The sequence below is a fragment of the Insulibacter thermoxylanivorax genome, from assembly GCF_015472005.1.
GTDB lineage: Bacteria > Bacillota > Bacilli > Paenibacillales > DA-C8 > Insulibacter > Insulibacter thermoxylanivorax.
The window spans coordinates 57672-108510 of record NZ_BMAQ01000033.1; the positions used below are offsets into that span (position 1 = coordinate 57672).

At 54.5% G+C, this 50839-nt stretch carries 44 protein-coding genes and 2 other annotated features (1 of these 46 running past the window's edge); of the genes, 42 read left to right on the plus strand and 2 right to left on the minus strand.

Translation table 11 applies throughout. The features are described from left to right. From PRECH8_RS11685 to PRECH8_RS11780, 20 genes are all read left to right on the plus strand, one after another. Nucleotides 1–39 carry the end of a HEAT repeat domain-containing protein gene (locus PRECH8_RS11685; RefSeq protein ID WP_200967282.1) on the plus strand. Its footprint begins 864 nt before the window's first position, so the window shows 39 of its 903 coding nt (coding positions 865–903); its start codon lies beyond the left edge, outside the window; its stop codon occupies nucleotides 37–39. A 164-nt stretch (nucleotides 40–203) separates the two neighbouring features. Beyond that, nucleotides 204–1508 (plus strand): trigger factor, encoded by a 1305-nt coding sequence (gene tig / locus PRECH8_RS11690; RefSeq protein WP_200967283.1) that lies wholly within the window; start codon nucleotides 204–206, stop codon nucleotides 1506–1508. A gap of 363 nt (nucleotides 1509–1871) precedes the next feature. After that, a complete protein-coding gene (gene clpP / locus PRECH8_RS11695; RefSeq protein WP_200967284.1) occupies nucleotides 1872–2465 on the plus strand; it encodes an ATP-dependent Clp endopeptidase proteolytic subunit ClpP in 594 nt (197 codons plus the stop codon). Nucleotides 2466–2487: 22 nt separating this feature from the next. Next, a complete protein-coding gene (gene clpX / locus PRECH8_RS11700; RefSeq protein WP_200967285.1) occupies nucleotides 2488–3753 on the plus strand; it encodes an ATP-dependent protease ATP-binding subunit ClpX in 1266 nt (421 codons plus the stop codon). Between the two features lie 200 nt (nucleotides 3754–3953). Then, the gene (gene ispG, locus PRECH8_RS11705; protein ID WP_200967286.1) at nucleotides 3954–5051 is read left to right on the plus strand and encodes a flavodoxin-dependent (E)-4-hydroxy-3-methylbut-2-enyl-diphosphate synthase; all 1098 of its coding nucleotides are present in this window, start codon (nucleotides 3954–3956) and stop codon (nucleotides 5049–5051) included. Between the two features lie 252 nt (nucleotides 5052–5303). Continuing rightward, nucleotides 5304–7004, plus strand: coding sequence for an ATP-dependent protease LonB (lonB, locus tag PRECH8_RS11710; RefSeq protein WP_200967287.1), 1701 nt, complete (start codon nucleotides 5304–5306; stop codon nucleotides 7002–7004). Between the two features lie 280 nt (nucleotides 7005–7284). Then, a complete protein-coding gene (lon, locus tag PRECH8_RS11715) occupies nucleotides 7285–9633 on the plus strand; it encodes an endopeptidase La (protein WP_200967288.1) in 2349 nt (782 codons plus the stop codon). Between the two features lies 1 nt (nucleotide 9634). Continuing rightward, a complete protein-coding gene (gene yihA, locus PRECH8_RS11720; RefSeq protein ID WP_200967289.1) occupies nucleotides 9635–10234 on the plus strand; it encodes a ribosome biogenesis GTP-binding protein YihA/YsxC in 600 nt (199 codons plus the stop codon). 198 nt (nucleotides 10235–10432) lie between these two features. After that, nucleotides 10433–11020, plus strand: coding sequence for a non-ribosomal peptide synthetase module (locus PRECH8_RS11725; protein ID WP_200967290.1), 588 nt, complete (start codon nucleotides 10433–10435; stop codon nucleotides 11018–11020). A gap of 604 nt (nucleotides 11021–11624) precedes the next feature. Beyond that, a complete protein-coding gene (gene speD, locus PRECH8_RS11730; RefSeq protein ID WP_200967291.1) occupies nucleotides 11625–12026 on the plus strand; it encodes an adenosylmethionine decarboxylase in 402 nt (133 codons plus the stop codon). A gap of 208 nt (nucleotides 12027–12234) precedes the next feature. Further along, the gene (locus PRECH8_RS11735; RefSeq protein WP_200967292.1) at nucleotides 12235–12765 is read left to right on the plus strand and encodes a hypothetical protein; all 531 of its coding nucleotides are present in this window, start codon (nucleotides 12235–12237) and stop codon (nucleotides 12763–12765) included. Nucleotides 12766–12959: 194 nt separating this feature from the next. Then, the gene (hemA, locus tag PRECH8_RS11740) at nucleotides 12960–14363 is read left to right on the plus strand and encodes a glutamyl-tRNA reductase (protein WP_200967323.1); all 1404 of its coding nucleotides are present in this window, start codon (nucleotides 12960–12962) and stop codon (nucleotides 14361–14363) included. 236 nt (nucleotides 14364–14599) lie between these two features. Further along, entirely contained in the window at nucleotides 14600–15337 is a 738-nt protein-coding gene (locus PRECH8_RS11745) for a precorrin-2 dehydrogenase/sirohydrochlorin ferrochelatase family protein (protein WP_242457559.1), read from the plus strand. Nucleotides 15338–15343: 6 nt separating this feature from the next. Further along, the gene (gene hemC / locus PRECH8_RS11750; protein WP_200967293.1) at nucleotides 15344–16288 is read left to right on the plus strand and encodes a hydroxymethylbilane synthase; all 945 of its coding nucleotides are present in this window, start codon (nucleotides 15344–15346) and stop codon (nucleotides 16286–16288) included. 2 nt (nucleotides 16289–16290) lie between these two features. Continuing rightward, nucleotides 16291–17832, plus strand: a complete 1542-nt coding sequence (gene cobA / locus PRECH8_RS11755) for a uroporphyrinogen-III C-methyltransferase (RefSeq protein ID WP_200967325.1) — start codon at nucleotides 16291–16293, stop codon at nucleotides 17830–17832. 92 nt (nucleotides 17833–17924) lie between these two features. Continuing rightward, nucleotides 17925–18923: a porphobilinogen synthase gene (hemB, locus tag PRECH8_RS11760; RefSeq protein ID WP_200967294.1), complete on the plus strand. Its 999-nt coding sequence runs from the start codon at nucleotides 17925–17927 to the stop codon at nucleotides 18921–18923. 75 nt (nucleotides 18924–18998) lie between these two features. Continuing rightward, a complete protein-coding gene (hemL, locus tag PRECH8_RS11765) occupies nucleotides 18999–20312 on the plus strand; it encodes a glutamate-1-semialdehyde 2,1-aminomutase (protein ID WP_200967295.1) in 1314 nt (437 codons plus the stop codon). Between the two features lie 80 nt (nucleotides 20313–20392). Further along, on the plus strand, nucleotides 20393–21454 hold the full coding sequence (gene hemE / locus PRECH8_RS11770; RefSeq protein ID WP_200967296.1) for a uroporphyrinogen decarboxylase: 1062 nt from the start codon (nucleotides 20393–20395) through the stop codon (nucleotides 21452–21454). A 43-nt stretch (nucleotides 21455–21497) separates the two neighbouring features. Further along, nucleotides 21498–22442 (plus strand): ferrochelatase, encoded by a 945-nt coding sequence (gene hemH, locus PRECH8_RS11775; RefSeq protein ID WP_200967297.1) that lies wholly within the window; start codon nucleotides 21498–21500, stop codon nucleotides 22440–22442. Nucleotides 22443–22600: 158 nt separating this feature from the next. Further along, nucleotides 22601–24001 carry a LysM peptidoglycan-binding domain-containing protein gene (locus tag PRECH8_RS11780; protein WP_200967298.1) on the plus strand — a complete coding sequence of 467 codons (1401 nt, stop codon included), beginning with the start codon at nucleotides 22601–22603 and terminating at the stop codon, nucleotides 23999–24001. Nucleotides 24002–24060: 59 nt separating this feature from the next. Here PRECH8_RS11780 and PRECH8_RS11785 read toward each other — a convergent pair whose 3' ends face one another. Continuing rightward, nucleotides 24061–24225, minus strand: coding sequence for a YszA family small membrane protein (locus tag PRECH8_RS11785; protein WP_200967299.1), 165 nt, complete (start codon nucleotides 24223–24225; stop codon nucleotides 24061–24063). Between the two features lie 214 nt (nucleotides 24226–24439). Next, nucleotides 24440–24657 (plus strand) — a binding site (T-box leader). A gap of 55 nt (nucleotides 24658–24712) precedes the next feature. Between PRECH8_RS11785 and PRECH8_RS11790 the strand changes: the two genes are divergently transcribed. From PRECH8_RS11790 to PRECH8_RS11805, 4 genes are all read left to right on the plus strand, one after another. Then, nucleotides 24713–27397 carry a valine--tRNA ligase gene (locus tag PRECH8_RS11790; protein ID WP_200967300.1) on the plus strand — a complete coding sequence of 895 codons (2685 nt, stop codon included), beginning with the start codon at nucleotides 24713–24715 and terminating at the stop codon, nucleotides 27395–27397. Between the two features lie 212 nt (nucleotides 27398–27609). Next, nucleotides 27610–28959 carry a bifunctional folylpolyglutamate synthase/dihydrofolate synthase gene (locus PRECH8_RS11795; RefSeq protein ID WP_242457560.1) on the plus strand — a complete coding sequence of 450 codons (1350 nt, stop codon included), beginning with the start codon at nucleotides 27610–27612 and terminating at the stop codon, nucleotides 28957–28959. A 6-nt stretch (nucleotides 28960–28965) separates the two neighbouring features. Further along, on the plus strand, nucleotides 28966–30360 hold the full coding sequence (gene murC / locus PRECH8_RS11800; RefSeq protein WP_200967302.1) for a UDP-N-acetylmuramate--L-alanine ligase: 1395 nt from the start codon (nucleotides 28966–28968) through the stop codon (nucleotides 30358–30360). Between the two features lie 239 nt (nucleotides 30361–30599). Further along, nucleotides 30600–31997 (plus strand): SPOR domain-containing protein, encoded by a 1398-nt coding sequence (locus PRECH8_RS11805; protein WP_200967303.1) that lies wholly within the window; start codon nucleotides 30600–30602, stop codon nucleotides 31995–31997. Between the two features lie 108 nt (nucleotides 31998–32105). Here the strand turns inward: PRECH8_RS11805 and PRECH8_RS11810 are convergent, their stop codons facing one another. After that, a complete protein-coding gene (locus tag PRECH8_RS11810; protein ID WP_200967326.1) occupies nucleotides 32106–33434 on the minus strand; it encodes an N-acetylmuramoyl-L-alanine amidase in 1329 nt (442 codons plus the stop codon). Between the two features lie 230 nt (nucleotides 33435–33664). On the opposite strand from PRECH8_RS11810, the gene PRECH8_RS11815 reads away from it, so the two are divergent. The 18 genes from PRECH8_RS11815 (at nucleotide 33665) to PRECH8_RS11900 (ending at nucleotide 50705) form a co-directional block, all read left to right on the plus strand. Then, nucleotides 33665–34255: a Maf family protein gene (locus PRECH8_RS11815; protein ID WP_200967304.1), complete on the plus strand. Its 591-nt coding sequence runs from the start codon at nucleotides 33665–33667 to the stop codon at nucleotides 34253–34255. A 70-nt stretch (nucleotides 34256–34325) separates the two neighbouring features. Further along, nucleotides 34326–35000, plus strand: coding sequence for a RadC family protein (radC, locus tag PRECH8_RS11820; RefSeq protein ID WP_371871211.1), 675 nt, complete (start codon nucleotides 34326–34328; stop codon nucleotides 34998–35000). A gap of 68 nt (nucleotides 35001–35068) precedes the next feature. Beyond that, nucleotides 35069–36097, plus strand: a complete 1029-nt coding sequence (locus tag PRECH8_RS11825; protein WP_200967306.1) for a rod shape-determining protein — start codon at nucleotides 35069–35071, stop codon at nucleotides 36095–36097. A gap of 68 nt (nucleotides 36098–36165) precedes the next feature. Next, complete coding sequence (gene mreC, locus PRECH8_RS11830) at nucleotides 36166–37038, plus strand: rod shape-determining protein MreC (RefSeq protein WP_200967307.1); 873 nt, start codon at nucleotides 36166–36168, stop codon at nucleotides 37036–37038. Beyond that, the gene (gene mreD, locus PRECH8_RS11835; RefSeq protein ID WP_200967308.1) at nucleotides 37035–37595 is read left to right on the plus strand and encodes a rod shape-determining protein MreD; all 561 of its coding nucleotides are present in this window, start codon (nucleotides 37035–37037) and stop codon (nucleotides 37593–37595) included. The genes mreC and mreD overlap by 4 nt, the downstream gene beginning before the upstream one ends. A gap of 60 nt (nucleotides 37596–37655) precedes the next feature. Further along, the gene (minC, locus tag PRECH8_RS11840; RefSeq protein ID WP_200967309.1) at nucleotides 37656–38309 is read left to right on the plus strand and encodes a septum site-determining protein MinC; all 654 of its coding nucleotides are present in this window, start codon (nucleotides 37656–37658) and stop codon (nucleotides 38307–38309) included. A 5-nt stretch (nucleotides 38310–38314) separates the two neighbouring features. Beyond that, nucleotides 38315–39109, plus strand: coding sequence for a septum site-determining protein MinD (gene minD / locus PRECH8_RS11845; RefSeq protein WP_200967310.1), 795 nt, complete (start codon nucleotides 38315–38317; stop codon nucleotides 39107–39109). Then, nucleotides 39106–40278 carry a rod shape-determining protein RodA gene (rodA, locus tag PRECH8_RS11850; protein WP_308808490.1) on the plus strand — a complete coding sequence of 391 codons (1173 nt, stop codon included), beginning with the start codon at nucleotides 39106–39108 and terminating at the stop codon, nucleotides 40276–40278. The genes minD and rodA overlap by 4 nt, the downstream gene beginning before the upstream one ends. Nucleotides 40279–40623: 345 nt before the next feature. Then, nucleotides 40624–42534, plus strand: coding sequence for a methyl-accepting chemotaxis protein (locus PRECH8_RS11855; RefSeq protein WP_200967311.1), 1911 nt, complete (start codon nucleotides 40624–40626; stop codon nucleotides 42532–42534). Nucleotides 42535–42627: 93 nt separating this feature from the next. Beyond that, the gene (locus tag PRECH8_RS11860) at nucleotides 42628–43575 is read left to right on the plus strand and encodes a M23 family metallopeptidase (RefSeq protein ID WP_200967312.1); all 948 of its coding nucleotides are present in this window, start codon (nucleotides 42628–42630) and stop codon (nucleotides 43573–43575) included. Next, the gene (locus tag PRECH8_RS11865; protein ID WP_242457561.1) at nucleotides 43568–44413 is read left to right on the plus strand and encodes a site-2 protease family protein; all 846 of its coding nucleotides are present in this window, start codon (nucleotides 43568–43570) and stop codon (nucleotides 44411–44413) included. Before PRECH8_RS11860 ends, PRECH8_RS11865 begins: the two co-directional genes overlap by 8 nt. A 68-nt stretch (nucleotides 44414–44481) precedes the next feature. Then, nucleotides 44482–45741, plus strand: coding sequence for an Rne/Rng family ribonuclease (locus tag PRECH8_RS11870; RefSeq protein ID WP_308808491.1), 1260 nt, complete (start codon nucleotides 44482–44484; stop codon nucleotides 45739–45741). A gap of 66 nt (nucleotides 45742–45807) precedes the next feature. Continuing rightward, nucleotides 45808–45898: a sequence feature (ribosomal protein L21 leader region), on the plus strand. A gap of 14 nt (nucleotides 45899–45912) precedes the next feature. Beyond that, the gene (gene rplU, locus PRECH8_RS11875) at nucleotides 45913–46224 is read left to right on the plus strand and encodes a 50S ribosomal protein L21 (RefSeq protein WP_200967313.1); all 312 of its coding nucleotides are present in this window, start codon (nucleotides 45913–45915) and stop codon (nucleotides 46222–46224) included. Between the two features lie 29 nt (nucleotides 46225–46253). After that, on the plus strand, nucleotides 46254–46580 hold the full coding sequence (locus PRECH8_RS11880; protein ID WP_242457562.1) for a ribosomal-processing cysteine protease Prp: 327 nt from the start codon (nucleotides 46254–46256) through the stop codon (nucleotides 46578–46580). Between the two features lie 15 nt (nucleotides 46581–46595). Next, on the plus strand, nucleotides 46596–46898 hold the full coding sequence (rpmA, locus tag PRECH8_RS11885; protein ID WP_200967315.1) for a 50S ribosomal protein L27: 303 nt from the start codon (nucleotides 46596–46598) through the stop codon (nucleotides 46896–46898). Nucleotides 46899–47046: 148 nt separating this feature from the next. Further along, entirely contained in the window at nucleotides 47047–47784 is a 738-nt protein-coding gene (locus tag PRECH8_RS11890) for a Spo0B domain-containing protein (protein ID WP_200967316.1), read from the plus strand. 31 nt (nucleotides 47785–47815) lie between these two features. Next, on the plus strand, nucleotides 47816–49117 hold the full coding sequence (obgE, locus tag PRECH8_RS11895; protein WP_200967317.1) for a GTPase ObgE: 1302 nt from the start codon (nucleotides 47816–47818) through the stop codon (nucleotides 49115–49117). Between the two features lie 361 nt (nucleotides 49118–49478). Beyond that, entirely contained in the window at nucleotides 49479–50705 is a 1227-nt protein-coding gene (locus PRECH8_RS11900; RefSeq protein ID WP_207161797.1) for an HD-GYP domain-containing protein, read from the plus strand. Nucleotides 50706–50839 lie beyond the last annotated feature (134 nt).

Below are 50839 nucleotides of genomic sequence, written 5' to 3' on the forward strand. Positions count from 1 at the left end.
CATTCCTTGGACAGCTGGGCGCGCACGGAGGATGAATGAGGCTTGACGGCACGACAGGTTCATGATTAAGCGCTGCGGCAGCCGGCGGTGCGGAGGCATGCGTTTATTTGTTGTCTTGACAAGGTTTTGTGATATAATGTAATGGTTATACTGGCAGATGTTCGAACATGTAACGGAAAAGTTGTTGGAGGGGAAGGCATAAAATGAACGTCAGTTGGGAAAAAATAGAGAAGAACCGCGGAGTACTCACCGTGGAGGTGGAGAGCGAAAGATTCTTACAAGCACTGGACAAAGCGTTCAAGAAAGTCGCTCCTAAAGTAGTCGTTCCTGGGTTCCGCAAAGGTAAAGTGCCGAGAGCGATCTTCGAGAAGCGTTTTGGTGTGGAAAGCCTGTATCAAGATGCGATCGATATCCTGCTTCCAGAAGCGTATATGGAAGCGGTCAAAGAAGCAGACATCACGCCTGTCGATCAGCCGGAGATCAACATCGAGCAAATCGGCAAGGGCGAGCCCTTTAAGTTCACAGCTACGGTGGATGTTAAACCGGAAGTTGAGCTTGGCGAATACAAGGGCATCGAGGTGCAGGATCAGGAAGTTAAAGTCACAGCTGAAGACGTAGAAGAAGAATTGAAGCGAATGCAAGAACGCCATGCCGAGCTCGTCGTCCTTGAAGAAGGCGAAGCAGCTCAAGAAGGCGATACAGCGGTCATCGACTTTGAAGGTTTCAAAGACGGCGAGGCCTTCGAAGGAGGCAAAGGCGAGAACTATTCCCTCGTGCTTGGCTCCAACACCTTCATCCCCGGATTTGAAGATCAAGTGATCGGCATGAAGAAGGGCGAAGAGAAGGAGATCCATGTCACATTCCCGGAGGACTACCACAGCGAGGAACTGGCTGGGCAGCCGGTGGTCTTCAAGGTGAAAGTGAACGACATCAAGCGCAAGGTTCTGCCTGAGCTGGATGACGAATTTGCGAAGGACGTCAGCGAGTTCGAAACCTTGGAAGAACTCAAGAAGGACATCGAGGAAACGCTGCGTAAGCGCAGAGAAGAAGAGAAGCAGCGCTATGTTGAGAACACTGTTGTGGAGAAAGCGGCGGAAGCGGCACAAGTCGACATTCCGCAGGGCATGATCCGCACCGAGATTGACAACATGCTCCGCGACTTCGAACTTCGCATCCGTCAACAAGGCTTAACCTTAGATCTGTATTATCAGTTCACCGGTCAGAATGAAGATGCCCTGCGCGAGCAGATGAGACCGGATGCGGAGAAGCGGGTTCGCAACTTCCTTGTACTTGAAGCGATCGCTAAGGCGGAGAATCTGACGGTAAGCGACGAGGAGTTCGAGGAGGAGCTCAAGAAGCTGGCCGAACTGTATCAACGTCCTGTGGACGAGCTTCGTGACATCTTCACAGCCAACGGCTATCTTGAAGAACTGCGCACGGATCTGCTCACTCGCAAGAGCGTTCAGTTCCTTGTGGACAACAGCAAACTGGTCAACGAAGTTGCCTAAGCTAGGGGTTAGCTGATAAGCAGCTTTGCCTAAGCAACAAGCCGCATCAAGGTTCGCTGTACAGCGGAATGGGTTGGGAACGAAGTCAGCGTACCGCGGCAGGCATAATCACATACAAGATCGCGAGATGAAGGCACGTTAGGCATTACCCGCGGCGTGCCTTCTTTCTCAACTTCGGGACCAAGATGGTTCACGCGGGTTCCGGTTCCCAAACATAGTTATGAATTCCCAACATATACATAATGAACACGGGTATGAACAGCAAGAATATGGACATAACTCCACCATGACAGTTCAGTGAGTTAATGCTACAATATAAGGCGATAATAAGTGAAGGTTAGGCCGAGAAAGGGTTGAGAACGAATGAATCTGGTGCCAATGGTTGTAGAACAGACCAACCGCGGAGAACGCTCCTACGATATATACTCACGCCTGTTGAAGGACAGGATTATCTTCTTGGGCAGCGCGATTGACGACGATGTAGCGAATGTGGTGATCGCTCAGCTGTTGTTCCTCGCTGCAGAAGATCCAGATAAGGATATCCATCTGTATATCAATTCTCCCGGTGGTTCTGTGACCGCAGGATTCGGGATTCTGGATACCATGAATTACATTAAGCCCGATGTCTCAACCATATGCGTCGGACTTGCCGCCAGCATGGGATCCGTTCTGCTGACGGGCGGTGCCAAGGGCAAACGCTTCGCCCTGCCCAATGCAGAGATCATGATCCATCAACCTCTGGGCGGCGTCAGAGGCCAAGCTTCAGATATCAAGATCCATGCGGATTGGATCCTGAAGACGAAGAAGAAGATCAACGAGTTCTATGTCCAGCAGACCGGTCAGCCCTATGAGCGGATCGACAGGGACACCGATCGTGACTTCTTCATGAGTGCCGAGGACGCTAAGGCATACGGTCTGATCGATGAAGTAATCACCAGACGCGATCTAGTATTATAGAAGATAGAAGGGGTGAACCCGAATGTTCAAGTTTAATGATGAGAAGGGACAACTAAAGTGTTCGTTCTGCGGGAAATCCCAGGATCAAGTCCGCAAGTTGGTTGCCGGTCCTGGTGTCTATATCTGCGATGAGTGCATCGAACTGTGCACGGAGATTGTGGAGGAAGAACTCGGCGGTGAAGAGGAACTCGATCTGAAGGAGATCCCGAAGCCGCAGGAGATCCGCGAGATTCTCGACCAGTATGTCATCGGTCAAGATCAAGCGAAGAAGACCCTCTCCGTGGCTGTATATAATCATTACAAACGCGTGAACAACAAGATCAAAAACGACGACGTCGAGCTGCAGAAGAGCAACATCTGCCTCGTTGGGCCTACCGGAAGCGGTAAGACCTTGCTGGCTCAGACTTTGGCCCGCATCCTCAATGTGCCTTTCGCCATCGCCGACGCGACATCCCTTACGGAAGCCGGATATGTCGGCGAGGATGTGGAGAACATCTTGCTGAAGCTGATCCAGGCGGCGGACTACGACGTCGAGAAAGCCGAGCGCGGCATCATCTATATCGATGAGATCGACAAGATCGCCCGCAAGTCGGAGAACCCATCGATTACCCGCGATGTCTCCGGAGAAGGCGTGCAGCAGGCGCTGCTGAAGATCTTGGAAGGAACCGTTGCTTCCGTTCCGCCGCAAGGGGGACGCAAGCATCCGCATCAGGAATTCATCCAGATTGATACGACGAATATCCTGTTCATCTGCGGCGGAGCATTCGACGGCTTAGAGCAGATCATCAAGCGCCGGATCGGCAAGAAGGTCATCGGCTTCAACAGCGAGGGTATGAAGGCCGATCTGAAGCCCGGTGAATACCTCAGCATGGTGCTGCCGGAAGACCTGCTGAAATACGGGCTGATCCCGGAGTTTGTCGGTCGTCTGCCGGTCATCTCGACCTTGGAGCCGCTGGATGAACATGCGTTGGTCCGCATCCTCAAGGAGCCTAAGAATGCACTTGTCAAGCAATATCAGAAGCTGCTTGAGATGGACAACGTGGAACTTGAGTTCGAAGATGCTGCGCTGGAAGCCATCGCGAAGGAAGCGATCAAGCGCAATACCGGCGCACGCGGTCTGCGTGCGATCATCGAGAGCATCATGCTCGATGTGATGTATGAGATCCCATCCCGCGATGATGTACAGAAGTGCATCATCACAGAGAAAGTCGTGCGCGAGAAGCTTCCGCCGATCCTTACTCTGAAGGATGGAAGCACCCTCGGCGATCAGAAGGAAGAGAGCGCATAAGATGCGTAAGGCAAGATGTGATCTAGTCAGCCAGTGCTCTGGTATACACGCATAGATTGTTCCAACGGAATTATCCATCGCATACTGGCACTGAAGTGCCGGGCGATGGATATTTCGCTATGGACAGCTGTGCGGATGAAATCAGATGAAGAGATTGGGATGAGTTGGTGTATGGAATATAAGGATGGGAGAGTGAGAACATGTACCATCGCAAGGATACACGGCCGGTTAAAGTGGGGAATCTAACGATCGGCGGAGCGGATGAGGTTATCATCCAGAGCATGTGCACGACGAAGACGGCCGATGTCGCAGCGACGGTTGCGGAGATCCGCCGCCTGGAGGAAGCGGGATGCCAGCTGGTGCGCGTTACCGTGAACACAGAGGAAGCCGCCGCCGCGATCAAAGAGATCAAGAAGCAGATCAACATTCCGCTGGTGGCGGACATCCACTTTAACTATCGCTTGGCGCTCGCGGCGATTGAGAACGGCATCGACAAGGTCAGGATCAATCCCGGCAATATCGGCAAGCGGGATCGGGTGGAAGCCGTCGTCAAGGCATGTAAGGAACGCGGCATCCCGATCCGCATCGGAGTCAACGCCGGATCGCTGGAGAACCATCTGCTTGAGAAGTACGGGTACCCGACAGCGGAGGCGATGGTGGAGAGCGCGCTCTACCATATCGGCATCCTGGAAGAACTTGATTTCTACGATATCATCGTCTCCCTCAAAGCCTCGGATGTGCCGATGGCGATCGAAGCCTATACCATGGCTGCTGAGAAATTCAACTATCCCCTGCACCTTGGGATCACCGAAGCGGGAACGCTTTTTGCAGGTACGGTGAAGAGCGCTGCCGGTCTTGGTGCGCTGCTTGCACGAGGCATCGGCAATACCATTCGCGTCAGCTTGAGCGCCGATCCCGTCGAAGAAGTGAAGGTGGCCCGTGAACTTCTGAAGTCCTTCGGACTGATCTCCAATGCCGCTACCCTGATCTCCTGTCCGACCTGCGGCCGGCTGGACATCGATCTGTTCTCCATCGTCAATGAGGTGGAGGAATACATCGCCAACATCAAAGCTCCGATCAAGGTCTCGGTACTTGGCTGTGCGGTGAACGGCCCCGGAGAGGCCCGGGAAGCGGACATCGGCATCGCCGGCGGACGCGGCGAGGGCTTGCTGTTCCGCCACGGGGAGATCGTTCGCAAAGTGCCGGAAGATCAACTGGTGGACGAGCTGAAGAAGGAGATCGATGCACTGGTCGCTGAATATGAACGCACTGGTGTGATCCCGGGCAGGAAGCATTGATCGTCGCAGCTAATGGGAATCGTGAGGACGGGAATATAAGAGGACAGTAATATAAAATGTAAACATCAAGTGAGAGGAAGCGAGTGAGAACCTGTGTGATACGTCCGCCGCTGCTAAGGCAGCGGTCGGGTGTTTCCGCAGGTTTTTATTTCGCGGGCAGGGAAAATTTCATCCGGTGCGCGGACTATCCGTGGGGAGAGAAGGCAATACTACCAACTATAGGCGTTGACAGCGGCATAGGAGGTAGTATTGATGAGTGTGACCACCATTTTGATGTTGATCCAGCTGTTCTTCGGCGTCGTCATCGGTCTGTACTTCTGGAACCTGCTCCGCAATCAGAAGACGAATAGGACGGCTGTCGACCGCGAATCGCGCAAGGAGATGGAGCGGCTGCACAGGATGCGTTCCATCCAGCTGACGAAACCGCTGGCGGAGAAAACGCGTCCGTCCTCGTTAAGCGATATCGTCGGCCAGAAGGAGGGCTTGCGGGCACTCAAGGCAGCGCTCTGCGGGCCGAACCCGCAGCATGTGATCATCTACGGCCCGCCGGGGGTCGGGAAGACCGCCGCAGCCCGCGTCGTGCTGGAGGAAGCGAAGCGTTCGCCGCGCTCCCCCTTCCAGAAAGATGCGAAGTTCATCGAAGTCGATGCGACGACGGTGCGCTTCGATGAACGGGGCATCGCTGATCCGCTCATCGGGTCGGTGCACGATCCGATCTATCAGGGAGCAGGGGCGTTGGGGATCGCGGGAATTCCTCAGCCCAAGCCAGGTGCGGTGTCGAAGGCGCACGGCGGTGTATTGTTTATCGATGAGATCGGCGAATTACATCCCATTCAGATGAATAAATTACTAAAAGTACTCGAAGACCGGAAGGTCTTCCTTGAAAGTGCTTATTATAATTCCGAGGATACGAATATTCCGCGCCATATTCATGACATTTTCCAGAACGGTCTGCCCGCTGATTTTCGCCTTGTCGGCGCCACCACCCGCACGCCCGATGAGATCCCGCCGGCGATCCGCTCGCGCTGCATGGAGATCTTCTTCCGCCCGCTGACCGCAGAGGAGATCGGCGACATCGCCGGCAAGGCTTTCGACAAGCTCGGCATTCCCCGCAATGATGCAGCAATCGCCGTTATTAAGAGATACGCCAAGAACGGTCGGGAAGCGGTGAATATCGTGCAGCTTGCCAGCGGCATCGCGATGACCGAGAACCGCACGGAGATCACGCAGGCGGATATCGAATGGGTCATCAGCAGCAGCCAGATCTCGCCGCGTCCGGACAAGAAGATTCATCCTGAACCAAAGGCGGGACTGGTCAACGGGCTGGCTGTGTACGGACCGAATCTGGGCACGCTGCTGGAGATCGAAGTGACGGCACTGCCCGCGGAACCCGGTCGGGGCAAGGTGAACCTGACGGGCATCGTCGACGAAGAAGAGATGGGGGGAGGCTCCCGCACGATCCGCCGCAAGAGCATGGCGAAGAGCTCCGTGGAGAACGTCCTGACGGTGCTGCGCCGCCTCGGGATGAAGCCGCATGACTATGATCTGCACATCAATTTCCCGGGAGGCGTGCCGATCGACGGCCCCTCTGCGGGCATCGCTTTAGCTACGGCGATCGTCTCTGCGCTGCTCGATCGGCCCGTCGACAACACGTTGGCGATGACCGGCGAAGTAAGCATCCACGGCAAGGTCAAACCCGTCGGCGGAATCGTGGCGAAGGTGGATGCGGCGTATCAGGCCGGAGCGCGGACGGTGATCATCCCGAAGGAGAATTGGCAGGAGATCTTCGCCGGCCTTGAAGATCTGACGATCCGACCCGTGGATACGATCGAAGAGGTGCTGCAAATCTCGCTCGGTCTTGATCATCAGCAGCTGCCGCATGAGATGCCTGCAGCAACAGGGGATCTGATGATCCCATCGGCGGTCCCCATCTTGCATACTCGCCAAGATTGAATTATGATAGCTAACGTTTCGAGGATGCTGATTTTAATTCGCACAACAAGTATGGCCGTTATTGCGTGCCATAGTCATCGTAAGCTGTTTGGCTGCAGCTTCGGCGCCTTAAGCGGCGGCAGACAGCTCCCAAGCGACCGCAGGGAGCGCCCCGCAAGGGATGCCCGGCTGCCAGCCTTGCCGTTGTTGGTGTTTGAATATCAGTTTTGGTAGAATGGTTAGTACATTAAAGGTCCTAGAGAGGAATCGTATGGAGAGGCTGACTTGGAGGTGCTGGAGGATGGGACTGCTAAAAAGTAAAGATAAGCGGCTGCCGCTGCTGCCGCTGAGGGGTCTGTTGGTCTATCCAACGATGGTTCTCCATCTTGATGTAGGCAGGGAGCGCTCCGTCAAGGCCTTGGAGAAAGCGATGGTTGAGGAGAATTTGATCCTGCTCAGTTCTCAATCAGAAGTAAGCATAGAGGAGCCCAAGCAGGAGGATATATACAAGGTAGGAACGATCTCGCGGGTTCGCCAGATGTTGAAGCTGCCCAACGGCACGATCCGCGTGCTCGTCGAGGGGATCGTGCGGGCGAAGATCATCGATTTTGTGGATAATCCGCATTTCTATGAGGTGATCGTACGGGAGCTTCCGGAGACGTATCCGCAGGAACCGGAGATCGACGCCTTGATGCGTTCGGTGCTGAAACAGTTCGAGAGCTATATCAGCCTGTCGAAGAAGATCACGCCAGAAACCTTGGCGGCGGTTTCGGATATCGAAGAACCGGGCAGGCTGGCCGATGTGATCTGCAGTCACTTGCCGCTGAAGCTCAAGGACAAACAGGAGATCCTTGAGATCGTCGATGTCCGCCAGCGCTTGGAACATCTCTTAAAACTACTGAACAACGAACAAGAAGTACTAGAGTTAGAGCGCAAGATCGGGCAGCGCGTGAAGAAGCAGATGGAGAAGACCCAGAAGGAATACTATCTGCGCGAGCAGATGAAGGCGATTCAGAAGGAGCTGGGTGAGAAGGAAGGCCGCGGTCTTGAGATTGAGGAATTGCGCAGCCAGTTGAAGGAAGCCCAGCTGCCGGAGAAGGTCCATGAGAAGGTGGAAAAAGAAATCGACCGCCTCGAGCGGACACCGGCGGCTTCCGCCGAGAGCAGCGTCATCCGCAACTACATCGATTGGCTGCTCGGTCTGCCGTGGAATCATGCAACGGAAGATGATCTCGATCTCAAAAAGGCTGAAGCCGTGCTGAATGAAGACCACTACGGACTGGATAAGCCGAAGGAGCGCGTGCTGGAGTACCTGGCTGTGCAGCAGCTGGTGAAGAAGTTAAAAGGACCCATCCTCTGTTTTGTAGGTCCGCCGGGCGTCGGTAAGACGTCTATCGCCCGCTCTATTGCCCGTTCTCTCGGGCGTAATTTCGTGCGCATCTCGCTTGGCGGCGTTCGCGATGAAGCGGAGATTCGCGGCCACCGCAGAACCTATGTCGGGGCGATGCCCGGACGGATCATCCAGGGGATCAAGAACGCCGGCAGCAATAACCCCGTCATGCTGCTCGATGAGATCGACAAGATGGCTGCGGACTTCCGGGGAGATCCGGCCGCAGCACTCTTGGAGGTGCTGGACCCGGAACAGAACAACGCCTTCAGCGATCACTATATCGAGGTACCCTTCGATCTGTCCAAGGTGATGTTCATCACGACGGCCAACGCTGTACATAATATTCCGCGGCCGCTGCTAGACCGGATGGAAGTGCTGTATATTCCAGGTTATACGGAGCTGGAGAAGCTGCAGATCGCGAAGCGCTATCTCCTCCCGAAACAGATGAAAGAACACGGCTTGGATGCGGAGATGCTGAGCGTGGATGAAGAAGCCTTGATGAAGGTGATCCGGGAGTACACGCGGGAAGCCGGCGTGCGCAACCTGGAGCAGCAGATCGCAGCGATCTGCCGGAAGACGGCGAAGCGCATCGTCGCTAAGGAGACGGAGAGCATCGAAGTCACCGCGGATAAGCTGGCCGATTACCTAGGGCCTGTCAAGTTCCGCTACGGTCTGGCTGAAGAAGAGGATCAGATCGGTGCGGCGACGGGTCTTGCTTGGACAGAGGTCGGCGGCGATACCCTCGTCATCGAGGTGTCGATCGTGCCCGGCAAAGGCAAACTCACCTTGACGGGGAAGCTGGGCGATGTGATGAAGGAATCGGCGCAGGCGGCATTCAGCTATACGAGATCCCGGGCGCATGAGCTCCGGATCGATGCGGATTTCCATGAGAAGAATGATATTCACATTCATATTCCGGAGGGAGCGATTCCGAAGGACGGTCCTTCGGCGGGAATCACCATCGCCACGGCGCTCATCTCTGCTCTGACGAATATCCCTGTGCGCAGGGATGTGGCGATGACCGGCGAGATAACGCTGCGCGGCCGCGTGCTGCCGATCGGCGGACTGAAGGAGAAATCCCTGGCCGCCCATCGCGCCGGCATCAAGAAGGTGCTGCTTCCGAAGGAGAATGAGAAGGATCTCGAGGAGATCCCGGAGAGCGTGCGTGATGATATGGAATTCATCACGGTCAGTCACATGGACGAAGTGCTGGATCATGCGCTCGTCGATCGTGCTGCACCGGTGGAGAGTGGGATTTGATATGAAGATTACACAGGCTGAATTTGTGATCAGCGCGGCCAAACGCGACCAATTGCCGAAGGATGCCCTGCCGGAGATTGCTCTAGCAGGGCGCTCCAATGTCGGCAAGTCTTCGCTGATCAACCGCATGATCAACCGCAGAAATCTGGCAAGAACAAGTTCTGTACCGGGCAAGACGCAGACTTTGAACTATTACCGCATCAATGAGGCATTCTATTTTGTTGACCTGCCCGGCTATGGGTATGCCAAGGTATCCAAAGCGCAGCGTGTGCAATGGGGAAAACTGATCGAGGGTTATCTCCTGGGCCGGGAGTATCTCAAACTTGTGCTGCACGTCGTGGATCTGCGCCATCCGCCGACGGCCGACGACCGCATGATGGCCGATTGGCTGAAACACTTTGATATTCCCACTGCCGTCGTTGCAACGAAGGCGGACAAGATCTCGAAGGGCCGGGTCCCAAGCCACTTAAAGCGGATTCGGCAGGACCTGGAGCTTGCTTCGGATACCATGCTCATCCCTTTCTCTGCGGAGACGGGCCAAGGCCGTGAGGAGTTGTGGGAGTATATTCAGCAATCGCTTATGCCGGGACCACAAGACTGAACATTTTCCATCAAATCAAGAGCATTTACCGTGATCGGATCACATAAAGCTTTCCGAAGACGAAATATCCCGTAATTTGCTAAAATTTCGCATGCGAAACACGAGCAAAGGGCTTCTAAGGTATTGTATACTTATACTTAGCGTTGTTAGTTCATGTAGGCAGCCTTGTGTTTGAAACAAAGGAATTGAGGGATATTTATGGCTAAGCGGTTAGCGACAGCATATGTCAAAACCCAGATCCGTTTAACGGAAGCCGAAATGATGGAATTTGTCCAGTTGTTCAAGAAGCATGGGATCGATATTCACATGCGGGTCTACGATAACGGCAGTCATGTTGTCGTCTTAGAAGAAGGGAAGGATCAGGAAGTTCGCTTAAGCTTTGAGATGGAGCAAGAGCATTATGTTTTCGAAGGTTCGTGCTGCTTTCATGAGCCGGCTTTGGCGAATGCGATGCGGCAGGCGATCTCGCAGTTCCGCGGTTCAGCCATTGTACATCGGCAGTACGTGAACTTCACGATGGAATATTGGTATGAACGCGGTACGGTTGTTCGTATCGTCGAGCGAAGGGCGGGCGGCGCGGAACGAGTCGTGTACAGTTATAACAATCATCTCTTAGAGCTCGAAGCCGTTTTCCGCAGAACCGATGTGGAAGCGAATATCGAGCGGCTGAGGGAAGAGATTAATCGGCTGCTGGACATACGCAGGACGCTCGATCGCTCCGATGCAGCTGATGTGGATAAGAGACTGGCGGATCTGTCCCGTCAGTTGTTCGTATTGGAGGCTTGAGAACCGGCGCGGCACAGCAGAGCATCCGGAGCGCAGCTTACGCAGCGCTTGCTGCAGCTTATTGCGCAGCATAAGGTGAGCATATGCCGCAGCATAAGATGCTGGTTTAGTTGCTACGTAGGGCAAGGGAACAGAAGGCACTTATTTGTGAACGAACGGCGTGATGTTCTAACTCACGGAACTGCGGGGCATTATTCGTATGTTTTGGTTCTGATGCTGAGCTGAAAACGTGGAATAAGGCATCGTAGTTCCGTTGAACTTTCATATTCACAGTTTTTCGGAGCATAAGGTACCGTAGTTCCATTCCAGCGGTGTCCTGGCTGCCCGGCACAGCATGAGCCGGATGAATCCAGCGGGCAACAAACCGCAAAAACCGTGCTGATCCCCTTCTTTCGCGAATTATTCCTGCTAATCTTGACGTTTTCGGAAAAAACTATTGCATTTCTGTGCGATAGATGTTATTTTTAATGCTGTTGGCAAATAGGAACCAGGATTCACTCAGGAAATAGGGTGTTGCGAGAGATTATTCCCTCGAGAAGTGAATGACGTAGGTCCTAGCGGATGAAATTCCAAACATTTTATTCCTAGGAAGGGGGAACCGAAGGTGGAATACTCAACTTTCGGAAGGCATGTCGCTGTTGATGCTTGGGGCGTTCCATTTGACAAGCTGAACGATCCCGAATGGCTGCAAGCACAGTTGGTTGAAGCTGCAGAAGCTTCAGGCGCTACGGTACTATCCGTACAAGCAAGACAATTCGAACCACAAGGCGCTTCGGTGCTTGTGATGTTGTCGGAAAGTCATCTCTCCATCCATACGTATCCTGAGAAAGGATTTGCAGCGATCGATTGCTATACCTGCGGGGAAACGGTGGATCCGCAAGTCGCTGTCGATCATCTGGTCGCCGTGCTGAAACCCAGCAAGACCTATGCGAAGAAGCTGGTTCGCGGATTAGGCGAGATCACGGTAGAAGAACCTGACATGCAGAAGGTGGAATTGATTAAGTAACACGCATCTTACACGAAGGGTCATGGACAGAATACAATCAGGCTGTTGATGGTTGTCCCAAGGACGATCGCGGCAGCCTTTTTCTATTATGTACGGGATAATCGGAAACAGCTTGGACAAGCAGGCAGAAGAATGTCCGCCGCGGATCCCCCATACAATGTCCATATATGCATGTACGAGACAATCCGGACAAGAGGAGGACAACGGTATGTTAAGCAGAAAACGTGCCGGGCGCATCTTCATATGGACGATTCCGCTGCTGCTGGCGGTGCTGGGGGTATACCAACTGGTCGATCTCTATGCGGGCAAAGCAGCTCACCAGAACGCATCGCGGATGCTGTTCGAAGCGGCTAATTTTCAGATCGAGATGATGTCGCGGTTCATGAGTGAAGCGAAGGGAGTCAGAACCAGCGGGCAGCTGAATTCCTTGAAGAACGCCGTATATTCGGCCGCCTATGTGCATGATCGGTTTGCAAACAGTTTTCCAGCGGGACAGGTCGATCGCCTGGAATCCTTGGATGAGCTTTTGCAGTATGTGCTGCATCTGCAGATCGGCGGGGATCGACCGCTGAAGGAAGAAGAGCGGGAGATTCTGCTGGAAGCAGAGCCGCTGCTGGCTGAACTGGCAGGGGTTTACGCGGGGCTGATGACGGAGCAGGGCAAGTTGAACCGATATGAACGGGGACTCCTGCGGGATCTGGATGACCGCTTGTTACATGTGCTCAAAGCCCGCCGATGATGTATAACGTTGGAAAAGCAGGTGAACGATAGAGATGTTGTCGTTCATCGCTTTGCCACATTGTTCGTCATACAATATTCACTTTTATCTATAAGTTGTTATGCTATAATAGGTTTCGTAATAAATTAAACTAATTCTAAAGTAGACTTGCAACGAATTTATCAATGATATACATCACAAGGCGGGTGAGCCCATTGCACACGATCGTCGTCGGGTTGAATTATCGTACGGCGCCGGTGGAGATCCGTGAAAAGTTTGCAGTCACGGAAGAGAAGTTAGCCGAGGCGCTGCAACAATTGAAACAATCGAAGAACATACAGGAATGCGTCATTGTGGCAACCTGTAACCGGACGGAGGTCTATGCGGTGGTCAGCCGTTTGCACATATGCGCCCATGATATCCGCACTTTCTTAGAGGAATGGTTCAGCATCCCGGGCAAGGAATTCGCGAAGTATCTCTATATATATGAAGACCGCGATGCTGTGAAGCATCTGCTGCGCGTGACCTGCGGACTGGATTCGATGGTGATCGGCGAGACGCAGATCCTGGGGCAGGTGCGGGAAGCGTTCTTCGCCGCCCAGAGACTGGGGATGACGAGCAAGATCTTCAATCACCTCTTCCAGCAGGCGCTCGCCTTCGCCAAACGCGCCCATACGCAGACAGCGATCGGAGAACAAGCGGTATCGATCAGCTATGCTGCCGTTGAATTAGGGAAGAAGATCATGGGCAGCTTCACGGACAAAACGGTGTTGATCCTCGGCGCCGGTAAGATGGGAGAACTGACGGGCAAGCACCTGGCGGCAGCCGGAGCGAAGAAGATCATCGTCGCCAACCGCACTCTTGAACGCGCCCAGGAACTCGCCGCCAAATTCTCAGCGGAGAGCTGCCTTATGGAGGAGATCACCGAACGCATCGCGGAGACCGATATCCTGATCTGCTCTACCGGCGCCCAGAAGTGGGTACTGACGAAGGAACAGCTCTCCGGGGCTATGCCGCTTAGGGAGGAGCGTCCGCTCTTCATGATCGATATCTCCGTGCCCCGCAATCTGGATCCTGCCATCGCTGAGCTGACCAACGTGCACCTCTATGATATCGATGACCTGGAGGGCATCGTTGAGGACAACCTCGAGCAGCGCCGCCGGGAAGCGGAGAAGATCGAAGCGATGATCGAGCGCGAGATCAGCGAACACGAATACTGGTTTAAGACCTTGCATGTCGGGCCGGTCATTCGCGCGCTGCAGGACAAGTCCCGATCAATCCATGATGAGACGCTGCAGAGCCTGTACAACAAACTCCCTGAACTCGATGACAGGCAGCGCAAGGTGATTCATAAGCTGACGAGAAGCATCGTGAACCAGATGCTGCAAGATCCCATCACACGGCTCAAAGAACTGGCGGCAGAAGAGGAAGGCGATGAAGCGGTGGAGATCTTCACAAGGATCTTCGCCCTCGAAGACCGGCTGGACGATCGTAAGCAGGATAGCAGAAGGCGCGGGGAGACCGGCTGTGCGGACCGCCCGCTGTCCCCAGCCAAGAAGCAGGGGGACAGTCAGGCAGAGATCGCTTATCCCTTTGAGGAAATGCTGGCGGGATCATAATTAGCTGCAGCTTGCGACCAGGCAGATCATCATCTCAACTCACGCCCTGAGCCAGCTGAGGAAGGTTTTCGATAGAACCCTGAGGGGCGTCTATCGAAACGCCGCAGCAGCCCAGGGCGATTGTATATGAAGCAGGCAGCGGGCATACCGTTGATGCAGTACCCGGTACAAGTAACCGGTTAGTTGAAGATGGCGGATGATGCGATGAGAGGCAGGGAAGGGGCATGAGTATGAGCATGAGTATGAGCATGTATTCGATCAGCTTGCGCATACGCGGCAGGAGGTGCTGTGTCATCGGCGGCGGACGAGTCGCTGAGCGCAAGGTGGAAGGGCTGCTTAAGGCCGGCGGGGAGGTCCTCGTCATCAGCCCCGAGCTTACAGCACGGCTTAGGGAATGGCATGCCAGAGGGAAGATCGAAGTACGGCTGCGCCCCTACTGCGAAGGCGATCTGCAGGGCGCTGTCCTTGTCTTTGCCGCGACGGATGATCCTGCGGTGAATGCAGCTGTTTGTGCTGAGGCGGAGCAGCGAGGAATCTGGGTGAACGACGCCGCTGATCCGCAGCGCTCTACCTTCCACGTACCAGCCGTGCTGCGCCGCGGAGGGCTTCAGATCGCGGTCTCAACTTCCGGTGCAGGACCGCTGTTAGCTCGTAAGATCCGAGATGAGCTGGCAGAGCAGTATGATGAGGGATATGAGGATTTTGTCCGGCTGCTTGCGCAGCTTCGGCAAAGGCTGAAGGAGCTGGATCTGGATGAGCATATCAGGCACGCATCGTATAAGAGATGGATCGCCGACCGCCGGCGTCTGATCGACTGGCTGAAAGAGCGGGATATGGGCAGAGAACCGGAAGGGGAGCTGCAAGATCTGGTCCAGGAATTGCTGGAACAGATGCTGGCGGCGCCGCTTCCCGAGCGCACCCATGGGGCTTCGGGAGCGGAAGCTGAACAGCAGCAAGAAGAGAGCAGGAGGTGATCAGCGATGAGGAAGATCGTCGTGGGCTCTAGACAGAGCTCGCTGGCTCTGACACAGACGCAGCAGGTCATCGAACATCTGCAGCGTATCTGCGAAGATGAAGGGATCGAGGCGGAGTTTGAGATCAAGAAGATCGTCACGAAGGGGGATCGCATCCTCGATGTCACCTTGTCGAAGGTCGGGGGCAAGGGATTATTCGTGAAGGAGATCGAACAGGCGATGCTAAACGGCGAGATCGATATCGCCGTACACAGCATGAAGGATATGCCGTCTGAGCTTCCGGAAGGGCTCGTCATCGGTGCGGTGCCGGTGCGGGAGGATCCGCGGGATTGTCTCGTTGCGCGGGATGGTCTGACCTTCGCGGAGCTGCCGCAGCAGGCGAAAGTGGGGACAAGCAGTCTGCGCCGCAGTTCGCAGCTGCTTTCCGCGCGTCCGGATCTTCGCATCGAATGGATTCGCGGCAATATCGACACACGCCTCCGCAAACTTGAGGAAGAAGGCTTCGATGCGATCGTCCTGGCTGCCGCCGGCCTGAGACGCATGGGCTGGGAATCGCGCATCAGCGATATCCTCTCGCCGGAGAACTGCATTCCGGCTGTAGGACAAGGTGCCCTCGGTCTTGAATGCCGCGAGGATGATGAGGAGGTGCGCAGGCTGCTCAGCTTATACAATGATCGAGCGACGGAACTCGCTGTCACCGCTGAGCGGGCATTCCTGCGCCGGCTGAACGGCGGGTGCCAGATCCCGCTCGGCGCCTATGCGGAGATCGTCGGCGAGGAGAAAGGCCAGCCGATCTTAAAGCTGATCAGCATGGTCGGCACACGGGACGGCAACAGGCTGTTGAAGTGCGAACGCATGGGCAGCGACCCGCAGCAGCTCGGACTGGAGGCAGCGGAACAGCTGATCGCACAAGGTGCGGATGAGATTTTGCATGAAGTTAGGGGATCATGAGAGTGAGAGGGAAGGTCTATCTAGTGGGGGCAGGACCGGGGGATCCGCAGCTGATCACACTGAAGGCCCTGGAAGTCCTGCGGCAAGCGGATGTCGTCATCTACGACAGACTGGTGAGTCCGAATCTGCTCCTGCAGGTGAAAGAATCGGCGGAGCGGATCTATGCGGGCAAGAAGAAAAATAAACACACTCTGAAACAAGAGGAAATCAATCAACTGCTCGTCGACCACGCGCTGCAGGGCAAGGTTGTCGTCCGGCTTAAGGGCGGCGATCCGATGGTCTTCGGCCGCGGCGGTGAAGAGGCGGAAGTTTTGGCGGAGCACGGCATCGATTATGAGATCGTGCCGGGGATCAGCTCGATCTATGCGGTGCCCGCTTATGCCGGCATCCCCGTCACCCATCGTGATTACGCCTCATCTTTCTATGTCGTCACGGGCCATGAGAGCCCCGAGAAGCTGAAGTCTGCGATTCACTGGGAGTTCCTGGCTCATGCGGCGGATACGCTGATCTTCCTGATGGGCGTCTCCCGTTTGGACGTGATCTGTGAGCAGCTGATGAGGCACGGTCGCAGCCCTGATACGCCCGTCGCCTTGATCCGCTGGGGGACAAGAGCGGAACAACGGACGCTGATCGGCACCCTGGGGGATATCGTACAGCGTGCTCGGGAAGCCAAGTTTCTGCCGCCGGCAATCATCGTCGTCGGGGATGTGGTCCGGCTGCGAGATAAGCTGCTCTGGGCGGAGAAACGGCCGCTCTTCGGCAAGCGCATCCTGGTGACGAGGTCCCGCACTCAGGCCAGCGAACTGGCGAAGCGGATCGAAGAACTCGGAGGCGAAGCCGTGACCTTTCCCGTCCTGCAATTTGCCCCGATTCGTGATGAAGCGCGGCTTCAAGTGCTGGATGAGGCGATTGCATCCCTCGCGGCATACGATTGGCTCGTCTTCACCAGCGTAAACGGTGTAGAGTATTTCTTCAGACGCGTGCGCGAGAAACGGCAGGATATCCGGCAGATCCGCGGCCGGATCGCCGCCGTCGGGCCGAGGACGGCGGAGGCGCTGCTGGGTTACGGGCTGGTCGCCGAGGAACTGCCGGATCTGTATCAAGCGGAAGGTTTGGCCGAATTGCTGCTGCAGAAGCTGCAGCCTGGGGAGCGGGTCCTCATCCCCCGCTCCTCAATCGCGCGGGATTATCTGCCTGAAACGCTGCGAGCCGCGGGATATGAAGCGGATGCCGTTGATGTATATGATAATCTTCCCATGGCAAGCCACACCGATTGGATCGTCGATATGCTGCGCATGGGAGATCTGCACGTCATCACCTTCGCCAGCTCTTCTTCGGTGCATTATTTTATCGAGGCTTTACGTCAGCATGGCGTGAAGGATCCCAGTGAACTAGCAAACCGCTGCCAGATCGCCTGCATCGGACCGCTGACAGAAGCAGCGGCCAAGGAACACGGTCTTCATGTCAGCGTGACAGCGCGGGAAGCGACCATTGAATCCCTCGTCGTGGCCTTATGTGAATGGCAGGAAGACAGGTTGGAGTAACTGCGGAATCGCCGGAACTTGAATGTTGATAAGATGAATTCATCGCTTACTTCATTACATATCTTCAGTATTTGGAAAGGTGTGAGGACAGGATGGGGTTTCCTGCAGTAAGAATGCGCCGCCTTCGCTCCAGCAGCGCATTGCGCAGTTTGGTACGCGAGACGGATCTGCGTGTGGATGATCTGATCTACCCGTTGTTTGTCGTCGAAGGGACGGGCGTGAAGCATCCGATTCCCTCGATGCCCGGTGTCTATCACTATTCCCTGGATCTCTTAGAGGATGAATTGCAGGAGGCGTACGATGCAGGGATTCGTGCGGTGCTGCTATTCGGGGTGCCGGATCACAAGGACAGCGTCGGTTCATCGGCTTATGATGAGCAAGGGATCGTGCAGCGGGCGGCGCGGATGATCAAGGAGCACTTCCCCGATCTGCTGGTCATCGCCGACACTTGTTTGTGCCAGTACACGGATCACGGTCACTGCGGCATCGTGGCGCCAGCTGCAGACGGTCGCTCCGCCGTTATCGACAATGATCGCTCCCTGGAGCTGCTCGCGCAGACGGCGGTCTCGCAGGCGAAGGCGGGGGCGGATATCATCGCGCCATCCAACATGATGGACGGCTTCGTGCAAGCGATTCGTGCAGCGCTGGACCGTGAAGGGTACACCCATGTGCCGATCATGTCCTATTCGGTGAAGTATGCTTCAGCCTTCTACGGCCCGTTTCGCGATGCGGCCCATTCGGCGCCGCAGTTCGGCGACCGCAAGACGTACCAGATGGATCCGGCGAACTTGCGGGAAGCGCTGCGCGAGGCCGATGCGGATGTTCAGGAAGGGACGGATTTCCTCATGGTGAAGCCGGCGCTTGCCTACTTGGACGTGCTTCGGGAGTTGAGAGAGCGTCATCAGCTGCCCCTCGTCGCTTACAACGTCAGCGCTGAATATTCTATGGTGAAGGCTGCTGCGATGCAGGGATGGCTTGATGAGCGGCAGATCGTGCTCGAGATGCTGCTCGGTATGAAGCGGGCGGGCGCCGATCTGATCATCACGTATCATGCGAAGGATGCGGCGAAGTGGCTGCGGGAAGAGGCGTAACCGCTGCAGCTGCTCGGCATCCGGGTTTGAATGAACCCAGCAAACGAACGAATAACCAATAAGGTGGGATTGAACATGGCGAATCACAAAGGACGCATCAGCACTCGTTCTGCCGAAGCCTTCGCGGAAGCGAAGAAGGTGCTGCCCGGAGGCGTGAACAGCCCTGTGCGCGCTTTTAAATCCGTGGGACTGACGCCGGTGTTTGTCGAACGCGGCGAGGGGGCGATCATCCATGACATCGACGGCAATGTGTTCATCGACTATGTCATGTCATGGGGCCCCTTGATCTTGGGCCATGCCCATCCGGAGGTCGTTGCCAGCATTCAGCGCACGGCTGCCAGCGGGACAAGCTTCGGCGCGCCGACGCTGATCGAGACGGAGATGGCCAAGCTCGTATGTGAGCGTGTGCCGTCGATCGAGGTGGTGCGCATGGTGAACTCGGGCACGGAAGCGACGATGAGCGCGCTGCGTCTGGCAAGGGGCTACACGAAGCGCAACAAGATCCTCAAGTTCGAAGGCAGCTATCACGGCGCTTCTGACTCCTTGCTGATCAAGGCGGGGTCCGGCGTGGCCACATTGGGTTTGCCTGACAGCCCGGGTGTGCCCGAGAGCACGGCGGTTAATACGATCACGGTGCCGTACAACGATCTGGAGGCGGTGAAGCTGGCTTTCGAACGTTTCGGAGAGGACATCGCCTGCATCATCGTCGAGCCGATCGCCGGCAATATGGGCGTGGTGCCGCCGCAGCCGGGTTTCCTGGAAGGGCTGAGGGAGATCACGAAGCGATACGGCAGTCTGCTCATCTTCGATGAAGTGATGACAGGATTCCGGGTCGGTTTGAACAGCGCACAGGGCTTGTACGGCGTGATGCCGGACTTGACCTGTCTCGGCAAGGTCATCGGCGGCGGACTTCCCGTCGGCGCCTACGGCGGCCGCCGCGAGATCATGGAACACGTGGCGCCGAGCGGTCCGATCTATCAAGCGGGCACCCTTTCGGGCAATCCCCTGGCGATGGCAGCGGGATACACGACCTTAAAACTGCTTGGCGAGCCGGGAGTCTATGAGGAACTCGAGCGCAAGGCGGCGCGGCTGGAGGAGGGCTTTAGAGCCAACGCCGAAGAATTCGGCATCCCCTGCACGATCAACCGCGTCGGCTCGATGGTCTGTCCGTTCTTCACCGATCAGCCGGTGGTCGATTATGATTCGGCGCGCACCTCCGATCTGGAGATGTTCGCAAGGTATTTCGGCCATATGCTTGATCTTGGCATCAATCTTGCTCCATCTCAGTTCGAGGGGATGTTCGTGTCCACGGCTCACACCGATGAACACATCGAGCGAACGATCGAGGCCCATCGCGAAGCCATGGGCCGTCTAGCGTCGGGATCGTAAACCAGCTTAAGGGCGCGGCGTGCCGACATACGGCTTAAGGCACCGCCGCACGGTTTCTTAACGTGAGGGAGGTTGGGGAGATGCAAACCCATTCATCATTCAACGATACTTTCTTGCGTGCCTGCCGCCGCGAGAAGGTGAGCTATACACCGGTATGGTATATGCGTCAGGCAGGGCGTTATGATCCGGACTATCGCAAGATCAAGGAGCGGTATTCCCTGTTGGAGATCTGCCGCCAGCCGGAACTGGCCGCCGAGGTGACGATGATGCCGGTGCATAAGCTCGGCGTCGATGCGGCGATTCTCTATTCCGATATCATGAATCCGGTGGCATCCCTGGGCGTGACATTCGATATCGTGCCCAATGTCGGACCTGTGATCGAGCAGCCGATTCGCACAGCGAAGGATATAGAGCGTCTGAAACCCTTCGACGCCGAAGGGGATCTGTCCCATATCTTGGAGACGATCCGCATCCTGGACCGGGAGCTTAAGGTGCCGCTCATCACCTTCGCCGGTGCCCCCTTCACCCTCGCCAGCTATCTGATCGAGGGACGGCCTTCGAGGAATTATCTTCATACGAAGCAGATGATGTACCGTACGCCTGAGCTTTGGTTCTCCTTGATGGAGAAGCTGGGCGAGATGGTCAGCGCGTACCTGCGCGCGCAGATCGAGGCCGGGGCGAAGGCGGTGCAGTTGTTCGACAGCTGGGCCGGCGCGCTCGCGCCATGGGATTATGAACGCTATGTGCTGCCTGTGATCAAGCGGATCTTCACTTCGCTTCGCGATCTGCCGCAGCCGAAGATCTATTATCCCGGCGTGGCCTCCGGTGAGCTTCTGCCGTTCCTTCAGGATCTTGAGATCGATGTGATCGGATTGGACTGGCGCGTTTCGATTGCAGAGGGCAGGAGAAGGACGGGCGGCGCCTATGCCGTGCAGGGCAATCTCGATCCCATCCTGGTGAATGCTCCCTTCGAGGTGCTTCGCGAAGCAGCGGAGGGGATCATCGAACAGGGACTTGCGGCAAACGGGCATATCTTTAATCTCGGCCATGGGCTGTTCCCGGAGGCTTCCCTGGACTCCCTGCGTCGTTTGACGGAGCATGTGCATGAGTATTCTGCCCGCATACTCAGCGGTTCAGAATAACCGGCAGTTTGTTTACATTGGTTTTAAGGAAGAGAGGGTGTCTATGAAGAAGAAAATCGCGGTGTTGGTGATGTCATATGGAACCCCGGAGAGCATGGATCAGATCGAGGCCTATTATACGCACATTCGCCGCGGCCGGCCGCCGTCAGCGGAGGAGCTGCAGGAGCTGACAGAGCGTTATGAAACCATCGTAGGCGGTGTATTCCCCTTGCGAGAGCATACGAACAAGCAGGTGGCTGAGCTGCAGCGGGCACTGGATTCCCTGGATGACGGCTGTGAGTACGTCTGCTTCCAAGGATTGAAACATGCGAGCCCCTTCATCGAAGACGGGGTGCAGCGCATCGCCGATGCGAGCATTCATGAAGCCGTCGGGGTCGTCCTTGCGCCTCATTATTCCGTGATGAGCGTCGGCTCTTATATCCAGCGGGCTGCTGAGAAGGCGGAGGGACTGGGAATCCGCATGCGGTTTGTGAAGAGCTATCATACCCGTCCCGAGCTGATCGAAGCTTATACGGAGCGGATCTCGGAAAGTCTGGAGCAGTTCGAAGGAGGGAAGACCGGGGTCCATGTGCTGTTCACCGCACACAGCCTGCCTGAGAGGATCTTGGAGATGAATGACCCGTATGTCGATCAGCTGCTTATGACCTCGCGTCTCATCGCTGATCATGCGGGCATCTCCCGCTGGCAGTTCGCTTGGCAGAGCGCCGGCCGCACGGCGGATCCGTGGCTCGGGCCGGACATCCTCGATGTCATGACGGATCTGCAGAAGCAAGGAGTGAAGGAGATCCTCGCTTGTCCGATCGGCTTCGTGTCCGACCATCTGGAGATCCTGTATGACCTGGATATCGAAGCAAAGCAGCATGCGGCGAAGCTGGGCATTCACTTCGAGCGGGTGCGCTCTTTGAACCAAGACCCCCAATACATCAAGCTGCTGCGGGATCTCGTTGTCGAGCTGAAGGACCGGCCCCCTGGTTCGTATGAGATGTAATCGACGGGTTCGAAGATCAGACAGCAAAAAAACAAAAAAGTTAGGCATGGTCCTCCTTGTTCACCCATATATATAGATTGAACCGTCACAGACCGGCTGAGCGTACACATGCAGTTGACCGGTATAGGGATTATGAAAGGTGAAGGGAGGCCAGACCCGTGTCTGAACAACCGAAAGGACTCAGGTTTGATATCTATGAACGGCTGACGCTGTCCGAAGATGCAGCGGGAATCGGTGAATTGGAGGATATAGAGCTTCTGCCGCGCATTACGATGCAAACCCATGATGACCAAGCTGTGTTAAGCGGAGATCTCCTGCTGACGGGTACATATGCAGGGCTCGGGGAGCACAGCGGGTCTCAGCCGTTAAGCCATCGCATCCCCGTAGAGATCACATTGCCGCTCAAACGGATCAAACGCATGGATCAGATCGGCATCGAGATCGAGAACTTCGATGTCGAAGTGATCTCTGACAGAAGCTTGAATATTATCGGCGTTATCTCTTTGAATGGGATCGATACTTCTGCAGAGCAGACCTGGCAAACCTCCGGCGAAGCGATCTTGGTGTATGATGCGTCATCTCCGCATGCGGGGCCAGAGCACGGCGCTGGAGCGGAACAGTCGACGCTGGAAGCTGCTTCTACGGCTTCTGGATCGAGATTGGATCCGCTTGATGCGGCCGCACCAGGCCGCCTGAAGACTCCGCAAGCAGCTGCGCCGGCTGCAGCGGGCGACGGCACAACTGCTGAAGGCGCCGGAGAGGAGAAGCAGCAGGCGTTCCTTCATGGCACGGAGGAAGGACGCGTCGAGAAACCCGCCAAACCCGTCGAGGAACTGAAGGAAACCAAGCCTGCCGCGCCCAAGGAAGTGATCGAGGAGAAGGTGAAGGAGCCGGCAAAGGCGGAAGCGAAGGAGGAGAAGGGCAAGGCTGAGCATGAGGTTGTGCAGGAGATGAAGGAAGAGAAGGCAGAGCCGCAGGTGGAGGCAAAGGCTGATAATCAGGCTGACTTGAAGTTTGATGCGAAGTCCGATATGAAGACGAAGGATGAAGCGGATCTTATCTCGCCGCAAGACCAACAAGCTCTGGATGCGGAACACAAGACGAGTGCAGAGCTGCTGGGAGAACCGGCGGAGAAAGAGGGTCACTCCGAAGATCTTATGAAGAGGGAAGAGCAGCAGGAGATGAAGATCGCTTTCGGCAGCAACAAGCAAGGTGCGGATACTTGGGCGGACTCCGTACAAGGCGTGAAATCCCTGCTCCAGTCTGCGCCGGAAGAAGCGCAAGCACAGGCCCAAGCAGCTGCCGAGCAAGCAGAAGAACCTGTAACAGCGGAGGAACCGCGGGACAATGCGGTCAAGTGGAAGAATCTCCTGCTCTCGTCGGAACAGGACGAACAGCCCTTCAGCAAGGTGCGGATGTGCATCGTGCAGAAAGAAGAGACGCTGGATATGATCGCCTCGCGGTATTCTCTAAATCCGAAGGAGATCGTGCTCTATAATCGCCTCGATTCCGATCGGGTATATGAAGGCCAAGTTATCTATATTCCCACTTACGGGTAACCGTTGGGAAGCATGGTGCCCTAGCACTGAAGAGCGGCTGGGGCATTTTTGCGTGCTGGTTAATATACTTCCATAAGGAATCCTACGTAGACGAGGAACAGCAGGAATAAGAGCAGCACATCGAAGGGCGTCGGAAAGATCAACGTGCGAATGAATTGCAGGATGATTAAGGGAAAACACACGGTCTTCACCGTATAGCGGATGCGAAACCAGAACTTCTGCAACGAGTCCACCTCCTACAGAATGTTAGATTTGCCGAGCGAAGGGTTACGAACATCGGCAGACCGACCCATGCAACATGATGCATGCGAAGGAAAAAAGATCCTTCTATAGCTTATGAGGGACGGAAGAATGGTTATGCTAATTATTGACTAGGCTGATAAAGGCGGGTATCATATTGTTGATGAAAGGCTTATAAGATTCGACAGATCCATATCGCCAAAGATGTTGAACGGGAGTAGTAAGCGGCGAACCCAACCAGAGAGCGGAACCATGATGCTGAGAGGTTCCGTTGGATTGTAACCGCTGAAGTCGCCCGGGAGTCGCTGCTGCCAGCCGGTCCATACAGCCGTTATCTGTAAGAGTGCCGCGTGCCTGTGTTTTCTAAGGTGCGCGGAACAAAGGTGGTACCGCGGAAGTGTCCTTTCGTCCTTTGTGACGGAAGGTTTTTGTATTTTAATAGGGTATTCACATAGGGAGGTTGCTTAAGCGATGGAACTCAATGACCAAGCGAAACAGGACCAAGCGGTTTCGATGCCGACGACCTACAATCCGCACGATGCGGAGGCCAAATGGTATAAATTCTGGATGGACAATGAATTCTTCACCGCTGGAAGGCGCAAGGACGCGCCTAAGTACTCTGTAGTCATTCCGCCGCCGAACGTCACGGGGATGCTGCACATTGGACATGCGCTGGACTTCACGCTGCAGGATATCCTGGTGCGGATGAAGCGCATGCAGGGATATGATACCCTGTGGCTGCCCGGCACCGACCATGCGGGGATTGCCACGCAGACGAGGGTGGAACAGAAGCTGCGTGAAGAACAGGGGTTGAGCCGTTATGATCTCGGCCGTGAGAAATTCCTCGAGCAGGTATGGGCCTGGAAGGAGCAGTATGCGGATACCATCCGCCAGCAATGGGCGAAGATGGGGCTTTCGCTGGATTACTCGCGGGAGCGGTTTACGCTGGATGAGGGTCTGTCGCGGGCCGTGCGCGAAGTATTCGTCCGCTTGTATGAGAAAGGCCTCATCTACCGGGGCAAGTACATCATCAACTGGGACCCGGCTGCACGCACGGCGCTGTCGGATATTGAGGTCGAATACAAGGAAGTCCAAGGTCGTCTCTATCATCTTGAATATCCGCTGAAGGACGGCTCCGGCAAGATCACCGTGGCGACGACAAGGCCGGAGACGATGCTGGGAGATACGGCGGTAGCGGTGCACCCGGAGGATCCCCGATATAAGGATCTGATCGGCAAGACGCTGATCCTGCCGATCGTCGACCGTGAGATTCCGATCATCGCTGATGAGTATGTGGACCCCGAGTTCGGAAGCGGCGCGGTGAAGATCACCCCGGCCCATGATCCGAACGACTTCGAAGTGGGCTTGCGCCACAACCTGCCGCAGGTGTTGGTGATGGATGAGAGCGGCAAGATGAACGAGAACGCCGGCCGCTATCAAGGCATGGACCGCTTCGAATGCCGCAAACAGCTGGTGAAAGACCTGGAAAAGCAGGGCGTTCTGATCAAGATCGAAGAACATGTTCACCAAGTTGGCCATAGCGAGCGGACCGGAGTCGTGGTAGAGCCCTATCTGTCCACGCAATGGTTCGTTAAGATGAAACCGCTGGCGAAGGCAGCGATCGAAGCCCAGCATTCGGGACGCGGCGTCAAGTTCGTGCCGGAGCGCTTCGAGAAGATCTACCTGAACTGGATCGAGAACGTCCGCGACTGGTGTATCTCGCGTCAGCTGTGGTGGGGGCATCGCATCCCGGCATGGCACTGCGAAGACTGCGGCGAAGTAACCGTATCGCGTGAAGATGTGACCGCCTGCAGCCATTGCGGATCCAACCAAGTCCGTCAGGATGAGGACGTGCTGGACACCTGGTTCAGCTCTGCCCTGTGGCCGTTCTCGACGATGGGCTGGCCGGAGGATACGGAGGATCTGCAGCGTTATTACCCGACGGATGTCCTCGTAACCGGATATGACATCATCTATTTCTGGGTAGCGCGCATGATCTTCACAGCGCTGGAATTCACCGAAGAGATTCCGTTCAAGGATGTGCTGATCCACGGCTTGGTGCGGGACGCGGAAGGCCGCAAGATGTCCAAGTCCCTCGGCAACGGCGTCGATCCGCTGGAAGTCATCGAGAAGTACGGCGCTGATGCCATGCGCTTCATGCTTTCGACGGGCCTCACGCCGGGACAGGACCTGCGTTTCCGCTGGGAGCGGGTGGAGCAAGCGCGCAACTTCGCGAATAAGATCTGGAACGCTTCGCGCTTTGCGCTGATGAATCTGCAAGGGTTCCGCGCATCCGACATCGATCTGAGCGGACCGCTCAGCACAGCGGATCAGTGGATCCTGCATCGCCTGAATGAGACGATACGCGATGTCACCCGTCTGATGGATCAGTACGACTTCGGTGAAGTCGGCCGCTTGTTATATAATTTCATCTGGGATGACCTGTGCGATTGGTATATCGAGTTTTCGAAGTTAAGCCTCTATGGGCACGATGAACAGGCGAAGAAAACCACGCAGTCGGTGCTTGCTTATGTGCTTGACCAGACGCTGCGCCTCCTGCATCCGTTCATGCCGTTCTTGACGGAGGAGATCTGGCAGCATCTGCCCCATGAAGGGGTGACGATCACCCTTGCGCCTTGGCCGCAGGTCGATGAGTCCCGCGAAGCGCCGGAAGCGGTCAAACAGATGGAACTGCTGATGAACGTGATTCGCGCCGTGCGCAATATTCGCGCTGAAGTCAACGTACCGATGAGCAAGAAGGTGGATCTGATCATCAAACCTGTTGATGAAGCAACGCTGTCCATCCTGCAGCAGAACACGGTCTACATCGAGCGCTTCTGCGGCACATCGTCTCTTGTCATGGATATGCAGGCAGCGCATCCTGAGCAGGCGATGACGGCGGTGGTCAGCGGTGCAGAACTTTTCTTGCCGCTGGCAGGGCTGATCGATATTTCCCAGGAAATCGAACGCCTGGAGAAGGAGTTGGCGGTGCTCAACTATGAGGTGGAGCGCGTCGAGAAGAAATTGGCCAACGAAGGGTTCGTCAAGAAGGCGCCTGCGAAGATTGTCGAAGAAGAAAGGAATAAGATGCAGGACTATATGGCCAAGAGAGACCTCGTCCTGGAGCGGATTGAGGAACTCAAGCGCCTACAATAATATCAAGAATATCAAGACAGGATCCCACGTGATCCTATCGATTAATAAGATTCACGGAGCCGGAGAGTGCGCCTGGGATTCGATGGTCTCGCCTCCTCCCTTGTCCGCTCGCCCGGCTCCGGATCTCAGCCCGCAATGATGCTGATGATCTCGTTCTTACAGCTGCCCAATCATATACGGGGCAACATCATATAGTAAAGAAGGTAATGAAGATGAGCTTTCGTACCTATGAAGAAGCCGTACAATGGATCACGGAATTGCGTGCAAACGGCATCAAACCAGGTCTAAAGCGAATGGAATATTTCATGAAAACCTTCGACCATCCGGAACGGCGGCTTAAATATATCCATGTTGCTGGAACGAATGGAAAGGGTTCCACCTGCGCGATGATCGGTCAGGTGCTGCGCAGGGCCGGATATGATGTAGGGACCTTCACCTCCCCCTATATCGAGAAATTCACCGAACGCATCACGTTTAACGGGGAGCCGATCTCCGAGGAAGATGTGCTCCGCTTAAGCAATCGCATCAAGCCGGTGGCGGATGAGATCGGTGCGACGGAACTCGGGTATCCGACGATGTTTGAAATCTGTGTCACCATGGCGATACTGTATTTTGCAGAGGTGACGTATCCTTACTACGTCGTATGGGAAACAGGGCTCGGGGGGAGATTGGACAGCACGAATATCGTCGTTCCTCTCGTCTCCGTCATCACGAACATCGGGATGGACCATACCGATTTGCTCGGCGATACGATCGAGAAGATCGCAGCGGAGAAGGCGGGCATCATCAAACCGGGCGTTCCCGTCGTGACCACGGCCGAGCAGCCGGAAGCGCTGCATGTGATTGAAGAGACGGCTGCAGAGCGCAAGTCAGCGCTGTACCGTTATAAACAGCACTTTGACTATGTTCTGAGCCGGCGGGAAGACGGCACGAAGGCGATGGACTTCGTCGGTCCCTTCCGCGAATACGGGGACCTCAGGATCTCGCTTCAAGGAGATCATCAGTTCAAAAATGCTGCAGCCGCTGTGATGACCCTCGAGGTGCTGCGTCAATATTATGCCTTGATCCTCGAAGAGGAGGATCTTAAGGCTGCGCTGACGGAAGTAGAGTGGCCGGGCAGATTGGAGGAAGTCAGCCGGAAGCCGCGGATCATCGTGGACGGAGCTCACAATCCAGAGGGAGCTGGCGTGCTTGCTGACGCCTTGCGAGAGTCATATTCTTACGAACGTCTGCATATCATGGCGGGGATGCTGAGTAAGAAGCATCACCGGGAGTACTTCGAACATATACTTCCATTAGCGGATACCTTGATCATCACTCAGCCTGACTTCCGGCAGCCGATGGATGCAGCAGAACTGAGTGAATTGATCTCCAAGATGAAACAAGATCTGGCGCTCGATCGGCCGGAATTGGTGATAGAACCTGACTGGCAGCAGGCAGTGAAGAAGCTGCGTCAGCTGACGGGACCAGATGATCTTGCAGTCGTCACCGGATCGTTGTATCTCGTTGCAGATGTTCGTTCCATGCTTTTAAATCAATCTCATTCTGAAAAAGGTTGGTGAAGCGGTTTGAACACCCAGGAGCACGTCCACTTTATCGGGATCGGCGGTTATGGCATGAGCGCCATCGCCCGCGTGTTGTTGGAGATGGGATATCGGGTCAGCGGTTCGGATGAAGTGCGTCAGGAACTAACGGAGAAATTAGCCGCCAGAGGCGCCAGAGTATACATCGGACATCAGGCAGAACATGTCAAAGGGGCTGATCTCGTCGTCTATTCTTCGGCGCTGCCGAAGGATAACGTGGAGATGGTGGCAGCGGAGAAGCTGAACATCCCGATCATCCACCGCTCGCAGATGCTGGCTCGCTTGTTAAATGCCCGCAAAGGAATCGCCGTGGCCGGTGCTCATGGGAAAACAACCACATCTTCGATGATCGCCCTGGTGATGGAAGCCTGCGGAACGGATCCGACCTATATCATCGGCGGCGAGATCCTAAATGTCGGCAGCAATGCCAAGGCAGGCAATGGTGAATATGTGGTCGCAGAAGCGGATGAAAGCGACGGCTCCTTCCTCCAATACCATCCGATCCTCGGCATCGTAACGAACATCGAAGCGGATCATCTGGAGAACTACGGCGGGAGCTTCGAGAATCTCAAGCGAGCTTACGCCCAATTCCTGAGCCAGGTGAAAGAAGGAGGCAAGGCCATTCTCTGCGCGGATGATGTGTATCTGCGCGAGATGCTGCCGAAGCTGAAGACGCCGGTCATCACCTACGGCATCGATCATGAAGCGGACTATATGGCGCGGGATATCAAGCTCGGAGACCGGTACATCTCCTTCACCGTGGTTGAACGTGGACAAGAACTGGGGCATCTTGAGCTCAATGTACCTGGCCGGCACAATGTGCTGAATGCCTTAGCCACGTTGATTACCTGCCTCGAATCAGGACTAAGCTTTGCCCAGGTGAAGGAAGCGATCAAACAGTTCCGCGGGGCGAAGCGCCGCTTCCAGGTGCTCGGAGAAGTGAACGACATCCTCGTCATCGACGACTATGCCCATCATCCGACGGAGATCGAAGCGACGATCATGGCAGCCAAATCCACCGGCAAACGGATCGTCGCCGTCTTCCAGCCGCAGCGGTATTCGCGTACCTTCTTCCTGCTCGATTCCTTCAGCCGCGCATTCCCGGAGGCCGATGAGGTGGTGCTGACGGATATCTATTCACCTGTTGGAGAAGAGCAGATCGAAGGCGTCAGCGCTGCTAAGCTGGCGGAGATGATTCGCGCCAACAGCAATCCGAATGTGCGCTACTTCCCGGCCAAGGAGGATGTGCTTGCCTATCTGCGCAGCAGCGTACATCCCGGGGATCTCGTGCTGACGATGGGCGCGGGGGACATCTGGAAAGTAGCTGACGCCTTCGTCAAAGAATTGCAGCAGCGGGACCGCGAGGGAATCCAGCAATAGTGCGGCTTGTGTGTGTTAGGTCAACGTGATCACGGTTCGTGTCATCATGAGAAACAGCTGCGATAGACGCTCCTCTTGCAGCCAGCTGTGTGAAGAGGATGGCAAGAGGAGCTTTATGATTTCCGGCTCTATTAATGCATTTGCATTGGTTGCTGATTGCTAACTTCTAAACCATGCATAATCTATCTCTCTTTCTCATAGATTGTAATAGAAGATTGGATGAGAGGGAGAGTTGACGGATGACGAAGGCACGCATCACCTATCGGTTTGACCACGACAAAGAGCAATTCAGCCGTCTTGCCGCACAGGATGACGGGTCGAAGGATTCGAGCCCAATGACCCAAGAGTTTCATAGGGATCAGAAGATGGATCTGAGAATTCACGAGGATCAGGAGATAGATTCACCGTCGGAGAGGAAGCATGGGGATGCGCTGGATCAAGCGTCGGATTCGATCTATGATTCGCAGATGCTGAATCTGTACACGAACGATTACGGCGCTTGGAGTTCCCCCTTTGATATCGAGGTTGAGCGGTTGGAACAACTGATCCGGGAGAGCGGCAGGGAAGGGGATGCTGATACTGGCGGGGACAAGCCTTCCGGGCTTGCTTCGGTGGATGAGACGAACGACAGCTTCGATATGCAGCAGAGACAGACAGATGATGTGAGGCGAAGAGCTGGAATGGACGGAATGGACGCTGAGTTCGAACATAGCGGCGCGGGTGCTGCTGATGTGGAACGGGACGGACTGATCCTCTTAGATCTTGATGAACCGCAGCCGGCGCTTTCCTATCGTTCGCCGCTGTCTTGGTTCCGCCTCGGCGCATCGGCCTTAGGCGCCGTAGCAACGGGGGTGCTGCTGGGCCTGTTCGTCATCCAGATGTTCTCGAACCTCACGCAGCCGGAAGCTCCGCCTGTATTCACGCCTCAGGGGGCAGAGGATCACTCCATGCAGCCTGTTGCTGACCCGGATGGTCCGGAAGAATCCGGCGCTATGGAGAACCGCGGCGTGAGTGTGCAATTGCCGGAGCATACCGTCTATATGCTGCAGTTCGGGGTGTTTTCTACTTTAGAAGGAGCACAGGCAGCCCAGAATCAGCTGCGGCAAGCAGGCATCGCCAGCGCCTATGAAGCGAGGGAACAACATGTGGTCTATGCAGGCATGACTCCCGACCGCAACAGCGCCCTGCTGCTCAGCAACCAGCTAAGCAGCCTTGATCTGGAGACCTATGTCAAGCCCTATGCACGTCCGGTGATCCAGGCGATTCAATGGGGGGATTCGGAAGCCGAGCATGTTCGGGCTTACTTCTCAGACGGATTAGATCTGGCGCGTATGGTGTCATTGTTGACCCTGGTCCATCTGGAAGAGAAGGTGCTGACGAATTTTGAAGATGAGACGATTCAGGCATTGACCGAGTCCCATCAAGGATGGTCGATGCATGCGAATCATATCGCCGGTGCGGTGCCGGAGGCGGCCGAAGCGCTGTTTGAAGCGATGAATAACAGCTTGACCACGGCCGTTAACTCGCTGTTGGAGTACAAGAAGAATCCTTCGGTCTCCTATCTATGGCAGGCCCAGAGCGCCGTCATGCAATATATCATCCAGGAGCGGGAGCTTCTTGCGACACTGGCAGATTAAGACGAAGCGGATAACTTAAGCCGATATACAGAAAGGGCAGGTTCGTGGAACGGCCGTTGGCGGCGGCTCACGATCCTGCCCTTATGTAACTCTTGTGGGTCGTATGCATTACATCTTATAGCTTTCTTCCAGTCCGCTGCTTAGATAGCGGTCGATGAGCACAGCCGCTTCTGCCCGGGACATAAGTTTATGCGGGGCAAAGGATGTCTCGGATACCCCGTTGATGATCTTCAGATCATACAGACGATATACGGCGTTGGTAAACCATTCTGCCACAGGCACATCGACAAAGGGAATATGGGACTGAAAATAACGCATAAAGGCCTCTGCCGGCGTTGCCGCCTGAACATCTTGCTGCTCCTCCTCGCCGTGCAGCAACCGGTCGATGATCACGATCACCTCGGCCCGGGTGATCTCGCCGTCCGGACGGATCGTGCCGTCCACGAATCCTTCGAGAATCCCGGCTTCGATTGCCTTCACCAGATTGGCATAAGCCCAGTGGCTCTCGTCCAGATCATGAAAGACGGGGATCTCCGGTTCAGTACCCGACGCCTCGCCGTATACCGCCTCGGTTAAGGTCTCGACATTCCATACCAGATCAATCGGTGTTGCCGGCATGTCGCTTTCGGGCTCGTCCAAGAGTCCGCTGCGATCCAGCATGGCGACAAATTCCGCGCGGGTTAAGGAGCGGTCCGGGTAATAATAACGGCCGTCTCCTTCGACGATTCCCTGCTTGAAGAGATGAAGTATGGATTTGCTGGCCCAGTGGCCGGCTATGTCTCTGAATCGCGGCGGCAAATACCGCTCGATTCCATTGGCTATGCCGACAGCCATCTTCTCGCGGAATTCCTGCGTCTTAAGCAGCTGCTCATCCTCGGGATTGGACAAGAAGGCGGTCTCAATCAATGCGCTTGGCATCGAACCCATCCTCACCATGTACACCGAGCTCGCAAGCAATCCGCGGTTCACCGTGCCGGCCGCTTCTACCGCGGCTTCAAGCAGGGCTTCTGCTAACTTGCGGCTTTCCGGCGATAAGCGAATCATCGCTTCGCTCGCGGGATAACGCTGCTGCGGATAGCGGTTGTCATAGTATAGGACGAGTGTACCCTTCACATCCGGGCGATGGAAAGAATTCGCATGGATCGAGACAAGGATATCCGGTTTCACTTGTTCGGCGATCATGATGCGTTCTTGAAGGCTTAGGTATGTGTCGGTTGTGCGGGTCATGATCACGTCATATCCACGTCTCTCAAGCTCATCTCTTACTTTCAATGCGATATCCAGATTGACTTCTTTCTCATAGAGTCCCGTCACCCCGATGGCACCCGGATCCGATCCGCCGTGTCCCGGATCGAGCAAGACGGTCGCCGCTCCTGCCGTCAGCGGGGATACCAACAGCATGACAGCTGTTAAGACGACGATGATCGTTCTCTTCATCACCTATCTCCATCCTCCCTCAATATCCTATTGTAAAGTAAGCAAGAAATGAAAGTATGCAGGAAATAGAAGGAAATGCTCATTGTAAGCTGATAGTTTTAAACGTATAATATGGCTAACGGCGACAAAATTCGCGGCACTTGAAAGAACCGCATGACAAGCTGTGCATACCTAACCCCTAATGAGATACTCAATCCAGCACGTAAAGTTTCAGGAGGCAGACTACAGAGATGAACTATAGCATCGTCCTCGCTTCGTCTTCACCGCGCAGATTGGAACTCATTCGCACCCTTGGCATCGAACCGCTCATCATCCCGAGTGATGTCGATGAATCAGTGGATCCCATGCTCACACCCTCGCAGGTCGTCGAGGAATTAGCATCGCGCAAGGCTTGTTCTGTCGCTTCTGCATTGCCCTCCAACGGTGGGAAGATGATTGTCATAGGTTCCGATACGATCGTCGTACAGGACGGAGAGATCCTTGGGAAACCGCGGGATGAAGAAGATGCCCGCCGCATGCTGCGAAGGCTTGCCGGCCGCTCGCATCATGTTTACAGCGGGATCGCTTGCATCGACGCGGTCGCCGGCCGTGAGCTCCGCGGCCACAGGAGAACGGTTGTCCATATGAAGGCGTTGAACGATCGCCAGATCGAGCGATATATCGCGACGGGAGAACCGATGGACAAGGCGGGTTCCTATGCGATTCAGGGCATAGGTGCGACGCTGATCTCGGGGATTGAAGGCGATTATTTTAATGTGGTGGGGTTATCGGTGTCTCTCTTAAGCGAATTGTTGCTGGAATTTGGCATCGAGATTTTGTAAACCATGTTGCGTCTGTCCACGTCTATACGTTAGGAGGGAATTAGCGATTCAGGGACATGTCCAAGCCCATCTGACCCTGCGCGATCTCCCGCAAACCGACCGGCCCCGGGAACGGATGCTCCGGGAGGGAGTGCAGGCGCTCAGCGATGCGGAGCTCCTGGCTGTGCTGCTTCGCACGGGCACGTACAAGGAATCCGCAGTGACGTTAGCGCAGCGCATCTTGAAACAAGCGGGAGGATTGAAGCATATTCCGGAGATGAGCGTGGTAGAGATGACGAAGATCAAGGGCATCGGCGAGGCCAAGGCGCTGCAGATCCACGCGGGCATCGAACTGGGCAGAAGGCTGTCGCAGCTGACCTACGGTGAACGGCCCGTCATTCGGTCACCCCGTGATGCCGCTGCGCTTCTTATGGAAGAACTTCGATATTTTCAGAAGGAACATTTTGTCGTATTATTTTTGAATACCAAAAATCATGTCATCGCCAAGGAAACGCTCTCCATGGGCAGTTTGAATGCCGCGATCGTGCATCCGCGCGAAGTGTACCGCTCAGCGGTCAAGCGCGGCGCGGCATCGATCATCTGCGCGCATAATCACCCCAGCGGTGATCCTACGCCGAGCCGTGAAGATCTTGCCTTGACGCATCGATTGACTGAGGCGGGGAATATTATCGGTATCGATCTGCTGGATCATCTGATCATAGGGGATGGTGTGTTCGTCAGTTTGAAGGAGCAAGGCTATATGTAATATAATAAATAGGATTTCCTGCAACATTAGTGATTCTACTCGCAATCTGGAAGGGAGACTTACATAACATGCGCGGCTTTACGAAAGATTTGGGTATAGATCTAGGTACAGCAAACACTTTGGTATACGTCAAGGGTAAGGGGGTCGTGCTGCGGGAACCTTCCGTGGTCGCGATCCGTACAGATACGAAGCAGATCGAAGCAGTAGGCGAGTCTGCGAAGAAGATGATCGGCCGGACGCCGGGTTCCATCCGTGCGATTCGTCCGATGAAGGACGGGGTGATAGCGGATTTCGAGACGACGGCCACGATGATCAAGTATTTCATCCAGCAGGCGCTGAAGAAGCAGCGGCTCTTCGGCAGAAGGCCGAATGTGATGGTCTGCGTGCCCTCAGGCATCACGTCTGTCGAACAGCGCGCTGTGGAGGATGCAACGCGGCAAGCCGGTGCCAAGGATGCCTTTACGATCGAGGAGCCCTTCGCGGCAGCTATCGGTGCGGATCTTCCCGTCTGGGAGCCGACCGGCAGCATGGTCGTCGATATCGGCGGCGGCACCACGGAAGTCGCTGTTATCTCGCTGGGCGGCATCGTTACTTCTCGGTCGGTGCGGGTTGCCGGCGATGAGATGGATGAATCGATCATCCAATATGTGAAGCGCACTTATAATATGATGATCGGAGAACGTACGGCTGAACAACTGAAATTGGAGATCGGCTCGGCGTTTCCGCTGGAAGATCCTGAGACTTTGGAGATCCGCGGACGCGATCTGCTTACCGGGCTGCCGAAGACGATTACCATCACATCCGATGAGGTGGCGGAAGCCTTAGCCGATCCGGTGAACAGCATCGTTGATACGGTGAAGATCACTTTGGAGCGCTGCCCTCCTGAATTGGCTGCGGATATCATGGATCGCGGCATCGTCTTGACCGGCGGCGGTGCACTCCTCAGAAATTTGGATAAGCTGCTGGCAAGAGAGACAGGCATGCCGGTCATCGTCGCTGAGAATCCGCTTGATTGCGTGGCGATCGGCACAGGACGAGCCTTGGACAATCTGCATCTCTTTACAAGCCGCTCCGGCCCGGCCAAGAGGGCTAGATAAGACGTGCAGTCCACCGGCTGGCAAGGGTCGTGCCCGTTTAAGGGGAATAATGGGTTCGGTGGTGCATCATGATCAAATTGTTCGGCAATAAACGTTTGATAATGTCGTTGATCAGTCTGATCATCGTCATCGCGCTGATGGGCGTTACATTGGGCAATAGAGGAGCAGTTACCTGGCCGGAGAAGATGCTGCAAGATACCGTCGCATGGTTGCAAGGACTGATCTATAAGCCCGCTGGATATATAGCGGGTTTTTTTGAGGATATCAGCACCTTGGGACAGCTGCGCAGGGAGAATGAGGTGCTGAAGCGCACGCTTTCCCACTATGCGAGGGATACCGCGCGCCTTAATGTCCTCAAAGCAGAGAATGAACGACTCAAGGATCTCTTAAACTTTACAGAAAGACAGAAGTCCGATGAACTCATCTACCGCGTAGCCAGGGTAGTGGCCATTAACCATGACGGTTATAACAATGTGTTCAAGATCGATCTCGGCGCCAACGACGGCATCCGGGAATCCATGGCCGTCGTCACGCCGGAAGGTCTGATCGGCCGGGTCATCCGCGTTGCGGAATTCTCCTCGAACGTGCTCATGTTGACGGATATCAATGATCAAAGTATGAACTCCCGCGGCATCTCCGTCACTTCGATGGAGCATCCGGATTCCTTCGGCGTGATCGAATCCTATGACCACGAGACCGGTTATCTGATCATGAGCAAGATCAAACAAGAGGACCCGCTGAGAGTTGGAGACACGGTCATCACTTCAGGACTGGGAGGCACTTATCCGCCGGGATTAATCGTCGGAACGGTTGTATCGCGCAGGGAAGGAACCTTCGGTATCACCCATGTGGCGGAGATCAAACCAGCAGCGAATATGGACATGACAGGACTGCGTGAAGTACTTGTCGTCGAGCGGGCAGGTGAAGGGGCGAACCCATGATCTGGTATAAGCATGTGCTCTGGTTCGTCGTCTTCTTTCTGTTCCTGCTCGAAAGCTCGCTCATTCCCTGGTTAGTGCCCAGTGCAGCTGTGGAACTGAATCTTACCTTTGCTGCACAGTTTGCCTTTGTCCTGATCCTGTATATCGCAATCTACCTGAATCGGCATATGGCCTTGGCGATGGCCCTTGTCTTTGGCTTCATGCATGATCTCATCTTCTACGGCCATGTGCTCGGCGCTTATACTTTCGGGATGAGCCTCGTCACCTATGTGATCTCGATGTTGCTGCGGGACTCCCATGTCTCGTGGTATGTCGGGATCGGATCGATCGGACTTGGTCTTCTGTCTTTTGATTTTCTGGTATACGGTCTGTATCGGCTTTTTCAGATCACTTCCGTTACCCCTTGGTGGCATTTTGTTCATGCGGCTCTTCCATCCCTGCTGCTTAATCTGTGCTTCACTTCTGCGTTATATTATCCTGTTATTCGCATCTTTGCGCGGATCGAAAGATATGTCGCGCCAGATGAATCGGATGCTTATCCAACCGGCAATCCATGATGCCAGCAGGAAACAGCAATACGACTGTGGAATTGTATGGGGTGGAGGTATCATAGGATCATGACTGGCAAACAACAGCACGTAACGATAAAAGGAAGGAAAGATGGCCTCGTATTCGTACTAGACGACAGATGCCCCTTCTCCGAACTGCTCAGCGAGTTGGAATACAAACTGGAGAATTCGCACAGCAAGCTGCTGAGCGGTCCGCTCGTACATGTCCACGTCAGATTAGGACAGCGTCAGATCACCGAAGCCGAGAAGGATACCCTGCACAATCTCATCAACCGGCGCAACCTCGTCGTGCAGTCCATCGAGAGCGATGTGCCGCAGGAATCGGCGCACCGCCATAAGGTGCTGACCGGGATCGTTCGCTCCGGACAGGTGTTAAGACATGAAGGCAATCTGATCTTCATCGGAGACGTCAACCCGGGCGGATCGATCATCGCCACGGGCGACATCTTCATCCTGGGTTCGCTGCGCGGGATGGCCCATGCCGGAGAAGGCAATAATCCCGCTGCGGTCATCGCGGCATCGCATTTTAAGCCCACGCAGCTCAGAATCGCCGATGCGATCAGCCGGCCGCCGGATGAGTGGGGAATCGATGATACGATGATGATGTTCGCATATATGAAAGATGAACGGATGGAGATTGAGAAGATCACCCATCTGTACCGGTTTAGGCCGGATGCAGTCGAAATATACAAGGGAGAGTGAGACCTTTGGGAGAAGCGATCGTTGTTACATCGGGCAAAGGCGGAGTAGGCAAGACGACTTCATCAGCGAATATAGCGACTGCACTAGCGATGCTGGGGAAGAAAGTCTGCATGGTCGACACCGATATCGGGCTTCGCAACCTCGATGTTGTGATGGGTTTAGAGAACCGGATCATCTTCGACTTGGTCGATGTCGCTGAAGGTCGCTGCCGTCTGCAGCAAGCGCTGGTGAAGGATAAGCGGTTCGATGAATTGTACCTCCTGCCGGCGGCGCAGACGAAGGACAAACTAGTGGTCGAGCCGGAAGACGTCAAGAAGATGATCCTGGATCTCAAGAAGGAATTTGACTACGTGGTGATCGACTGCCCAGCGGGCATCGAGCAGGGTTTTAAAAATGCCGTAGCCGGCGCCGATCAAGCGATCGTCGTCACAACACCGGAGAATGCCGCGGTGCGCGATGCCGACCGGATCATCGGTCTTCTGGACAAGGAAGGCATCAAGAGCCCTAAGCTGGTGATCAACCGAGCGCGCGTGAATATGATGAAGAAGGGCGATATGCTCGATATCGATGAGATCTGCGCGGTGCTCGCCATCGATCTCCTCGGCATCGTTCCCGATGACGAGATGGTGATCAAATCGGCGAATGCCGGCGAGCCGACGGTGATGGACCCTCATTCCAAAGCATCCATCGCCTATCGTAATATCGCACGCCGCATCTTGGGCGATTCTGTACCGCTTATGGCGCTGGAAGAGAAGAGCGGGATCTTCAGTAAAGTCAAAAAGTTCTTCGGGATGGGATGAGATTCTTGTTAGCCAAACTCAAACGCTTGGATTGGATCTTGCTGTTCATCCTTCTGCTGTTCATGGGATTCAGCACGATGATGATCTACAGCGCCACCATAGACAATCAGCAATTCGGTCCGCAGCGCCTGTACTATGACAATATCCGCAACTATGTGGTCGGCTTCATCGTGATGTTCATGGCCGCGATGTTCGATTACCGCTGGCTGCAGAAAATCGTATATGCGCTTTACGGACTTGGCATCATCCTCTTGGTTGGAATCTTCTTCTTCGGCTCTGAGATCAACAACGCTCAAGGCTGGTATAAGCTGCCGGCAGGGCTCAGCTTCCAGCCTGCAGAGCTGATGAAGCTGCTCTTGATCATCATGATCGCGCATATGCTGGCGAAGAGCAAAGGGGAGACGCTCAGCACGCTCCGCGAAGTCGTGCCGATTGCGATCATCGTCTTGATTCCCTTCGTACTGGTCTTAATCCAGCCTGATTTAGGGAACGCGATCATCTATCTCGTGATCATGCTCGGCATGCTCTGGATCGGCAATATCAAGTATTCCCATGTGGCGATTGGTCTCGTGATCTTCATCGTCGCGCTGATCGCATCTTACAATCTCTATCAGGCCTATCACGCCGAGATTACGGAATTCTTCAAAGCACAGGGCAAAGGACACTGGGTGAAGCGGATTGACACGTTCTTGGATCCGGAGCAGGCAGATCCCAACGCTTCCTATCAGCTGCGCAAGTCGATGACAGCGATCGGTTCCGGACGCTTCACCGGAGACGGATTCCTGCAAGGCAATTCCGTCCACAACAACTACATCCCCTATGCTTACTCTGATGCGATTTTCGTCGTGATCGCCGAGGAGTTTGGTTTCTTGGGATCGTCGATTCTCCTGCTCATTTATTTCTTAATGTTGTACCGGATGATCATCGCTTCGATACACAGTTCCACCTTCTTTGGCTCTTATATGATCATCGGCATCGTATCGTATTTTGTCTTTCAGATTTTCGAGAATATCGGCATGCTGCTGGGCATCATGCCGATTACGGGCATCACGCTGCCCTTCATCAGTTACGGAGGCACCTCACTGATCATGAATATGCTCTCGATCGGCATTGTGATGAGCATTCAGATTCATCGCGATAAGGATCAAGATTTATTTGACACGGCTTAAAACCTCCTGCTGCAGTCCCGTTTTTGGGACGGTCAGCAGGAGGATTTTCTTAGTCTTTAGACAATTATTTTTATATTTCTAGTGTTTTTAGGAAGGTATTTATCGATTTATGTCTAATAAGTAGTTGGAAGCGCTTATATATGATGGTGAGGTGTGTCAGTGAACATGAAGTGGGAGAAAGTCAAAGGTCCTAATAATCAATCACCGTCTGCCATGTCGTTGTCACGAAGCAAAGCGAACAAAGGCAATTCAGAAATGATGCTTTCTGTTGGTTTTAAACTGTTTGTCCTTATCTTCGCGAGCATTATCTTATCTGTAAGCGTTACCGGGATTGTTACGCTGCGGGTGGCGAAGCACATCATTGAAGAAAATGCTGCGCAGGCAGCTTATGAGACGATTCAGCAGACGAATGAGAAATTGGATACTGTGCTCGGCGTATACGAGCAGATGATGCTGCAGATGATCACGAACACCAACCTTCACAACTGGTTGTTTACAGCGAACGATCAGAATCGCCAGACCTTTGACCAGTTGAGTGCGCGAAAAGAGGTCCAGGAATATATTAACCAGATCACCTTTTCGAACTCCTTGATCGCCAACATCATGATCATCCCTAAGAATCCAGAGCATCTGACCTTCTCAACCTTGTCGTCCACCAGCGTCAGCATCGATTATGAAGCACCATGGTTCCAAGAGGCAAGCTCATCACAGGATAACCTCTGGCTGCATACGCGCATCGGCGGTTACAGCAACGCCCAGCAGCGGCCGCAGCTCGGTCTGGCAAGGCTGATGAAGACGAGTCTTAATCAGGAATTCGTGGTCCTCTTCGAGATCAACCAGGAGATGTTGAATCAACAGGTTCGCGGCATTCAATTGAGTCCATCCTCCCAGGTATACATAACGAACACCCAGAATCTTCTCCTGCAAGCAGAGGATGAAAGCCTCATCCTCGCAGAGGCAGAACTGGCCATACCCGAGGGCAATCGAGGCATCATGCGCAATGAGGATGGAGAAGAATTCATCGTTGTTGCACATTTTTCTGACAAGGCGAAATGGTTCGTCGTCGGAATTGCCCCCGTTGCTGAGCTGACCGAGGATACAAAGATCGTCGAACAGGTGATCTATGTCATCATCGGAGTCGCTTCCCTTGTTGCCGTAGCGCTCAGCCTGCTCGTCGCAAGAACGATGGGCAGCCCGCTCAGAAGATTGCAGCGTCTGATGGTAGAAGGTGCAAAAGGCAACTTGAACGTGCGGACGAGCTTTAAGAACCGCGATGAGATTGGACAGGTCGGCCGCAGCTTCAATGAGATGATGGAACAGATTACCGAGCTTGTACGGCAAACAAACCACTCTGCAGCTGAGGTGTTGATGACGGCGCAGGAGCTCTCCCATTCTGCAAAGGATACGGCGCATTCGGCGCGGGAGATCTCCGAGGCGACGGAGCAGATTGCCCATGGTGCGGCGACCCTGGCTTCCGAGGCGGAGCGCGGCAATGAGCTGGTCATCGATCTCAGCAAGCAGCTGCAACAGGTCGTAGAAGCGAACCGGACGATGGGCCAAGTTGCTGCCGATGTTCATAAGGTAAGTGAACAAGGTACGGGTTACATGGTGCAATTGAACGATAAAACGCGGGTGACGGAAGAGATCACTCGCCGCATGGTGGAGAAAGTCGATCAATTGCAGGAAAGCACCGCTTCGATTCGGAATCTGCTGGATATGCTGACGCAGATTACTCAGCAGACGAATATCCTTGCTCTGAATGCATCGATCGAAGCGTCGCGATCCGGAGCAGCCGGGCGCGGCTTCATGGTCATCGCCGGCGAGATTCGCAAACTGGCGGATCAGTCGAGACAGTCCATTGATATCGTCGCGGAGATGACGGAGCATATCCAAGGCGGTATCGCGGAAACCGTCAGCGTGATGTCGGAAGCCTACCCCCTCTTCCAAGAACAGATCTCCGCTGTAAGGGATGCGGATATGATCTTCAACCAAGTGCGCGAACGGATGACGGGTTTGGTCCAGCAAGCGGACAAGGTGACGGAAGCGATCGAACAGCTGGAGAAGGCGCAGAGGGTGCTGTCGGATACGATGGCAAGCGTCAGCGCGGTGTCCGAGGAATCCTCGGCGATCTCGGAAGAAGTCGCTTCCTCCAGCGCGGCGCAGCTGAATACAAGCGATGCTTTAGTGAACTTGGTCGGCAAGCTGGAGAGGCTGTCCAATGAGCTGACGGATTCCTTGAAGAAATTTAAAATTTAGCGTTTGCCCCGCCTTGCGAGGCAAGGACATATTACCCCTTCTCCGTCATATACATAGATAGTGACATGCTATCTGACGGAAAGGGGTATTCTTATGCGTATGCGGCTTAAGTCCGAGATCCGGCGGCGCAGACAAGCCCGCATCGAAGAGCTGAAGATGCTGTTATCCCGCTCTGACGCAAGCGAATCAGAACTAGCAGTACCGCTGAGACCGGCAGTGAGATCTGCTGCTTCGGAGATGAGACAGGCCGGCTCTGCGGAGCACAAGCCAGCGGCTCCTCCGCCTGCGCCCATGACAGCTCCTCCGCCCAGAGATCCGGAAGAAGCTTGGAAGAGACGAATGGCTGCTTGGAGTGGACAACCCCTTGCAGAACTTGCTGAGAAGGATTCGCCGGGCAGAAAGCGGAGGCGGCAGATCCCGGCTTGGGGAGGGCTGAGTTTTACAAGCTCCTTTCTCAGCGTCATGTTGTTCATCCTTGTCTGGGGATTGTATCAATTACAGGAAGGCTGGGCCCTTCGCTTGCAGGCATCGGTGCAGAAGGTGCTGCAAGAGCCCTTCGATGTCCAAGAAGCCGCGAACTGGTACCGCTCCATGTTTGGCGGTTCCTATCCCTCATGGATTCCCGCGATGCGGGGAGATGAGCATGGGGGAGAGACCCGGCCGGTGATTAAAGAATTGGCAGAGGTGCTGCGAGCTCCAGGGAAGGGGAAGATCGTCACCCCTTTCGATGTAAACGGCCAGGGCGTGCTCATCCAGATGCCCGCCGATACGCCGGTAATTGCTGCAGCCAAGGGACGGGTGGTGTTCCAAGGTCTGACCTCTTCCGGATTAACGGTGGTGATCCAGCATCCCGATCATGTGCGCACGGTATACGGCTGGCTGGTCGGTGCGGAAGTGGCCGAGAACGATTGGGTCGAGCAAGGGGATCTCATCGCCCGCGGCGTTCAAGAGAAGGGAGCGGCAGGAAGCGGCGTCCTGTATTTCTCCGTCAGAGTCGATGATGCGTATGTGAACCCTGCGGACGTGGTGGATTTTGATTAGGCTGTTTGGCATCCCGGTCCGCATCCACCCGCTCATGTGGATGATCTTCGCAGCCTCCTTGATGACGGGATATATCTTGGAGATCATCGTATTGTTCGGCGTTGTTTTCATTCATGAATTAGGACATGCCGCTGCTGCCCGCAGCCTTCAATGGCGGGTAAGAGCCATCCGACTCCTGCCCTTCGGCGGGGTTGCTGAGGTGGAGGAGCACGGCTCCGTTCCCGCCTGGCAAGATGTGATCGTCACGCTTGCGGGCCCGCTGCAACATGTCTGGATGATCGCCTTCGCTTTGATCTGCGAACGGCTCGGCCTGTGGGGAGAAGCTTGGACGGGATACTTCATCCATGTGAACATGATGATCGGCCTCTTCAACCTCCTGCCGATCCTGCCGCTGGATGGGGGCAAACTGTTGCAGACCCTGCTCAGCCTGTGGATGCCTTATTATCAGACGCTGCATATCTCCCATGTGATCAGTTTGCTGTGCGGATCGCTGATGATCGCTGTGAGTCTCGGAATCTGGCATGCCTATGGCATCGACCTCAATCTGCTTATGATCGGGATTTTTCTGTTCATCAGCAATTGGATGGATTATCGCAATATTTCTTATATCTTTCTGCGTTTCCTGATGGGCCGGGAGCAGCGCATGCGCGGGAAGCTGTCAGGCGGCATGACCGCCCATCCAATCTTGGTCACACCGGGACATACGGTTTCGCAGGTTGTGAGGATGTTGAAGCGGGAACAGTATCATGTGATCTACATCTGCAATGAAGAGGGCAAGATTAAGCAGACGCTTCCCGAGCAGCGGGTGATTCAAGCTTTTTTGATGAGAAATCATTGAGTTGTGCGTGCCATGGCCGCAAGGATCAGTTACAATATAGGAAAGTGAAGCAAACGCCGTACATCGAGGTGAATGACTTGAGAGAGCTCGTGATAAAGTCAGAATCCGATCAATTGCAAGCGGCTCTGCTGGATGACGGAAAGCTAACGGAATACTTCGTAGAGCTGGAATCGCGCAAGGTTGTCGTAGGGAACATATACAAAGGCAAAGTGATCAATGTGCTGCCGGGCATGGAGGCTGCTTTCGTCGATATCGGCACGGGGAAGAACGCCTTCCTGCATGTGGATGACCTTCTGCCTGCCGGGGTCGACAGACCGCAGAACAAACCGCCGATCGATCAACTCGTTCGCTCTGGCCAAGAATTGCTGGTACAGGTGATGAAAGAACCGCTCGGCTCGAAGGGCGCGCGCGTGACTACGCATTATTTCCTGCCCGGCCGCTGGTTGGTGTATATGCCGGGGGCAAGATATGTGGGCATCTCCCGCAAGATCGTTGATGAAGCGGAGCGTGAACGACTGAAGAGGATCGGCGAACAGCTGCGAACATCGGAGGAAGGCTTGATCCTGCGGACAGCTGCCTGCGGGAAGAGTGAGGAAGAACTGCGGCAAGATCTTGAGTATCTGCGCAGTCTCTGGTCGAAGATCACAGCGAAACAGGCAGAGGTACAAGCCCCCGCCGAGCTGTACCATGAGCTCGATATGCTGCCGCGCTTGGTGCGGGATGTCTTCACCGATGAGGTGGAGCGCTGCGTGGTCAGCGACCATCAGCTGGCTGTGCAGCTGCAGCATGTGTTGGAACCCTACGCGGCCCATCTGTTGGAGCGCATCTCCGTTGAAGATCACCACGATGTATTCGCTCATTATCAGGTGCAGGACCAGTTGAACCGCTTGTTCGTTCGGAAGATCTGGCTGGATAATGGCGGATACATCGTCGTCGATCAAACCGAAGCACTGACCGTCATCGATGTCAATACTGGCAAATTCATCGGCAGCGTGGACTTGGAACAGACGGTGTATGAGACCAACATGGAAGCCGCTAAGCTCATCGCGCAGTTGATCCGGCTGAGGGACATCGGCGGGATCATCATCGTCGATTTCATCGATATGAACCAGGAGGAGCATCGGCAAGCCATCGTTGACGAACTGGAACAGTTGATCCGCAAGGACCGGACGAAGACCTTGATCATGGGTTGGACGAAGCTCGGGCTCCTCGAGATCACGCGGAAGAAGGTAAGGGAAAGCGTTGATTATCAACTTGGCGGGATCTGCCCCAGCTGCGGCGGAAGCGGGCGCATCCCCGTGGATGGGAACAGCTCGTTATTACGGTAATTTATCACGTGAAGAACTCTTTACATGAACCGCCTATGTATGGTAGACTGATTTCATGCGCGCTTCCATGCGCTGTAACCGCTCATGCCTGGTCAGCAAGTCTCGTCGTCTCACGATGAGAGGCGGGCACCATCGCGTGGCGAGTCTTAGGATGAGGAGGTGCACCATCACATGTACGCGATTATCGAAACTGGCGGCAAGCAATATAAAGTGCAACAAGGCGACGTTATCTATGTTGAGAAATTGCCTGTCGCTGAAGGCGAGACCGTAACCTTCGACCAAGTCGTTGCAGTATCGGGGGACAATGGCTTCGTAGCCGGAACTCCTACGGTAGCCGGCGCTAAGGTAGTAGGCAAGGTTGAGAAGCACGGCAAGGGCAAGAAGATCATCGTCTTCAAGTACAAGCCTAAGAAGAACTACCGCAAGAAACAAGGCCATCGTCAACCGTACACGAAAGTTGTGATCGAGAAGATCGAAGCTTAATCGGTGGCATCATGATCAAAGTGCGAATTATGAGAGATCAAGACGGGATGATCATCGGTTATTCTGTTGACGGTCATGCCCAATACGATGAACCGGGGAAGGATATCGTATGTGCCGGCACATCGGCGATCGCGGTGGGTACTTACAATGCGATCGAGTCGCTGCTTGGGCTTAAGCCGAAGTACGTCATGCGCAAAGGCAAGATGCGGGTCGATCTGACTGGACTTGCGATTTCCGATGAAGAGACGCGGCAGCGACTGAACTTGTTGCTTGAGAGCATGATTGTCATGATGAAGACGATCGAAGCATCTTACGGCGATTATATCGCTGTGACGGATACAATTAGCTCAGAATAAAGGAGGCGAACGACCATGCTTAAATTGGACCTTCAATTGTTTGCATCCAAAAAAGGTGTAGGTTCTACGAAGAACGGCCGCGACAGCATTGCGAAGCGCTTGGGCGTGAAGCGTGCTGACGGTCAATACGTGAAGGCCGGCAACATCCTGGTGCGCCAACGCGGCACGAAGATTCATCCCGGCAACAACGTTGGCAAAGGCTCGGATGATACGCTGTTCGCGCTGATCGACGGCACTGTGAAGTTCGAGCGTTTGGGCCGCAACCGTAAGAAAGTCAGCGTATATCCTGTAGAGGATGTTGTTGCTGCAGAAGCTTAAGATGATGCTCTTAAGAAGCCTGGCGGATAGACCCGTCAGGCTTTCTGCATCTCTAAGATGTTGCGGAAGCGTGCGTTATTGGAAGTATGTGTTTCCATCAAAAACATGTTATACTGATCGTTAGTAATATGTGGGAGATGGCAGTCCTATGCGGGATATACGGATGTTAAAAGCGGCTGCGGCGGGTATTGCCGCATTGCTGTTCGTCCTGATCTGGGCGGGCGCAGGTCCTGCGGCGGAGACAATCGTGCTGATCGCTTTACTGGCTGTTGCTGCAGTTTGGGCAGCGGCTGAGCGAAGGGAGCAGACGCGTGCGGCCGCGAAGGTCCAGCATGAGGCGGAACGCGAGATGATGCGGGCGATCAGCCACTACCGGCATGATTGGATGAATGATCTGCAAGTGCTTATGGGATACGTGACATTGAAAAAATATGATAAATTAGCTTCGTATCTGGAGAAAATAAAGAACAAACTGAGCGACGAGAGCCATATTGCGAATATCGGCAATCCCTCGCTGAGTTTGCTCTTGATGTCCTATAGACTTTACAGCCAGAATTTTGAACTGCATGTATCCTTGGATAAGTCCATTAATCTGCATACTCTTCCGATCCGCCCGGAGCGCTTGGTTCGTGTCGTGAAGGAAGGACTTCAGCTGTTCCAGGAAGCCGCCGAGCCGTCTACCGGTGAGCAGAACACGCTTGAGTTAACCATCGTTACGACGGAGGAATATGCCCAATTCCTCTATCAATACACGGGACTGTATACCCGTGAGATCGAGAAGTCCTTGGCGGCATGCACCGCCTCTTGGCGGGAAGAAGGATTGATGTGCGAATATCTGATAGAAGATGGACAAATCGCTCTTACCTTGCAGCTGCAATATGAATGAAACGGTTGAAGGATGATAATGGGGTGACAGCATGTTCGTAGACAAAGCGAAGATCTATGTGAAAGGCGGCAAAGGCGGAGACGGCCTGATCGCCTTTCGCCGGGAGGCTCATGTGCCGGAGGGAGGTCCTGCGGGCGGCGACGGCGGCCGCGGCGGCAACGTGGTCTTCCGTGTTGATGAAGGGTTGCGCACGTTGGTGGATTTCCGGTACAACAAACATTACAAGGCGCCGAGCGGCGAGAAAGGACGCAATAAGGGACGGCACGGCGCAGATGCCGAGGACCTGATCGTTCGCGTGCCCCCAGGCACTGTGGTGATCGATGATGATACGCAGGAGATCATCGCGGATCTTACGCAGCATGGCCAAGAAGTCGTGGTCGCACGCGGCGGCCGCGGCGGCAGAGGGAATATGCGCTTCGTCAGTCCGGCGAATACGGCGCCGCGCATCGCGGAGAACGGCGATGAAGGCGAAGAGCGCTGGTTGGTCCTGGAGCTTAAGGTGCTGGCCGACGTTGGATTGGTTGGCTTCCCAAGCGTGGGCAAGTCCACGCTGCTTTCCGTTGTGTCCGCTGCAAAGCCGAAGATCGGGGAATATCACTTTACCACGCTTTCGCCGAACCTTGGCGTTGTGGATGTCGGCGACGGCCGGAGCTTCGTCATGGCCGATCTGCCCGGCCTGATCGAAGGCGCGCACCAAGGGGTGGGGCTGGGACATGAGTTTCTCCGCCATGTTGAACGTACGCGGCTGATCCTGCATGTCATTGATATGGCTGCAACGGAAGGGCGTGATCCCTTCGAAGACTGGCAGAAGATCAATGATGAACTGCGTCTGTACAGCGAGAAGCTGGCGGAGCGCCCGCAGCTCATCATCGCTAATAAGATGGATATGCCAGGTGCGGAAGAACATCTCGCTCTGTTCAAAGAACGCCTTGCTGAATTAGGCCGCGATGAGGAGATCTTCCCCATCTCTGCCATCGCCAAGAAAGGACTGCAGCAGGTTCTGTACCGCGTAGCGGATCTGCTGGAGGAACTCCCGGACACACCGGCGGCTGCAGAGGCAGCAGAGACTGCTGAACGCAAGGTGTACAAATATGAGCCTAAGGACGATATGAGCTTCACGGTGCGCCGTGAGAATGAATATTTCGTGGTTGACAGCCCAGGGATCGAGCGATTCATCAAACGTACTAACTTCAGCAGTTATGAAGCGCAGCTTCGCTTCGGAAGAATCCTGCGCAAGATGGGTGTGGATCAGGAATTGCGCAGGAAGGGAGCGGAGGACGGAGACATTGTCAGAATCGGTGATTTTGAATTTGAATTTGTCGAAAACGACTGAGGAGCTTGGTGAGGCAATCTAGTAAAAAATTTTTCAAGAAATCGAAAAAAAGGTGTGGGAAAATCTAGAATAATATGATATGATCATAGTAGAATTTCATAAAATAAGTAAAAGTTTTCATGAACCGGATTGAAGCGTCGATCGAGAACGATGTCAGTTTAGATCAATATCTAGATAGAGGATCAAGAATTTGTGACTATAGTCTTGTATTAGAGTTATGCTTTGTGAGTATAGTCACCTTCTTGATATAGCGGTTTCCTGCCAATTAAGGTACAATGTTAGCGACGGTTTACAGCGTCGAAGCAGAACGTTGATCTGGCAGCCTCCTAGATAATTGGTCTAACTCGAAAGGACGAGGTTCATGAAAAGTAAGAGCTTTCTCGACACAGCATTAGTTCTAGAAGAGAAGCGTTCAACGATTATCTATTTCTTGTTATTCTATACCATTGGTTTAATCTATCATGTTTTCTACTATTACTTTGCGGCTCTGTATTCCTATCACAACTTTCGACTCGATAAGTTTCTCATTCTATCAGGACCTTATATCATATTAACTTTCCTGCTTCCTTTGTTATTCATATTCATTAAGTCGAAGTATCTGTACTTGATAAAGTATATCTATGTTTCCGTGTTTATCGTCACGACATTCTTCGCCGATCTCGTCAGCTACTGGTTGACCAATCTCTATGACGGCGGGAATATCGGTGAAGTCATCATGGTGATCTTCTCGGCCATCTTCGTGAATCAGAACTTCTTCTGGTTCGTCTCCGTCGGTCTGTTTGCGAAGTATATCTTGGTGGCTGTGATCCATCCGGAATTGTTCTCGCTCATCATGATGCCGGCTGCGCTGGTCGTGATCGTCTGCATCGTAGGTTATGTGATCTTATTGCGATTCCTTGCTTATGTCCGTTCGATCAACGAGGTATACAACGATCACTTTAGCAGCATGGTTAAGGGGATCGTCGCCATCCTCGAGCTGAAGGATCCCCATACCCGGGGACACAGCGAACGGGTCGCTCATTACTCGGTCACGCTGGCCCGCAAGGTGGGCGGATTCACGGAACAAGAGCTGAACACGTTCTATTACTCTTGCTTGCTCCATGATATCGGCAAGATCCAGATCTCTGACGATATATTGACCAAACCGGATAAATTGCTGGACACAGAGTACGAAGTTGTGAAGATGCATACCGTATTCGGAGCCGAAGCGATCAAGGACATCGAAAGTTTACATCCATGTATAGAGATCATCAGGCACCATCACGAACGCTGGGATGGGACAGGCTATCCTGACGGCCTGAAGGGTGAGGAGATCCCCTTGCTGACCAGGATTGCATCCATCGCCGATGCTTTTGACGCCATGACCTCACACCGAGCGTATCGCGCCGCCTTAACCCCCGATGAAGCCTATGCACGCATTATCAAAGGCGCTGGGACTCAATTCGACCCGAATCTAATCCCGCATTTCAAAAATGTGTTTCCGACGTGGTTGTCTCTGTTACATGACTATCATGAGACCCACGAGGAAGAATACAAAAGACTCTATGGTCAAGACAGACGATCATCAGTTAAGGGGGTGAGCTTATGAAGATCCGCAAGCTTAACAAGGTGAAGCTGACTTGCTGGTGGTGCTGCTGGGGACAATCTTGCTGGTGATCCCTCAATGAAAAAAGGAGCTGCTTTTATGCAGCCCTTTTTTCGTTGTACGCCCAGCATGGGCGT

Coding starts and splice junctions, on each gene's coding strand:
- tig (WP_200967283.1), top strand. CDS start 204: ATGAACGTCAGTTGGGAAAAAATAGAGAAGAACCGCGGAGTACTCACC.
- clpP (WP_200967284.1), top strand. CDS start 1,872: ATGAATCTGGTGCCAATGGTTGTAGAACAGACCAACCGCGGAGAACGC.
- clpX (WP_200967285.1), top strand. CDS start 2,488: ATGTTCAAGTTTAATGATGAGAAGGGACAACTAAAGTGTTCGTTCTGC.
- ispG (WP_200967286.1), top strand. CDS start 3,954: ATGTACCATCGCAAGGATACACGGCCGGTTAAAGTGGGGAATCTAACG.
- lonB (WP_200967287.1), top strand. CDS start 5,304: ATGAGTGTGACCACCATTTTGATGTTGATCCAGCTGTTCTTCGGCGTC.
- lon (WP_200967288.1), top strand. CDS start 7,285: ATGGGACTGCTAAAAAGTAAAGATAAGCGGCTGCCGCTGCTGCCGCTG.
- yihA (WP_200967289.1), top strand. CDS start 9,635: ATGAAGATTACACAGGCTGAATTTGTGATCAGCGCGGCCAAACGCGAC.
- PRECH8_RS11725 (WP_200967290.1), top strand. CDS start 10,433: ATGGCTAAGCGGTTAGCGACAGCATATGTCAAAACCCAGATCCGTTTA.
- PRECH8_RS11735 (WP_200967292.1), top strand. CDS start 12,235: ATGTTAAGCAGAAAACGTGCCGGGCGCATCTTCATATGGACGATTCCG.
- PRECH8_RS11745 (WP_242457559.1), top strand. CDS start 14,600: ATGAGTATGAGCATGTATTCGATCAGCTTGCGCATACGCGGCAGGAGG.
- hemC (WP_200967293.1), top strand. CDS start 15,344: ATGAGGAAGATCGTCGTGGGCTCTAGACAGAGCTCGCTGGCTCTGACA.
- hemB (WP_200967294.1), top strand. CDS start 17,925: ATGGGGTTTCCTGCAGTAAGAATGCGCCGCCTTCGCTCCAGCAGCGCA.
- hemL (WP_200967295.1), top strand. CDS start 18,999: ATGGCGAATCACAAAGGACGCATCAGCACTCGTTCTGCCGAAGCCTTC.
- hemE (WP_200967296.1), top strand. CDS start 20,393: ATGCAAACCCATTCATCATTCAACGATACTTTCTTGCGTGCCTGCCGC.
- hemH (WP_200967297.1), top strand. CDS start 21,498: ATGAAGAAGAAAATCGCGGTGTTGGTGATGTCATATGGAACCCCGGAG.
- PRECH8_RS11790 (WP_200967300.1), top strand. CDS start 24,713: ATGGAACTCAATGACCAAGCGAAACAGGACCAAGCGGTTTCGATGCCG.
- PRECH8_RS11795 (WP_242457560.1), top strand. CDS start 27,610: ATGAGCTTTCGTACCTATGAAGAAGCCGTACAATGGATCACGGAATTG.
- PRECH8_RS11805 (WP_200967303.1), top strand. CDS start 30,600: ATGACGAAGGCACGCATCACCTATCGGTTTGACCACGACAAAGAGCAA.
- PRECH8_RS11810 (WP_200967326.1), bottom strand. CDS start 33,434: ATGAAGAGAACGATCATCGTCGTCTTAACAGCTGTCATGCTGTTGGTA.
- PRECH8_RS11815 (WP_200967304.1), top strand. CDS start 33,665: ATGAACTATAGCATCGTCCTCGCTTCGTCTTCACCGCGCAGATTGGAA.
- PRECH8_RS11825 (WP_200967306.1), top strand. CDS start 35,069: ATGCGCGGCTTTACGAAAGATTTGGGTATAGATCTAGGTACAGCAAAC.
- mreC (WP_200967307.1), top strand. CDS start 36,166: ATGATCAAATTGTTCGGCAATAAACGTTTGATAATGTCGTTGATCAGT.
- mreD (WP_200967308.1), top strand. CDS start 37,035: ATGATCTGGTATAAGCATGTGCTCTGGTTCGTCGTCTTCTTTCTGTTC.
- minC (WP_200967309.1), top strand. CDS start 37,656: ATGACTGGCAAACAACAGCACGTAACGATAAAAGGAAGGAAAGATGGC.
- rodA (WP_308808490.1), top strand. CDS start 39,106: ATGAGATTCTTGTTAGCCAAACTCAAACGCTTGGATTGGATCTTGCTG.
- PRECH8_RS11860 (WP_200967312.1), top strand. CDS start 42,628: ATGCGTATGCGGCTTAAGTCCGAGATCCGGCGGCGCAGACAAGCCCGC.
- rplU (WP_200967313.1), top strand. CDS start 45,913: ATGTACGCGATTATCGAAACTGGCGGCAAGCAATATAAAGTGCAACAA.
- PRECH8_RS11880 (WP_242457562.1), top strand. CDS start 46,254: ATGAGAGATCAAGACGGGATGATCATCGGTTATTCTGTTGACGGTCAT.
- rpmA (WP_200967315.1), top strand. CDS start 46,596: ATGCTTAAATTGGACCTTCAATTGTTTGCATCCAAAAAAGGTGTAGGT.
- PRECH8_RS11890 (WP_200967316.1), top strand. CDS start 47,047: ATGCGGGATATACGGATGTTAAAAGCGGCTGCGGCGGGTATTGCCGCA.
- obgE (WP_200967317.1), top strand. CDS start 47,816: ATGTTCGTAGACAAAGCGAAGATCTATGTGAAAGGCGGCAAAGGCGGA.
- PRECH8_RS11900 (WP_207161797.1), top strand. CDS start 49,479: ATGAAAAGTAAGAGCTTTCTCGACACAGCATTAGTTCTAGAAGAGAAG.